At 36.6% G+C, this 57,671-nt stretch carries 53 protein-coding genes and 1 pseudogene (1 of these 54 only partly in view); 28 read left to right on the top strand and 26 right to left on the bottom strand.

The annotated features are described in order from the left end of the window. The 4 genes from HMPREF2728_RS06395 to HMPREF2728_RS06380 all read left to right on the top strand — a co-directional run. Nucleotides 1–1,180 carry part of the coding region annotated (locus HMPREF2728_RS06395; protein WP_315940868.1) for an ABC transporter permease on the top strand (this coding region is incomplete at its 5' end). Its footprint begins 9 nt before the window's first position, so 1,180 of the 1,189 annotated nt are shown. 205 nt (nt 1,181–1,385) lie between these two features. Next, entirely contained in the window at nt 1,386–3,368 is a 1,983-nt protein-coding gene (locus HMPREF2728_RS06390) for an ABC transporter permease (RefSeq protein ID WP_075227385.1), read from the top strand. Further along, a complete protein-coding gene (locus HMPREF2728_RS06385) occupies nt 3,365–3,988 on the top strand; it encodes an ATP-binding cassette domain-containing protein (RefSeq protein ID WP_070460480.1) in 624 nt (207 codons plus the stop codon). The genes HMPREF2728_RS06390 and HMPREF2728_RS06385 overlap by 4 nt, the downstream gene beginning before the upstream one ends. Next, nucleotides 3,985–4,485: a hypothetical protein gene (locus HMPREF2728_RS06380; RefSeq protein WP_045616096.1), complete on the top strand. Its 501-nt coding sequence runs from the start codon at nt 3,985–3,987 to the stop codon at nt 4,483–4,485. Before HMPREF2728_RS06385 ends, HMPREF2728_RS06380 begins: the two co-directional genes overlap by 4 nt. 581 nt (nt 4,486–5,066) lie before the next feature. Here HMPREF2728_RS06380 and HMPREF2728_RS06375 read toward each other — a convergent pair. Then, nucleotides 5,067–5,762, bottom strand: coding sequence for a VIT1/CCC1 transporter family protein (locus HMPREF2728_RS06375; protein WP_049509210.1), 696 nt, complete (start codon nt 5,760–5,762; stop codon nt 5,067–5,069). Nucleotides 5,763–5,953: 191 nt separating this feature from the next. On the opposite strand from HMPREF2728_RS06375, the gene HMPREF2728_RS06370 reads away from it, so the two are divergent. Both HMPREF2728_RS06370 and radC read left to right on the top strand, forming a co-directional pair. Next, nucleotides 5,954–7,234, top strand: a complete 1,281-nt coding sequence (locus HMPREF2728_RS06370; RefSeq protein WP_075227384.1) for an O-acetylhomoserine aminocarboxypropyltransferase/cysteine synthase family protein — start codon at nt 5,954–5,956, stop codon at nt 7,232–7,234. Nucleotides 7,235–7,297: 63 nt separating this feature from the next. Further along, nucleotides 7,298–7,978: a RadC family protein gene (radC, locus tag HMPREF2728_RS06365; RefSeq protein ID WP_075227383.1), complete on the top strand. Its 681-nt coding sequence runs from the start codon at nt 7,298–7,300 to the stop codon at nt 7,976–7,978. A 23-nt stretch (nt 7,979–8,001) separates the two neighbouring features. Here the strand turns inward: radC and HMPREF2728_RS06360 are convergent, their stop codons facing one another. The 7 genes from HMPREF2728_RS06360 to HMPREF2728_RS06330 form a co-directional block, all read right to left on the bottom strand. Then, nucleotides 8,002–8,691 (bottom strand): gamma-glutamyl-gamma-aminobutyrate hydrolase family protein, encoded by a 690-nt coding sequence (locus tag HMPREF2728_RS06360; RefSeq protein ID WP_075227382.1) that lies wholly within the window; start codon nt 8,689–8,691, stop codon nt 8,002–8,004. 15 nt (nt 8,692–8,706) lie between these two features. Then, nucleotides 8,707–9,348: a redox-sensing transcriptional repressor Rex gene (locus HMPREF2728_RS06355; protein WP_000660647.1), complete on the bottom strand. Its 642-nt coding sequence runs from the start codon at nt 9,346–9,348 to the stop codon at nt 8,707–8,709. A gap of 81 nt (nt 9,349–9,429) precedes the next feature. Beyond that, entirely contained in the window at nt 9,430–9,645 is a 216-nt protein-coding gene (locus tag HMPREF2728_RS06350) for a DUF4649 family protein (RefSeq protein WP_070460469.1), read from the bottom strand. 9 nt (nt 9,646–9,654) lie between these two features. Continuing rightward, nucleotides 9,655–10,002 carry a DUF1831 domain-containing protein gene (locus tag HMPREF2728_RS06345; RefSeq protein ID WP_049526341.1) on the bottom strand — a complete coding sequence of 116 codons (348 nt, stop codon included), beginning with the start codon at nt 10,000–10,002 and terminating at the stop codon, nt 9,655–9,657. A 4-nt stretch (nt 10,003–10,006) separates the two neighbouring features. Beyond that, nucleotides 10,007–11,122, bottom strand: a complete 1,116-nt coding sequence (locus HMPREF2728_RS06340; RefSeq protein WP_045762948.1) for a cysteine desulfurase family protein — start codon at nt 11,120–11,122, stop codon at nt 10,007–10,009. 15 nt (nt 11,123–11,137) lie between these two features. Continuing rightward, nucleotides 11,138–12,082, bottom strand: coding sequence for a ribose-phosphate diphosphokinase (locus HMPREF2728_RS06335; RefSeq protein ID WP_075227381.1), 945 nt, complete (start codon nt 12,080–12,082; stop codon nt 11,138–11,140). 124 nt (nt 12,083–12,206) lie between these two features. Further along, complete coding sequence (locus HMPREF2728_RS06330; RefSeq protein ID WP_049509204.1) at nt 12,207–12,776, bottom strand: CYTH domain-containing protein; 570 nt, start codon at nt 12,774–12,776, stop codon at nt 12,207–12,209. A 134-nt stretch (nt 12,777–12,910) separates the two neighbouring features. Here HMPREF2728_RS06330 and HMPREF2728_RS06325 point away from each other — a divergent pair, with 134 nt between their 5' ends. From HMPREF2728_RS06325 to HMPREF2728_RS06295, 7 genes are all read left to right on the top strand, one after another. Further along, nucleotides 12,911–13,582 carry a GTP diphosphokinase gene (locus HMPREF2728_RS06325; protein WP_049509203.1) on the top strand — a complete coding sequence of 224 codons (672 nt, stop codon included), beginning with the start codon at nt 12,911–12,913 and terminating at the stop codon, nt 13,580–13,582. After that, nucleotides 13,566–14,384 (top strand): NAD kinase, encoded by an 819-nt coding sequence (locus HMPREF2728_RS06320; protein WP_049509202.1) that lies wholly within the window; start codon nt 13,566–13,568, stop codon nt 14,382–14,384. The genes HMPREF2728_RS06325 and HMPREF2728_RS06320 overlap by 17 nt, the downstream gene beginning before the upstream one ends. Continuing rightward, nucleotides 14,381–15,280, top strand: a complete 900-nt coding sequence (locus HMPREF2728_RS06315; protein WP_049509201.1) for an RluA family pseudouridine synthase — start codon at nt 14,381–14,383, stop codon at nt 15,278–15,280. Before HMPREF2728_RS06320 ends, HMPREF2728_RS06315 begins: the two co-directional genes overlap by 4 nt. Before the next feature lie 15 nt (nt 15,281–15,295). Beyond that, nucleotides 15,296–16,270: a phosphate acetyltransferase gene (gene pta, locus HMPREF2728_RS06310; RefSeq protein ID WP_049509200.1), complete on the top strand. Its 975-nt coding sequence runs from the start codon at nt 15,296–15,298 to the stop codon at nt 16,268–16,270. 104 nt (nt 16,271–16,374) lie between these two features. Then, entirely contained in the window at nt 16,375–16,668 is a 294-nt protein-coding gene (locus HMPREF2728_RS06305; protein WP_049509199.1) for a type II toxin-antitoxin system RelB/ParD family antitoxin, read from the top strand. Next, the gene (locus tag HMPREF2728_RS06300) at nt 16,661–16,999 is read left to right on the top strand and encodes a type II toxin-antitoxin system RelE/ParE family toxin (protein ID WP_049509216.1); all 339 of its coding nucleotides are present in this window, start codon (nt 16,661–16,663) and stop codon (nt 16,997–16,999) included. Before HMPREF2728_RS06305 ends, HMPREF2728_RS06300 begins: the two co-directional genes overlap by 8 nt. Before the next feature lie 74 nt (nt 17,000–17,073). Then, complete coding sequence (locus tag HMPREF2728_RS06295; protein ID WP_049509198.1) at nt 17,074–17,766, top strand: pyrimidine 5'-nucleotidase PynA; 693 nt, start codon at nt 17,074–17,076, stop codon at nt 17,764–17,766. Nucleotides 17,767–17,869: 103 nt separating this feature from the next. Here HMPREF2728_RS06295 and HMPREF2728_RS11065 read toward each other — a convergent pair whose 3' ends face one another. Next, nucleotides 17,870–17,932 carry a hypothetical protein gene (locus tag HMPREF2728_RS11065; RefSeq protein ID WP_398578145.1) on the bottom strand — a complete coding sequence of 21 codons (63 nt, stop codon included), beginning with the start codon at nt 17,930–17,932 and terminating at the stop codon, nt 17,870–17,872. A gap of 247 nt (nt 17,933–18,179) precedes the next feature. On the opposite strand from HMPREF2728_RS11065, the gene HMPREF2728_RS06290 reads away from it, so the two are divergent. From HMPREF2728_RS06290 to HMPREF2728_RS06230, 13 genes are all read left to right on the top strand, one after another. Then, the gene (locus tag HMPREF2728_RS06290) at nt 18,180–19,148 is read left to right on the top strand and encodes a hypothetical protein (protein WP_049509215.1); all 969 of its coding nucleotides are present in this window, start codon (nt 18,180–18,182) and stop codon (nt 19,146–19,148) included. Nucleotides 19,149–19,440: 292 nt separating this feature from the next. Continuing rightward, entirely contained in the window at nt 19,441–20,352 is a 912-nt protein-coding gene (locus HMPREF2728_RS10965; protein WP_070460445.1) for a hypothetical protein, read from the top strand. 117 nt (nt 20,353–20,469) lie between these two features. Next, the gene (locus HMPREF2728_RS06280) at nt 20,470–21,123 is read left to right on the top strand and encodes a uracil-DNA glycosylase (RefSeq protein ID WP_049509671.1); all 654 of its coding nucleotides are present in this window, start codon (nt 20,470–20,472) and stop codon (nt 21,121–21,123) included. Between the two features lie 9 nt (nt 21,124–21,132). Next, nucleotides 21,133–21,597 (top strand): NUDIX hydrolase, encoded by a 465-nt coding sequence (locus HMPREF2728_RS06275; protein WP_001135775.1) that lies wholly within the window; start codon nt 21,133–21,135, stop codon nt 21,595–21,597. Between the two features lie 12 nt (nt 21,598–21,609). Continuing rightward, complete coding sequence (locus tag HMPREF2728_RS06270; protein ID WP_045762937.1) at nt 21,610–22,881, top strand: dihydroorotase; 1,272 nt, start codon at nt 21,610–21,612, stop codon at nt 22,879–22,881. A 10-nt stretch (nt 22,882–22,891) separates the two neighbouring features. Then, the gene (locus tag HMPREF2728_RS06265) at nt 22,892–23,152 is read left to right on the top strand and encodes a hypothetical protein (RefSeq protein ID WP_045762936.1); all 261 of its coding nucleotides are present in this window, start codon (nt 22,892–22,894) and stop codon (nt 23,150–23,152) included. Nucleotides 23,153–23,163: 11 nt separating this feature from the next. After that, nucleotides 23,164–24,504, top strand: a complete 1,341-nt coding sequence (locus HMPREF2728_RS06260) for an MATE family efflux transporter (RefSeq protein ID WP_075227380.1) — start codon at nt 23,164–23,166, stop codon at nt 24,502–24,504. Between the two features lie 179 nt (nt 24,505–24,683). Then, entirely contained in the window at nt 24,684–25,652 is a 969-nt protein-coding gene (locus HMPREF2728_RS06255; RefSeq protein WP_070460439.1) for a thiamine pyrophosphate-dependent dehydrogenase E1 component subunit alpha, read from the top strand. A gap of 17 nt (nt 25,653–25,669) precedes the next feature. Further along, nucleotides 25,670–26,662: an alpha-ketoacid dehydrogenase subunit beta gene (locus HMPREF2728_RS06250; RefSeq protein ID WP_006145564.1), complete on the top strand. Its 993-nt coding sequence runs from the start codon at nt 25,670–25,672 to the stop codon at nt 26,660–26,662. A gap of 363 nt (nt 26,663–27,025) precedes the next feature. Further along, the gene (locus tag HMPREF2728_RS06245; RefSeq protein WP_075227379.1) at nt 27,026–28,069 is read left to right on the top strand and encodes a dihydrolipoamide acetyltransferase; all 1,044 of its coding nucleotides are present in this window, start codon (nt 27,026–27,028) and stop codon (nt 28,067–28,069) included. A gap of 38 nt (nt 28,070–28,107) precedes the next feature. Beyond that, a complete protein-coding gene (gene lpdA / locus HMPREF2728_RS06240) occupies nt 28,108–29,811 on the top strand; it encodes a dihydrolipoyl dehydrogenase (protein ID WP_075227378.1) in 1,704 nt (567 codons plus the stop codon). 59 nt (nt 29,812–29,870) lie between these two features. Further along, nucleotides 29,871–30,860, top strand: coding sequence for a lipoate--protein ligase (locus tag HMPREF2728_RS06235; protein WP_075227377.1), 990 nt, complete (start codon nt 29,871–29,873; stop codon nt 30,858–30,860). A gap of 109 nt (nt 30,861–30,969) precedes the next feature. Then, nucleotides 30,970–31,611: a hypothetical protein gene (locus HMPREF2728_RS06230; RefSeq protein WP_075227376.1), complete on the top strand. Its 642-nt coding sequence runs from the start codon at nt 30,970–30,972 to the stop codon at nt 31,609–31,611. 77 nt (nt 31,612–31,688) lie between these two features. Here HMPREF2728_RS06230 and xerS read toward each other — a convergent pair whose 3' ends face one another. After that, nucleotides 31,689–32,759 (bottom strand): tyrosine recombinase XerS, encoded by a 1,071-nt coding sequence (xerS, locus tag HMPREF2728_RS06225; RefSeq protein ID WP_049509685.1) that lies wholly within the window; start codon nt 32,757–32,759, stop codon nt 31,689–31,691. Nucleotides 32,760–32,934: 175 nt separating this feature from the next. On the opposite strand from xerS, the pseudogene HMPREF2728_RS10645 reads away from it, so the two are divergent. After that, nucleotides 32,935–33,090 (top strand): annotated as a pseudogene (locus tag HMPREF2728_RS10645) (transposase); the annotation flags it as partial. Nucleotides 33,091–33,138: 48 nt separating this feature from the next. Here HMPREF2728_RS10645 and HMPREF2728_RS06220 read toward each other — a convergent pair. The 16 genes from HMPREF2728_RS06220 to HMPREF2728_RS06140 form a co-directional block, all read right to left on the bottom strand. Further along, nucleotides 33,139–33,864, bottom strand: coding sequence for a hypothetical protein (locus HMPREF2728_RS06220; protein WP_075227375.1), 726 nt, complete (start codon nt 33,862–33,864; stop codon nt 33,139–33,141). Nucleotides 33,865–33,868: 4 nt separating this feature from the next. Then, nucleotides 33,869–35,407, bottom strand: coding sequence for a dGTP triphosphohydrolase (gene dgt, locus HMPREF2728_RS06215; protein ID WP_075227374.1), 1,539 nt, complete (start codon nt 35,405–35,407; stop codon nt 33,869–33,871). Nucleotides 35,408–36,189: 782 nt separating this feature from the next. Continuing rightward, complete coding sequence (locus tag HMPREF2728_RS06210) at nt 36,190–37,740, bottom strand: ClC family H(+)/Cl(-) exchange transporter (RefSeq protein WP_075227373.1); 1,551 nt, start codon at nt 37,738–37,740, stop codon at nt 36,190–36,192. A 15-nt stretch (nt 37,741–37,755) separates the two neighbouring features. Continuing rightward, the gene (locus tag HMPREF2728_RS06205) at nt 37,756–38,535 is read right to left on the bottom strand and encodes a ribonuclease HII (RefSeq protein WP_075227372.1); all 780 of its coding nucleotides are present in this window, start codon (nt 38,533–38,535) and stop codon (nt 37,756–37,758) included. Beyond that, on the bottom strand, nt 38,522–39,373 hold the full coding sequence (gene ylqF / locus HMPREF2728_RS06200; protein WP_049529666.1) for a ribosome biogenesis GTPase YlqF: 852 nt from the start codon (nt 39,371–39,373) through the stop codon (nt 38,522–38,524). Before ylqF ends, HMPREF2728_RS06205 begins: the two co-directional genes overlap by 14 nt. 168 nt (nt 39,374–39,541) lie before the next feature. Beyond that, nucleotides 39,542–39,874, bottom strand: a complete 333-nt coding sequence (gene imm40 / locus HMPREF2728_RS06195) for an Imm40 family immunity protein (RefSeq protein WP_186822194.1) — start codon at nt 39,872–39,874, stop codon at nt 39,542–39,544. Nucleotides 39,875–39,949: 75 nt separating this feature from the next. Then, nucleotides 39,950–41,962, bottom strand: coding sequence for a glucosaminidase domain-containing protein (locus tag HMPREF2728_RS06190; RefSeq protein ID WP_075227370.1), 2,013 nt, complete (start codon nt 41,960–41,962; stop codon nt 39,950–39,952). A gap of 214 nt (nt 41,963–42,176) precedes the next feature. Beyond that, on the bottom strand, nt 42,177–42,623 hold the full coding sequence (locus HMPREF2728_RS06185; protein ID WP_075227428.1) for a hypothetical protein: 447 nt from the start codon (nt 42,621–42,623) through the stop codon (nt 42,177–42,179). Then, nucleotides 42,604–43,515 carry a phosphodiester glycosidase family protein gene (locus HMPREF2728_RS06180; protein WP_075227369.1) on the bottom strand — a complete coding sequence of 304 codons (912 nt, stop codon included), beginning with the start codon at nt 43,513–43,515 and terminating at the stop codon, nt 42,604–42,606. The genes HMPREF2728_RS06185 and HMPREF2728_RS06180 overlap by 20 nt, the downstream gene beginning before the upstream one ends. After that, nucleotides 43,512–44,555, bottom strand: a complete 1,044-nt coding sequence (locus tag HMPREF2728_RS06175) for a bifunctional glycosyltransferase family 2/GtrA family protein (RefSeq protein ID WP_075227368.1) — start codon at nt 44,553–44,555, stop codon at nt 43,512–43,514. The genes HMPREF2728_RS06180 and HMPREF2728_RS06175 overlap by 4 nt, the downstream gene beginning before the upstream one ends. Before the next feature lie 273 nt (nt 44,556–44,828). After that, nucleotides 44,829–46,616 carry an LPXTG cell wall anchor domain-containing protein gene (locus tag HMPREF2728_RS06170; protein WP_075227367.1) on the bottom strand — a complete coding sequence of 596 codons (1,788 nt, stop codon included), beginning with the start codon at nt 46,614–46,616 and terminating at the stop codon, nt 44,829–44,831. Nucleotides 46,617–46,827: 211 nt separating this feature from the next. Further along, a complete protein-coding gene (locus HMPREF2728_RS06160; RefSeq protein ID WP_075227365.1) occupies nt 46,828–47,325 on the bottom strand; it encodes a YkgJ family cysteine cluster protein in 498 nt (165 codons plus the stop codon). Between the two features lie 140 nt (nt 47,326–47,465). Continuing rightward, entirely contained in the window at nt 47,466–48,644 is a 1,179-nt protein-coding gene (locus HMPREF2728_RS06155) for a hypothetical protein (RefSeq protein WP_075227364.1), read from the bottom strand. A 16-nt stretch (nt 48,645–48,660) separates the two neighbouring features. Further along, nucleotides 48,661–52,302, bottom strand: a complete 3,642-nt coding sequence (gene addA, locus HMPREF2728_RS06150) for a helicase-exonuclease AddAB subunit AddA (RefSeq protein ID WP_075227363.1) — start codon at nt 52,300–52,302, stop codon at nt 48,661–48,663. Continuing rightward, nucleotides 52,299–55,550, bottom strand: a complete 3,252-nt coding sequence (gene rexB, locus HMPREF2728_RS06145) for an ATP-dependent nuclease subunit B (RefSeq protein WP_075227362.1) — start codon at nt 55,548–55,550, stop codon at nt 52,299–52,301. The genes addA and rexB overlap by 4 nt, the downstream gene beginning before the upstream one ends. Before the next feature lie 288 nt (nt 55,551–55,838). Then, nucleotides 55,839–56,510, bottom strand: coding sequence for a CPBP family intramembrane glutamic endopeptidase (locus HMPREF2728_RS06140; protein ID WP_075227361.1), 672 nt, complete (start codon nt 56,508–56,510; stop codon nt 55,839–55,841). Nucleotides 56,511–56,693: 183 nt separating this feature from the next. On the opposite strand from HMPREF2728_RS06140, the gene HMPREF2728_RS06135 reads away from it, so the two are divergent. Further along, nucleotides 56,694–57,503: a Cof-type HAD-IIB family hydrolase gene (locus HMPREF2728_RS06135; protein ID WP_075227360.1), complete on the top strand. Its 810-nt coding sequence runs from the start codon at nt 56,694–56,696 to the stop codon at nt 57,501–57,503. Nucleotides 57,504–57,671: the final 168 nt, after the last annotated feature.

The following is a 57,671-nucleotide window of genomic DNA, read 5'->3' as shown; positions in this document are numbered from 1 at the left end:
TAACCTTATCTTTCGTATGAAGAAAAACGCTGTCGGTTTAGCAACCATTACCATCCTTTCCACCATGGTTTTGGTCACCATGTCTGCAGCAACCAGCATCTACAACGGTTCTGAAAATATAAAAAATATCATGTATCCTCATGATTTCGATGTTAAGGCTAAGGGAAATAATATTGAAGTTGAGAATTTAGACCAACTATTGACTCAATATGCCAGTGAAAAGAACTTGACGATTAGCAATAAAGACGTTCTTAGCTATGCTAGCTTTGGCATTTCCAGTCAAGATGGGACCAAATTAACCACCTTTGAAAAAGGGGAGAATAGTGTTATGCCTAAGACTGTCTTCTTAGTTTTTGACCAAAAAGATTACGAAAAAATGACTGGACAAAAGCTAAATCTTACTGGTAATGAAGTAGGTCTTTGGGCTAAAAATAACCAACTAAAAGGTCAGAAATCATTTAGTCTTAACAGTCAGGAGTATAGTATCAAGCAAGAAATCCAGCAAGATTTTTTAGCTAACCATGTTTCCAATCTCTATATCCTTTTAGTTTCAGATTTTAACTACCTAGTTGTACCAGATCTTCAAAGCTTTTTGGATCAGTACCAAGATTCTGCTGTCTACCCTCAGTTTTATGGTGGTATGGATGTCACCGCAAGTCTAGAGGAACAGTTAAAACTAGCTGATGATTTTGATGCGTATGTAAATAATTTTAGCCATAATCTCAAGAGTGAAGATGCTATGGTTTACGGGGGTAATGGTTCAAGTGATGCAATTGCCCAAATGAATGTTCTCTATGGAGGTGTCCTCTTTATTGGTATTTTCCTCTCTATCATCTTTATGATAGGTACTGTACTGGTTATCTACTATAAACAAATCTCAGAAGGTTATGAAGACCGTGAACGCTTTGTCATCCTGCAAAAGGTTGGTTTGGATCAAAAACAAATCAAGCAAACCATTAACAAGCAGGTTTTGACTGTCTTCTTCCTCCCTGTAATCTTTGCCTTCCTACACCTTGCTTTTGCCTATCACATGTTGAGTTTGATTCTCAAGGCTATTGGTGGTGTGGATACAGCTATGATGTTAAGTGTAACACTTTCCATTTGTGGTATCTTTGCTTTAGTCTATGTCCTAATTTTTATGATTACTTCAAGAAGTTATCGCAAGATTGTTCAAATATAATAAGAAGTGTTTGTCAAGGAATCATAGTATTAACCCCAACGAATATTTTGGGAACGTTAAAGTTCACGATAAAAAAGATTATTGATAGACATTTCAAGAAAAAATCTTGAAACGATGTTCGCTTAAATGCATATTGGGATTATTATGGATTCTAAAAATAATTTATGAAAACAAGAGTCCCAATGAAAAGATATGGTAAGTGCTTATGAAATTAAAATTATGTATCATTGGATTCTTCTTTTGTTTGATTGCTGCAATTGGTCTGGTCACTATTAGCGATACCGAAACGCCCATACCTTTACCAATTGATGGTGCTTTTTCTATTCAAGGAAAAAGCAATCTTTCCAATAATGAAATTTACGAAATGATTCGTGACCTATCAAAAACGGAAAAAGTTACCATTTACAAGCCGATTGTTCAGAGCTCGGGACAGTTGAAATATGTAAATTTCGATGATGTAAGCAATGAACAATTAAAGTCAGTACCGATAATAGGGATGTATTACACCCTTGGGGAAATGGATGTAGACAGTTTGAAACCACTTACGATGACAGGACTGCAAACTGTATATATGGCTTATCCTTGGTATATAGGAGGAATGTTACAATTCACTGGAACTTTAAGAATACTGTTAATGGGTTCCATTTACTTAACTTTATTAGTTGTGTTATTTGTAGTTAGGACGAGGCAGATTAAAGAAGGAGTGATACGACGTTCTTTGGGATTGCCTGTATACGATCTAAGAAGAGAGTATGTCATTTCTCTTATTTTTGAACTGATTATGATGGCTTTATTGATGATTTCTTACAGTTCTTTTTTTGGAAATGGTTTCTTCACTTATAGTTCTAAGTTATTTTTCTCTCTGCTTTTAACGAATTTTATACTATTTCAAATCATTGATCTCATCACCTTTGTTTTATTTTGGTTGACGATTCAGATTGAAAAGCCCATTGAAATTATCAAAAACAAGGCGAAAAACAAGCTTATTTTTGTCGTATGGCTTGCTATTATTTCGATTATTATCGTTGTATCAGGAATTTTTTTACAAGAAACAAAGAGTAGTCAATCCAGTATCAACATCCAGATACAGAATTTAGTACCATGGGACACAGTAAAAGACTGGAGAAGGATAGAGTTCCTTGGAATTGAAAATAACTCTGCTAAAAATGGAGAAGTAAGTGATTCGGATGGTCAGTATCTACAGATAGCTGCTTCCTTAAAAAACTTAGATTATTTATATATAGAACGATCCTCGGCCTATGTTCCAGATTTTATGAAAACGTCTCATGCTTTAGAAGACTTTTCTAAACAATTAGAAAATGATGGAATAACGAATCCAGAAATAAATAAAGATCTGATTTATATCAATCAAACAGGTGCTAACTTACAAAATAAAGTGAATGGAACAAACTATCATCTTTTAGATAATAAAATAGCAACCATCTATATTCCTGAGAAATGGAAAGAAAACCAGAAATCTATTGAGAACACAGTTGTAGCAGAACAATTTATTGGAACACACTATACAAAAGAAGAGATTGCAGTACAAATAATTCCTGATGGTAATAAGATTTTTTATTTCAATGAGGATGCTGATATCGATCATAAAAATAAAGATATTTTACCAATGCCAAGTGTAGCAGATAGCAAAGATAACATTGTTGTTGTGTTAGATACAGACAAAATGATCGAAAACAACAAGTTTACTTTGGCTAGTAATATAACTAATAAGTCTCTTTTTAGTCCTGAGGCGGTAAAGAAAATAAATGAAATAGCTATCCAGTCGAATTTTTCAATGAATCCAGTAGATGTTTACCAAATTGTGAAGTTGAAGATCCGATCCTTAGAGCACCAAATTCTACTGTCACAAATCTTGCAGAAGATAATTTACAGTATTGTCTTTATACTCATTTATCAATATGTCCAACTTTATATTGCCCTAAAACAGAATGAATATGTGAAAAAAATCATTTTGGGTCTGTCAAAAACATATATAGCAATTTCAAGTCTCAAGTACTTTATGATGACTATTACAATGGTTATCCTATTTACATTTCTTATGACAGGGCAAATAGAGTTGCTGTATATTGGTCTTGCTTCTATACTAGTTTTGATGTTGTCAATCATAATGAGTTTTAAAAAATTATCTGAAAGCTACACTAAAATTTTAAAAGGAGATGAAATATGACAATTGACCTTTTGAACGTTTCAAAAAGTTTCGGCTCAAAGAAGATCTTTACAGACTTAAATTTAAAATTTGAATCTGGAAAAAGCTATGCATTGATTGGAGGTTCTGGCTCTGGTAAAAGTACTCTTCTTAATATTATAGGAAGATTAGAAAAAATTGACAGTGGGAACGTTTTAGTTGATAAACAGGATATTTGGAAGATAAAAGAAAGAACCTTCTTTAAAAATACTGTTGGATATGTATTTCAGAATTATTCTTTAATCGAAAACAAAACTGTATATGATAATTTGAAACTTATCACTAAAGACAAAAAAATAATAACTGATGTACTTGAAAAAGTAGGACTGTCGAGCGACCATTTACATCAAAAAATATATGAATTGTCTGGAGGGCAGGCTCAACGTGTAGCTATTGCCAGAATGTTAATGAAACCACGTAAAATTATCTTAGCAGATGAACCCACAGGAGCTTTAGATGGTGAGATTGGAAAAGAAATTATTCGTTTATTATTAAATGAAAGAGATGAAGACAAATATGTTATAATAGCGACGCATGATCCAGCTGTCTATAACAAAGTTGATGTGATCATTGATATGAAAGATATAGGGGATAATGTATGAAAAAGATAATTTATATCGCTTTGATCTTTGTAGCTGGGCTACTTGCTATTTTCTTCTTTGGAAAACAAATGATCATAAAAGAAAATACCAATAAACCAACACTGGAGTTAACAGTTTATACGGTTTCTTCTAGTGATACAGAAAAATGGAATAAAGTGAAAAAAGTAGAAACAGAAGAAGCTACATACTTCATAACTGTAAAAGAAGTAGCGTCTTCAGAAGAAGTATTTTCAAACATCATTGCAAATGGAGCTGCTATGGGGTTCGGAGTTCGTGAAGAAGAGGTGAAGCAATTTAATAATAATTTAGGAGATACTATTGAGGACTCTAAGCATAATAAACTCATTGAAATAGAATTTTTTACTTTTTCTAATGATGACGAGGGATTTGTAGTAGCAAATTTTGACTACGGTAAAGAAGAGTTGAATTCTCAGAAAAAAGATATAAAAGACTTATATAAAAAATTATATGAATCTTTTAAAGAAAAAAGTAAGTGATTGCGATTTATTTGCCTGTTTTGATAGAAAAAAGTCAATTTTTAATTCTAATATCTTATCTTGATAATCGCGCTTTTTAGTTGATAAAACTTACAAATAGTCCTGAAGAAGACAATGACATTCAGTTTACTTATATGTATCATGTGCATACAAAGTTAGGTCCATCCCATCATCAATTTATGTTTATCAATAATTGAGCAGTTGTTGCATCATTTAATATTTCAGAGGTTCAGTACCAGTATTTTATGAAAGAATCACTTTCTCATGTCATGGTTTATAAATAATACTCTTCGAAAATCAAATTCAAACTGCATTAGCGTCGCCTTGATGTACTCAAGTACAGCCTGTGGCTAGTTTGCTCTTTGATTTTCATTGAGTATTAGAGGCAAATAAGCCATTTAAACAGAGTTAGGATTCACCTTCACGACTATAAATCTAGCAAAATTGGCCAGTAGTTTAGACTCTAAAAGGTCTACTATTCAAAAACCACACAGTATTTCTTTCGGCTTGATGCTATTCAAGCTTGAAATCACTGTGTGGTTTTATTTTTAAGCTAGTTTTTCTCAGCATTATTTTTTATCTTAAATACTAAACAACTGTCCAAATAGATAAGTGACACCCATGGTCAAAAGGCCGATACAAAGGTTACGAATCATGGCTGTTTTGGTTGGTGCTTTTCCAAGTTTGGCACTTGTATATCCAGTGACTAGAAGTGAAATTGCTACAATCATAACAGTAGCAGGGATTCGATAGTCACTTGGGAAGATGGTTATTGAAAGCATTGGCGGGAGACTTCCGAGGACAAAGGCAATAAAGCTAGATGCTGCAGCATGCCAAGGATTGGTAAATTCTTCATACTCGATACCGTATTTTTCTTCAACCAAAGCTTTAAGTGGATTTTTTAGAAAAGCTTTGTTAACTAATAGTTGAGCTGAAGTTTCGCACTCACCATTTTGAAGATAGGCTGCGTAGAGTGATTTTTTAGCAGCATCCATATCTTTATCCAAAAGTAGTTGTTCACGGGCTACAGCGGCCTCCTCCGTGTCTTTTTGAGTAGATACGGATACATACTCTCCTCCAGCCATAGAAAAGGCGCCAGCAAGGATTGCAGCTAATCCCGAAAGAAAGATAATCCAGATATTAGTTGTAGCACTGGCAACCCCTATAACAACTCCAGCGATAGAGATAATTCCATCATTAGCCCCAAGTACACCAGCACGTAAGATATTTAAACGGCCAGCAAAGTTTGCATCAATTTTATGTGTAATTTCTGACATTGTTTTCTCCTTTGTAAACATTATAAAGTATACTAGAAGTGAACACAAACATTTTAAACTATCTGAAAAAAGTTCTACAATTCTAATAATAGCCATAGCTTTTGCTTATGCCAATATATAACAAAGTTGTATTTGTAACTGAACGAATTAGGTGATACAATGAACCTAATGAAATCTTTGGAGGTCTAAATATGACTCGTGAATTTAAATTTGAAACTCTTCAATTGCATGCTGGTCAAGTGGTAGATGCGACTACAAAATCTCGTGCTGTTCCTATTTACCAAACAACATCTTTTGTATTTGAAGATACACAAGAAGGTGCAGAGCTTTTTGCTCTTCAAAAAGCTGGTAATATCTATACTCGTATCACTAACCCAACAACATCAGCCTTTGAAGAACGTATCGCAGCCCTTGAAGGTGGTGTAGGTGCACTTGCAACTGCGTCAGGTATGGCAGCTCTTACTTATACTATCCTTGGACTTGCTCACGCAGGTGATCACGTGGTTGCAGCTTCAACTATCTACGGTGGGACCTTTAACCTTTTGAAAGAAACCCTTCCTCGTTACGGAATCACCACAACTTTTGTTGATATCGATCATTTAGAAGAAGTTGAAGCAGCGATTGGAGATAATACCAAACTTGTCTTGATTGAAACTTTGGGTAATCCAGTTATCAACATTCCTGATATTGAAAAAATAGCTGAAATTGCTCATAAACATCAGATTCCTTTGGTAGCTGATAATACTTTTGCAACGCCTTATCTTATTAATGTCTTTTCTCACGGTGTAGATATCGCAGTCCACTCGGCTACTAAGTTTATCGGTGGTCATGGTACAACAATCGGTGGTGTTATCGTTGATAGTGGGAAGTTTGACTGGGCAGCTTCAGGGAAATTCCCTCAATTAGTCGAAGAAGATCCAAGTTACCACAATATCAGCTATACTCGTGATGTTGGTGCTGCAGCTTTTATCGTTGCTGCTCGTGTTCAATTGCTTCGCGATATGGGAGCTGCCCTTTCACCATTTAACTCATTCTTGCTCTTGCAAGGGCTTGAAACACTTTCTCTACGTGTTGAACGCCATGTTCAAAATGCTGAAAAAATCGTTGATTTCCTTGTTAACCATCCAAAGGTTGAAAAAGTTAACTATCCAAAATTAGCTGATAGCCCTTACCATGCCTTGGCGGAGAAATATTTACCAAAAGGTGTTGGTTCAATCTTTACTTTCCATGTTAAAGGTGGAGAAGCAGAAGCTCGTAAGGTAATTGACAGTTTAGAAATCTTTTCAAACCTAGCCAATGTAGCAGATGCTAAATCATTGGTAGTTCATCCCGCAACTACAACACATGCTCAGTTGTCTGATTCAGATCTAGAAGCAGCAGGAGTAACTAAAAATCAAATCCGTCTTTCAATCGGTCTTGAAAATGTCGATGATTTGATTGAAGATTTGCGACTAGCTCTTGAAAAAATCTAAAAATAACTAGTTTTTATCGAATTATAAATCCTTCTCACGAATAATTAAGTGAGGAGGATTTTTATGTATAGTATTTCTTTTCAAGAAGATTCGCTCTTACCAAGGGAACGCTTGGTAACAGAAGGAGTAGAGAGTTTGAGTAATCAGGAGTTACTAGCCATTTTGTTACGAACAGGGACTCGTCAATCTACTGTTTTTGAAATTGCACAAAAAGTATTGAATCAATTAAATTGCTTAACTGATTTGAAAAAAATGACTCTGCAAGAACTACAGAGTTTATCAGGTATCGGTAGAGTGAAAGCTATTGAGTTGCAAGCTATGATAGAGCTAGGAAGTCGTATTCACAAACAAGAAACCATGGAGGCAGAGAGTATCCTCAGTAGTCAAAGACTGGCTAAAAAGATGCAAGCTGAACTGGGAGATAAAAAACAAGAGCACCTGGTAGCGCTCTATCTTAATACTCAAAATCAAATCATTCATCAGCAAACCATTTTTATCGGCTCAGCTACTAGAAGTATTGCGGAACCAAGGGAAATTCTCCACTATGCTTTGAAGCATATGGCAACATCTGTGATTCTGGTTCATAATCATCCATCTGGTGCTGTCATGCCGAGTAGAAATGATGACCATGTTACGAAGCTTGTTAAAGAAGCCTGCGAATTAATGGGTTTGGTCTTATTAGACCATCTAATTGTCTCACACTCCGATTATTTTAGTTACCGTGAGAAGACGGATCTGGTGTAAAAAACCTGTATGTGATACAGGTTTTACAATTCATTGACGACATAGTCGAAAAGTGTTTTATCTTTGGGGCGATTTTCAAAGAGAAATTCTGGATGCCATTGAACACCGAGGTAAGGGAAACCATCCGTTGTTGTAACAGCCTCGATAATTCCATCTTTAGGATCATGAGCTACAACCTTGAGATTTGGAGCTAGGTCCTTAATACTCTGATGGTGGAAAGAGTTGATATGGGAGATTTCTCCATAGATTTCTCGAAGAATAGTATCAGGCTCGGTGACTAAACGTTGAGTTGTATACTCGGCTGAAGTATCCTGCCAATGGTCTTCAATATCTTGATAAAGAGTTCCTCCCATAGCCACATTAAAGAGCTGGGTGCCTCGACAAACAGAAAAAATGGGTTTCTTCTGTTTAATGGCTTCTTTTATAAGAGCTAGCTCAAAAATATCTCTTTGAAGGTAGTAGTCATCGCTATCGATCGTTTTAGGTTCACCATAGAACTTTGGATCGACATTTTGTCCACCAGTTAAAATGAGTTTATCAATCAAGCCAATGTAGTAACTAGCCATTTCTTGATCACCAATGGGTAGGATAATGGGAATTCCCCCAGCTTCCTTGACTCCTTCAACAAAGCCTTTCGCAGCATAGCTCATCATAAGCTCATCATCAGGATGAGCTTTTTCGTTTCCTGTAATCCCAATAACTGGTTTTTTCATAAATGCTTTCGCTTTCTAATCCTCTTTTCTCATGAAATAGAGGAGAGTTTGCAATTCACTAGTTAAATCTACATACTGAGCTACCACATCTTTTGGTAGTTGGAGATGAACGGGTGAAAAGCTTAAAATTCCTTTAATACCTGCTTCGACAAGGAGATTAGCTACTTCTTGTGATTTGACACTCGGAACTGTTAAGATTGCAGTTTTAACATCTGCATTCTTTATTTTATCCTTGATTTGGGAAATTCCATAAATTGGGATTCCATCAGGAGTTTTTGTCCCAACTTCAGGATGATCATCCAAATCAAAAGCCATAATGATTTTCATTTTGTTTCGTTCGTGGAAACGGTAGTGAAGGAGAGCGTGCCCCATATTACCAATACCCACCAACATAACATTTGTAATAGAATTATCATTTAGAAGATCAGCAAAAAACGTCATTAGTTTTTTGACATCGTAGCCAAATCCACGACGACCAAGTTCACCAAAGTAGGAAAAATCTCGTCTAACAGTAGCAGAGTCAATACCAATGGCCTCGGCAATTTGTTTTGAGTTGGCTCTTTCAATTTTTTCTGCATGAAATCTTTTAAAGATACGATAATAAAGAGAAAGTCTCTTTGCTGTTGCTTTTGGAATAGCAGACTGTTTTTCTTTCACAAAATCACAACCTTTCTAAATACTATTTTATAGAAAGATTGTGAAAAAATCAACAAAAACAAGAAAAAACTAAGAAAAATCTTAGCTTATCTTCGTAAAATCATAGTGAGATAGAAAACGATAGAGATTTCCCAGAAGCCCCTGATAGATTTCTTTTCCATTATAGGTCAGAGAAGTAATGACAGTAGTATCTGGAAGAGTCACACAACCTGAAAGTGATAGCATGAGTGCTTCATAATCTTCGTATTCTAAAACGCGATCGACTTGATAGGTGTCTTTGTAAGTTAATCGAAACATAATTGCCTTCTATCTTTCGCTTTTAGTAAAGACATCACGTTCAACAAGACTATCCATCAAGAAGTAAAATTTCTCTTGGTGGATATGAGTTTCTTCTGACTTAAAGATATCGACTAAACGTAGACCAAATTTATCAGTGATGTTGATTTTTGCACCTGTTAAGTCTTTGTTGATGATAATCTTAAGTTGGAAACCTTCCCCACTATTTGGAACTTTTTCAAGAAGACGTGTTAGTTCATAGTTACCAACCTTAGTTTCAAAAAAAGTGTTATCTTTTAGAGTGAACTTTTTGACGGTTGGGCTAAGTGTGTAATCATAACGGCAATTTTTAAGACTAATGGTTTTTTCGAATGCCATTGAGTTAACCTCCAATGATTTCTTTTAGAGTTTGTGCGAGAGTGATTATTTCTTGCTCTGTATTTTGAGGTGAAATGCTGACGCGAACGGATTCGTGTAAGCGAGGAGAGTCTTCACCGTAGAAAGCCTGAAGAACATGACTAACCTGAACGACACCTGCAGTACAAGCAGAGCCAGTTGAAATAGAAATACCTTCAAGATCTAGACGAAGGAGTAGTAGATCATTACGTTGACCTGGGAATCCAATATTAAGGACATAAGGTAGCTGGTCTTTCCCTTGATTGAGATAATAGTCTGTGTCAGCCATTTCCTTTAAGAATGTTTCTTTTAGTTTTTGAACCTTTTTAAAGTTTTGTTCTTGGTTTTCAAGATCATCCTTTAGAGCTGCTACCATTCCCACAATGGCAGGAAGATTTTCTGTTCCTGCTCTTTTTTTCTGCTCTTGATCGCCACCATGAAGGTAGGAGTCAAAATCTGTAGATGCAGCATAGAGAAAACCAACTCCTTTTGGACCATAAAATTTGTGTGCAGAAGCGCTAAGAAAATCAATTCCCAATTTTTCGGGAAGAATCTCAAATTTACCAACTGCCTGAACCGCATCGACATGATAGACGGCTGGATGATTTTTTAGAACTTCACCAATTTTAGCAATAGGTAAAAGTGTACCAGTTTCATTGTTTGCAAACATAGTAGAAACAAGAATGGTATCTTCACGCAGTGCATTTTTGACCTGGTCTGCAGTAATTTCTTGGTTTTCAGGCTGTAAAATAGTCACTTCAAAACCGAAATTTTCAACCAAGTATTTGATGGGTTCTAGAACAGCATGGTGCTCAATCGCAGTAGTGATAATGTGCTTTCCACGATTTTGATGGCGGAGGCAGTAGCCGATGATAGCAGTATTATTGCTTTCAGTACCACCAGTGGTAAAGAATATATGTTGTGGCTTTGTTCCTAGTAAACTTGCTAGTTCTTGACGAGCTTCTCGTAATAGTTTACCTGCTTGGCGCCCATGGCCATGAATACTAGAAGGGTTGCCATAAGTTTCTTGCATGACTTGAGTCATTGCTGAGATAGCTACTGAAGACATCGGAGTCGTTGCAGCATTATCCAAATAAATCAAAAACTCACCTAATTTCTATTTAAATAGTGGACTAACTGGTTTTCTTTCATGAATACGAACCATAGCATCACCAATCAATTCGCTAGCAGTGATGTATTGCACGTTTTTAGGTTTTCTACTTTCTGTCAAAACAGAATCTGTAACCAAGATTTCCTTGATATTTGTTGCATCTAATAACTCTGCAGCACCGTTAACGAATAGGCCATGACTTGAAACTGCATAGATTTCAGTTGCGCCGTCACGCTCTAAGATTTTAGCAGCTTCAGAGAAGGTACGGCCAGTGTTCAGAATGTCATCGATCAAGATTGCCTTTTTACCTTCGATATCTCCGATGATGTAACCTTGACTGCGTTCAGAATCATCTTGTGCATAATCAATGATGGCAATTGGAGCATCTAGATATTCTGCAAGACTACGCGCACGTTTTACACCAGAGTTTTTAGGACTGACAACAACCACATCTGAACCAGTCAAACCTTTATCGCAGTAATGTTTTGCAAAAAGTGGAATTGTATAGAGGTTATCTACAGGAATGTCAAAGAATCCTTGAACCTGAACGGCATGGAGGTCAAGAGTCAATACACGACTAACTCCAGCTTTCACCAACATATTTGCAACTAGTTTTGCAGTAAGTGGTTCGCGAGAAGAAGCGATACGATCTTGGCGAGCGTAGCCGAAGTATGGAAGTACAACGTTAATAGTATTAGCACTTGCGCGAACACAAGCATCAACCATAATCAAAAGTTCCATCAAGTGGTTATTTACTGGATAACTAGTTGATTGGATGATATAAACATCATATCCACGAACACTTTCCTCAATATTAACTTGGATTTCACCATCTGAAAATTGGCGTGAAGATACTTTTCCAAGTGGAACACCTGCAGCCTCTGCGATTCTTTGAGCAATTTCCTGGTTGGAAGATAGTGCGAAAAGTTTCATGTTTTTTGTATCTGACATCGATAAACCGTCCTCTTTAAACTAAGTGAATCGCTGTAGTGAAACACTTTTAGTGATAAAAGCTCTCTACAACAGATTCTATTATTTTTCATCCCTTTTATTTTATCAAAAAAAGAAGATTATTTCAGTATTTTTTCATATTTTCTATAAAACGAACCAATTTTGAAGGAGCTTTTTTGTAATGGATTTCATTGGTTTGTAAAAATTCTTGGAAATCAAGACTTCCTTGGTTGCTATCTTCTACTTCTAATTCAAGCTCATAGTCAACAATATCAAAGTATTGGCTTTGATCAAGTGCCATGAGTCCGATCGGAGTTTGCTTTTCGTAGCGAACAGTAGTTAAGCAACCTAAAACTACCCAGCCACTGGTTGAAAGTCCACGGCTAGTTAATTCGTCAAGAATCATTCCTTGCGGAAGTTTACATTCTTTAAGACAATGGTTTGCTTCCACAAGACTGAGATCTTGATTGTACTCCATATTCCCAACTGTTTGGGGAATTTTTATGGTCAATTCAGCGCTATTATCAAAAGTACGAATGCGCATAGCGATTTTATGTTGGCGAAGGTAAAAATCAGGCGTGTCTAGGTAGTAATTTTTTTGTGTAATAGGTGTGACTCCTGAAAAGTGCTCCTGCAATCTTTGATATTCATCCTTGTTTAGAAGTGTTTTCATTTCAATTTCTAAATGTTTCATTTTTTTTACTTTTTCCTTATCTTTGAAAGCGATTATATGGTATAATAAGCATTGTATTTATTGTATAAGATTTTTCATAGAAAATCAAAAGCTAGATAAATCGAAGTGTATAGAGAATTGGATGAAAAAGATATATGATTACAGAATGGGAAGAATTTTTAGATCCTTACATTCAGGCTGTCGGAGAGCTGAAGATAAAACTCCGAGGTATTCGAAAACAATACCGCAAACAAAATAAACATTCTCCAATTGAGTTTGTAACTGGTCGAGTCAAACCGATCGAAAGTATAAAAGAAAAAATGGCTCGTCGAGGGATTGGATACGATACGTTGGAACAGGACTTGCAAGATATTGCAGGTTTACGCGTCATGGTTCAATTTGTAGATGACGTGAGCGAGGTTGTTGCCATCCTCCGTAAGAGGCAAGACATGAGAGTGGTACAAGAACGTGATTACATCACTCATCGAAAGGCTTCAGGCTATCGTTCTTACCATTTGATTATTGAGTATACTGTTGACACAATCAAGGGGGCAAGAACGATTCTGGTGGAGATTCAGATTCGTACCTTGGCTATGAATTTCTGGGCTACCATCGAGCATTCTCTTAATTATAAATATCAAGGCGATTTTCCAGAAGAAATTAAGAAACGCTTGGAAATTACTGCAAGGATATCCCATCAATTAGATGAAGAAATGAGTAAAATTCGTGATGATATCCAGGAAGCACAGGCACTCTTTGATCCATTGTATAGAAAGTTAAATGACGGGGTAGGTAATAGTGACGATACCGATGAAGAATACAGGTAAACGAATTGATCTAATCGCTAATCGCAAACCTCAAAGTCAAAGAGTCTTATATGAATTAAGAGATCGACTAAAAAAGAATAACTTTATATTAAATGATAAACATCCCGATATCGTGATTTCCATAGGTGGGGATGGGATGCTTTTGTCTGCTTTTCACAAGTATGAAGACCAGCTGGATAAGGTTCGTTTCGTTGGTGTTCACACGGGTCATTTAGGTTTCTATACGGATTACCGTGATTTTGAACTAGATCAATTGCTTACTAATTTACAGTTAGATACTGGAGCTCGTGTGTCTTACCCACTTTTAAATGTAAAGGTATTTTTGGAAAACGGAGAAGTGAAGATTTTCCGAGCTTTGAATGAGGCTAGCATTCGGAGAGCTGATAGGACAATGGTGGCCGATATTATCATTAACCAAGTGCCATTTGAACGTTTTCGAGGAGATGGCCTGACGGTATCGACGCCAACCGGGAGTACAGCCTATAATAAATCTCTTGGTGGAGCTGTTTTGCATCCTACTATTGAGGCCCTTCAATTGACAGAAATTGCGAGTCTCAACAATCGTGTCTACCGAACCTTAGGTTCGTCTATCATTGTGCCTAAGAAGGATAAGATTGAATTGATACCGACTCGCAATGATTATCATACGATTTCTGTTGACAATAGCATTTATTCTTACCGTAATATTGAAAGAATAGAATACCAAATAGACCACCACAAGATCCACTTTGTCGCAACACCAAGCCATACTAGTTTTTGGAATCGTGTCAAGGATGCCTTTATTGGTGAGGTGGATGAATGAGGTTTGAATTTATTGCTGACGAACATGTCAAGGTAAAGACCTTTTTAAAAAAACACGAAGTCTCGAAAGGTTTACTTGCCAAAATCAAGTTTCGAGGTGGAGATATTTGCGTAAACGGTCATCCACAAAATGCAACCTATCTCTTAGATATTGGGGATGTGGTTGTCATCGACATTCCTCCTGAGGAAGGTTTCGAGACACTGGAAGCCATTGATTATCCACTGGATATTCTGTTTGAAGATGATCATTTCTTAATTCTAAACAAACCCTTTGGTGTGGCCTCAATTCCGAGCGTCAATCATTCTAATACCATAGCTAACTTTATCAAGGGCTACTATGTGAATCAGAACTACGAAAATCAGCAGGTCCACATTGTAACCAGACTAGATCGAGATACTTCGGGTTTGATGCTTTTTGCGAAACATGGTTATGCTCATGCTAGACTAGACAAACAATTGCAAAAGAAAGCCATTGAAAAGCGATACTTTGCTCTGGTTAAAGGAGATGGTTTTCTGGAACCTCAAGGTGAGATTATTGCACCGATTGCCCGTGACTTAGATTCAATCATTACTAGACGAGTTGCAAAAGGTGGTAAGTATGCCCATACTTCCTATCGTATAGTTGAGTCTTATGGCAATATTCATCTAGTTGATATTCGACTGCATACAGGAAGGACACACCAGATTCGTGTCCATTTCTCCCATATAGGTTTCCCTTTGCTTGGTGATGACCTATATGGTGGTAGTCTTGAACATGGCATAGAGCGTCAAGCTCTGCATTGCCATTACTTATCGTTTTATCATCCTTTTCTTGAAGAGCAGTTGGAGATGGAAAGTCCACTGCCGGATGATTTCAACACCCTTATTACTCAGTTATCAAATAATAATTTATCTTAAAAGGAGTAAAAACTCATGGAAGTTTTTGAAAATTTAAAAGCCAACCTAGTTGGTAAAAATGCACGTATTGTTTTGCCTGAAGGTGAAGAACCACGTATTCTTCAAGCTACAAAACGCATCGTAAAAGAAACAGAAGTTATTCCTGTCCTACTTGGAAATCCTGATAAAATTAAAATCTATCTTGAAATCGAAGGAATCATGGATGGTTATGAAGTAATCGATCCTGCACATTACCCTCAATTTGAAGACATGGTAGCATCACTTGTAGAACGTCGTAAAGGAAAAATGACTGAAGAAGAAGCTCGCGAAATATTGGTTAAAGACGTGAACTATTTTGGTGTTATGTTAGTATACATGGGCTTGGTAGATGGAATGGTTTCAGGAGCTATTCACTCTACTGCGGCAACTGTTCGCCCAGCCCTTCAAATCATTAAAACACGTCCAAATGTTAGTCGTACTTCAGGTGCCTTCCTTATGGTTCGTGGCACTGAGCGTTACCTATTTGGTGACTGTGCAATCAATATCAATCCTGATGCTGAAGCATTGGCAGAGATTGCGATTAACTCTGCTATCACAGCTAAGATGTTCGGTATCGAACCAAAAATTGCGATGCTAAGCTATTCAACTAAAGGTTCTGGTTTTGGTGAAAGCGTAGATAAAGTTGTTGAAGCAACTAAGATTGCTCATGATCTTCGTCCTGACCTTGAAATTGATGGGGAATTGCAATTTGATGCTGCCTTCGTTCCAGAAACAGCTGCTCTTAAGGCACCAGGAAGCAAGGTTGCTGGACAAGCAAACGTCTTTATCTTCCCAGGTATTGAAGCAGGGAATATTGGTTACAAGATGGCAGAACGTCTCGGTGGCTTTGCAGCGGTTGGTCCAGTATTGCAAGGTTTGAACAAACCAGTTAATGACCTTTCACGTGGATGTAACTCAGACGACGTCTTCAAACTTACTCTAATCACAGCAGCACAAGCTGTACACCAATAAAATACAAGATAGCTCCTTTTCTGTTAAAGGAGCTTTTCGTTGAATTTCAAATCTAAAGATGATAAAATGTATTTACAAATCATCTTTACAAAGAGGTATTAATCATGGCAAGTACTCAACCTGTTAATTTTCGAGCAGATTCGACTTTTTACCAACAAACGAAAGAAATCTTAGCTGATGAAAAGTTAACTCTATCAGATATTTTTAATGCTGCACTTCGTAAAATTGCGACAGGTGCAGTTGATCCTAAAGAGTTCGTATTTAGTGATTTACAAGAGACTCAATATCAGGTTGCTTTTGAAGACTTGAAAAAGGAAATCTTGATGGGACATCAAGAAATTGAGCAAGGTAAACTAACGTCTTTGGCAGATGTAAGAAAGGAATTTGGACTTGACTAATCATAAGCGTTACCATGTTTCTCTTACGGATCAAGCTAAGAAAGACTTGAGAGAAATACATGATTATATTGTACTGAATTTTTACAGCCAGCAATCTGCCGATAGTAAACTAGACCTTATTCTAACGGCACTAGAAACTTTAGAAACCTTTCCAGAAGCATGTCCTTTGGTTTCAAGTCGAGGTTATGGTGAATTAACAGATGACGGAAAACGTTATCGATATATGCCAATTGAAAATTACTTAGCTTTTTATTATATCGACAAATATGAGGTTTATGTCTCCAGAATTTTAAATTCCAAGCAGAATTGGGCTAAGCTATTCAATAAGTAGAGGTAAAATTTTTTAAATTTTTTTGAATCATTTAGTCCCACTCTTTGTCCCCCCAAGAAAGGAAGTTTTTTAAATTGAAATACAAATTTCTATTATTCGACCTCGATCACACCTTACTCGATTTTGATGCTGCTGAGGATATAGCTCTGACGCAACTCTTAGAAGAGGAAGGAGTTGAGGATATCCAAACTTACAAAGATTATTATGTACCCATGAACAAAGCCCTTTGGAAGGATTTGGAACAGAAAAAAATTACAAAGGCTGAGTTAATTAAGACACGTTTTGCAAAATTGTTTGCTCACTTTGTCATTGAAAAAGATGGGGCTTACTTAGCAGAGCGCTACCAGTTTTTCCTATCAAAACAAGGACAGACTTTCCCAGGTGTCGAAGATTTATTAAAAAAATTGATAAGTAAGGGCTATGAACTCTATGCTGCGACAAATGGAATCACCTATATTCAGACAGGTCGTTTGGAACAATCTGGAATTGCACCATATTTCAAGGAAATTTTCATATCAGAACAGCTCCATACGCAAAAACCAGATGCTGAATTTTATGAAAAAATTGGAGCTCGAATCCCTAACTTTGATAAAAATCAGACCCTTATGATTGGTGATTCTTTGTCAGCTGATATTCAAGGTGGAAATAATGCTGGCATCGATACCATCTGGTACAATCCTCATCATCTGGAAAATAAGACACAAGCTCAGCCAACTTATGAAGTCGACTCTTATCAGGCTCTGCTTGATTGCTTGGGGCTCCTTTAAAAATCACAAAATATATAAAATTCTAGAAAACCTGGAGCATTGAATGCAAGAAATTTTAGTATTTTTTGAAAACGTTTTATTTTTTTTGATATAATAAATCATACTAGGATATAATGACAAGAATATTGTGATTGTCATCTACCGTTAAGTTGTATATGGATATCAAATTGGTAGTACAGTTAATCAAGTAGGTATTGAAAAAGAAGCATCTAAACTAGTCAATAAATTATCTATTCATCTGTTTGAACGTCTTAAATTGGTATAAAAAAGCTATATAGGAGCAAATCAGTATGATATTGAAAAGTAATAAAAGACCCATAAACTTCATGTTGATGTTAATAAGTGCTTGTTGCTGCCTTATTTGTCTAAGTGCCTGTCAGTCAAATAAGGTAAATTCGGTAGATGATTATAAAATGGCTATCTGGGATAGCGATAAAATAGCTGTCTTTGATGATTATGATTTAAATGAGTTCAAGGTTAATATATCTAGAAAAGAGAAATTTATCTATTGGGCAGAAAGTTTTTCGGAAGCAGGATCCTATTCAACTGCAAAAACAAAAGATACCTCAGGTCTAAAAAGATATGTCTCTAGAATTAATAAGGAAAATTTAAGTGAAACGTTTAAATTAGCAGAAGGAAATGATGCATACGCATCTATAACAGATGGGGATTATTTATATGCAACTGCTGTCTTTACAGATAGAATTGAATTTTATAAATATGATAATAATTTAGAGGTTATTACTAATGTTACCGTGAAAAATGATGGTCAGTTAAATGCCAGTCAACAGTTTGTTATTGTAGATAATTATTTATACTTACTTGTAACCACATTGGATTTATCAACCCAAGTTCCTAATACGGAAATTTGGAAAATGGATAAAGAGTTCAACATCGTGGAAAAATATAATCTTGACGAAACATCAGCATATATGAGAATGGTTAATGTAGATGATGTCTTGTATATTGTGGAAGCACTTAGTGGGCGCAATTCTGATGGAGAATATAAGTCGGGAAATAAAATAATGGTTTTTGATTTAAAGAGTCAGAGCAAGAATTATATCGATATTCCTGATAAGTATCCAACAAATATTCACTATGATGCTAAAAATAATCAATTGATTATAGAGAATGAGGGATTATATAATGGCGAATTTTCCTTTACTACAGTCAATCTAGACAATTTAGAAGAAGATATTATTCATCTGGAAGGCTTTAGTACAGAGCAATATATTGCACCGTATTTTACATTTAAAGACAACATCTATTATTTTTTATTTAATGATTCTCTGGTTAAATATGATATTGTTGATAAGAAACAAACAGTTATCAATCTAGAAAATTATAAGATAAAAGATGCACATTATTTGATTGTTAAATAGTTTATTTATTGGGTGAAAGTCAAATAATAGAAATTTAATCTTTAATATGTGCTTAAGTATAGTTTTAGTAATCTCTCCTTATCTCTGGCTAAGGGGAGATTTAATCTAGTTTGTTGTCAGCATAGATTTAGAAGGTATTTGAAAAGTCCTGCAAGGAAAAGATTTGAAAGATATCATGATAGTTTTTTTTATAATGATCAGTTATCTTTCTGAGTATTCTGAACAATAGATTCTTTGCAAAACCTTGTAAAATATTTAGAACTTTTTAAAAGTAGATAGGAGTCTTGAAATTATGGGCACATGGGATGCAACGATTTTTGGAAATGACACCTCCTTAGATATTAAAGAAGAATTCTTCGAGAGATACAATCAAGGAGAAGATGCAAATACAATTAAAAATGACTTGACGTCGGATTTATACGATGACGATATGTATGATGTCTTGTTCGCCTTGGCACACTGTTTATGGGAAGTTGGGCAATTAGATGACGAATTCTTGCTTGAAATTAAAGAAATCATTCTCAACAAAGAGGATTTAGAACTTGCCCAAGAATTGGGTGCAGATAGTGAATTTTTAGAACAAAGAAGTGAAAATCTAGAAAAGTTTTTAGAAAAAATTAGTATAAAAAAAGAAAATCCCAAAAAGAGAATTGCTCCGCCTGTTCCTGTAGAAAGCAAATATAGGAACGGTGCTGTGATTGTTTTTCAGTATGAAGATGGCATATACGGTGCTTTGATAGCAGTAGATGGAGCTTTCTTTGATAAGGAAACCTATTATGCTTATCTGCAGACTGATATTAAAATGCCCACAAAACCCACTATGGAAGATGTGCTATCAGCACGAATTCTCGATCCAAGTTTTCATAGTGCAGAATACAATTCATTTCGTGACTCTAAGTATTACTACTCTTTTGTAAATTGTATTTCAGGTTATTTAAAAAGTACAGCAACTAAAAAATTTGAAAAATACAATGATAGTGTTTTTGAAATAATAGGCTATCTTTCAGATTGGGGGAGCTGCTGTAGCGCGGCTTCTGGAGGATTTGATTACTATAAACAAAAATCAAGTGATGAGTTTAAGATAAGCGTTGTAAAGGAATTGAATAAAAGATTTGATGAAAAACTTAATACTCGAACAGAATTGATTATTGATGAAATCGACAAAGAATTTATCCTTTCTAACACGAGAAAAGGTGGTGAATAAAGGCTCTTTAGTATAAATTCTCTATAAAACTTCTCAAATCTCAATAGATACTTTTAAAAGTGGTTTAGATAGCCACTTTTTGTTATAATAGAGGCAGTATAAACGAAGGAGTTGACTATGCAACACTCATCTTGGCATGCTTTGATTAAAGAGCAATTACCTGAGGGTTATTTTGGGAAAATCAATCACTTTATGGAGCAGGTTTATGCCCAAGGAACTGTATATCCTCCTAAAGAAAAGGTTTTTCAGGCTCTTATAACAACTCCTCTGGAAGAGGTTAAGGTGGCGATTCTAGGCCAAGATCCCTATCATGGGCCTGGTCAAGCTCAGGGCTTGAGTTTTTCAGTTCCAGATTCTATTCCAGCACCTCCTTCCTTGCAAAATATTCTAAAGGAACTTGCTGATGATATTGGTCTAAAAGCTTCACATGATTTGACTACTTGGGCCGAGCAGGGGGTCTTGCTTCTCAATGCTTGCTTGACGGTTCCTGCTGGTCAAGCAAATGGTCATGCTGGGCAGATATGGGAACCTTTTACAGATGCTGTGATCAAGGTTGTCAATAATATTGATAGACCCGTAGTTTTTGTACTTTGGGGTGCTTATGCACGTAAGAAGAAGTCCTTGGTTACAAATCCTCAGCACTTGATTATCGAATCAGCCCACCCAAGTCCTCTTTCAGTTTACAGAGGATTTTGGGGTTCCAAGCCTTTTACCAAGGCCAATGCATTCTTAAAAGAAAGTGGACAAGAGCCAATTGATTGGCTTAGATAAGGAGAGAATATGCCCCAGTTAGCGACAATTTGCTACATTGATAATGGAAAAGAATTGCTCATGCTTCATCGCAATAAAAAGCCTAATGATGTCCATGAAGGGAAATGGATCGGTGTAGGTGGAAAGTTAGAACGGGGGGAAACTCCACAAGAATGTGCTGCTCGTGAAATTCTTGAAGAAACTGGTCTAAAAGCAAAACCAGTATTAAAAGGAGTTATCACCTTTCCAGAGTTTACACCAGACCTTGACTGGTACACCTATGTATTTAAAGTAACTGAGTTTGAAGGTGAGTTGATTGACTGTAATGAAGGAACCTTAGAATGGGTTCCTTACGATGAGGTTTTAAGTAAGCCGACCTGGGAAGGGGACCATACCTTTGTAGAGTGGCTTTTAGAAGATAAACCCTTCTTTTCAGCTAAATTTGTCTATGATGGTGATAAATTATTGGATACCCAAGTGGATTTCTACGAATAAAGGAGTAAAGCGATGTTAGTAATCAAAAACGGCCGTGTAATGGATCCTAAGTCTGGTTTGGATCAAGTGTGTGATGTCTTGGTCCAAGATGGGAAAATTGTCAAAATTGCGTTTGAGATCACGGAAGAAGGAGCAGAAATCATAGATGCTACTGGTCTTGTAGTTGCGCCTGGATTGGTGGATATCCATGTTCATTTCCGTGAACCTGGTCAAACTCATAAAGAAGACATTCATACAGGAGCACTTGCAGCAGCTGCAGGTGGATTTACAACTGTCGTTATGATGGCTAATACCAATCCAACCATCTCAGATGTTGAGACTTTGCAAGAAGTTCTTCAATCTGCGGCAAAGGAAAAGATCAACGTTAAATCTGTAGCAACAATTACCAAGAACTTTAATGGCCAAGATTTGACAGACTTTAAGGCGCTTTTAGAAGCTGGAGCTGTTGGATTTTCTGATGATGGGATTCCACTTGAAAGCAGTAAAGTGGTCAAGGAAGCTATGGAAGAGGCTAAAAAGTTAAACACCTTTATCAGTCTGCACGAAGAAGATCCTGGACTGAATGGTACGCTAGGTTTTAATGAAAACATCGCTAAAGAACATTTCCATATCTGCGGTGCTACCGGGGTTGCAGAATACGCTATGATAGCTCGTGATGTCATGATTGCCTATGCAACCAAGGCTCATGTTCATATCCAGCATTTGTCAAAAGAAGAAAGTGTCAAAGTTGTGGAATTTGCTCAAAATATGGGAGCAAACGTAACTGCAGAAGTAGCTCCCCAGCATTTTTCTAAGACTGAAGCTCTTCTTTTGACTAAAGGAAGTAACGCTAAGATGAATCCACCTCTTCGTCTGGAGTCTGACCGTCGTGCAGTTATTGAAGGGCTTAAATCTGGAGTCATTTCTGTCATTGCTACTGACCACGCGCCTCACCATGCTGACGAAAAAAATGTTGAGGATATTACCAAAGCTCCATCAGGTATGACAGGTTTAGAAACTTCTTTGTCACTCGGTTTAACTTACTTAGTAGAAGCTGGTGAGCTAACCCTGATGGAATTATTAGAAAAAATGACAGTAAACCCTGCCAAATTGTATAATTTTGAAGCAGGATATTTGGCTGAAAACGGCCCAGCTGATATTACAATTTTCGATGATAAAGCTGACCGAATTGTTGATACGCATTTTGCTTCTAAAGCAGCTAATTCTCCATTTATTGGTGAACAATTAAAAGGGCAGGTTAAATATACTATCTGTATGGGACAAATCGTTTATCAAGCAGATTAGGAGCTTGAGGATGAATTATTTTCGTAAACTTAGAAATCGTAAACGAAATGCTTGCCATGGAGTATATTGTCAAGCCGCTAACCGTGCTAAAATTCAGTATGAAACCAAGGAAAAAGCTGATCATGCTGTAGAGTATGATAATGGTGGCTTGGTTAGAAGCTATTATTGCGCCTCATGTAATTGCTGGCACACGACATCAAAAACTAGTAATCCACCTTTGAGCTTGAGAAAATACGGCTTAAAGCTTTTTGGCTTGGATGCAAAGGAGTAGAAAGAGTAGGTATGCATTCAACAGAAACTATTAAAGACAAAATCATCTTATTTTTAAAAATTTTCTTTCCTATTTTAATTTATCAATTCGCTAATTATTCCGCATCTTTTGTCGATACCACGATGACGGGCCAATATAATACTCTCGATCTAGCGGGTGTTTCAATTGCAACTAGTTTATGGAATCCTTTCTTTACCTTTTTGACTGGAATTGTCTCAGCCTTGGTCCCTATTATTGGTCACCATTTGGGACAAGGAAAAAAGAAAGAAGTTTCTTCGGATTTTTATCAATTTCTTTATTTGGCTTTAGCCTTATCTATCGTACTTTTTGGCTTGGTTTTCTTTTTAGCACCAATTGTGTTACAATTCATGGGACTGGAAGTGGCTGTATCCAGCGTTGCCATACGTTATCTGTGGCTCTTAGCCATCGGTATTATTCCTCTCTTACTTTTTAGTGTTATTCGTTCGCTACTTGATACGCTAGGACTGACAAAATTGTCTATGTATCTCATGCTTCTTTTACTTCCTTTAAATAGTGGATTTAACTATTTACTAATATATGGAGCTTTTGGTTTTCCTGAGTTAGGAGGTGCAGGAGCAGGTCTAGGGACTTCCCTTGCCTACTGGGCTTTGTTGCTGATTTCGGTTTTGGTCTTGTTAAAGCATAAAAAGCTCAAGGAATATCAACTCCAAAGACCTATGCCCATACAAATTAAAAAAATCAAGGAAGCTATTTATCTTGGTCTACCAATTGGTGGAACTGTATTTGCAGAAGTTGCTATTTTTTCAGCCGTCGGCTTGATTATGGCGAAGTTTTCATCATTGATAATAGCTAGTCATCAGTCTGCCATGAACTTTTCATCTCTCATGTACGCTTTTCCTATGAGCATTTCAACAGCAATGGCTATTGTGATTTCTTTTGAGGTAGGAGCTAAACGGTTAGACGATGCAAAACAGTATATCCATATTGGTCGTTTAGCAGCTATGGTGTTTGCAGTTTTAACACTTTCTTTTCTGTATGTTTTTAGAGAAAATGTTGCCAGTCTCTATGGTCATGATCCAGAATTTATCCAACTAACAGCTTCTTTTATGACCTATAGCTTATTCTTCCAGTTAGCTGATACATTTGCGGCACCATTACAAGGGATTTTACGAGGTTACAAGGATACGATTGTTCCTTTTTGCCTTGGTCTTCTTGGATACTGGGGTGTTGGGATTCCGCTTGGCTTATATCTTGATTATTCGACTAGTTTAGGTGCGTACTCCTATTGGATTGCTCTCATCATTAGTTTAATGGTAAGTGGAATTCTTTATCAGTGGCGTTTACAAGTTATTATGAAAAGATTCAAATAATTTGTTGAAAAATGATGAAAAAATAACTTGTGAAATTTGTATTTTATATAAAGAAAAGTCTTGATTTTACTGACTTTTCTTTTTTTATATTGTGAAAAATTGCAGGCATATTTTTTGACACAAATTAACCTATACAGTAAAATAGAACTATAAGAATTTAAACTTAGAAAGGCAAGATTATGTCAACTTTAGATAAAAATCTTTTGCTTGAGATGTTCCGTAAGATGGAAGAAATTCGTCGTATGGACTTAAAAATTGCTCAATTAGTAAAAAAAGGAAAAGTGCCAGGAATGACGCACTTTTCTGTTGGTGAGGAAGCTGCTAACGTTGGGGCTATGTTGGCTCTAAACGAGGATGACCTCATCACCTCAAATCACCGTGGTCACGGGCAAGCCATTGCTAAAGGAATCGACCTCAATGGGATGATGGCTGAAATTCTTGGTAAATACACTGGAACTTGTAAAGGTAAAGGTGGATCTATGCATATCGCAGACCTAGATGCTGGTAACCTTGGTGCCAATGGTATCGTAGGTGGTGGTATGGGGATTGCAGTAGGTGCAGCCCTTACTCAACAAATGAAAAACACTGGTAAAATCGTTGTCTGCTTCTTTGGTGACGGTGCAACAAACGAAGGTGTTTTCCACGAAGCTGTTAATATGGCTTCAATTTGGAATCTTCCGGTAATTTTCTACTGTATCAATAACGGTTATGGAATCTCTGCTGATATTAAGAAAATGACAAATGTCAAGCATATCCATGAGCGTAGTGCTGCTTACGGTATTCCTGGAATGTTTATCGAAGACGGTAACAATGTTATCGATGTCTACGAAGGATTTAAGAAAGCAGTCGACCATGTTCGTTCTGGTAAAGGCCCTGTCTTAATCGAAAGTGTGACCTACCGTTGGCTTGGACACTCATCATCAGACCCTGGTAAATATCGTACACGTGAAGAAGTCGATATGTGGAAGGAAAAAGACCCAATCGAAAACCTTCGCAAGTACCTTGTTGAGAATAAAATTGCTAGTGCAGAAGAACTTGAAGAAATTCAAGCACAAGTTAAGGAAGCAGTGGAAGCATCTGTTAAATTTGCTGAAGAGAGTCCATTCCCTCCACTAGAATCAGCTTTTGAAGATATATACGCAGACTAAGGAGAAGTAGAGAAAATATGGAAACTAAATTAATGTCTTTCCGCGATACCATTATCCTTGCAATGTCTGAGGAAATGCGTCGCGACGAAAATGTGCTTTTGATGGGTGAAGATGTCGGAGTTTTCGGTGGAGACTTTGGTACATCTGTAGGTATGCTTGAGGAATTTGGACCAGAACGTGTTCGTGACTGTCCGATTTCCGAAGCAGCTATTTCTGGAGCAGCTGCTGGTGCTGCTATGACTGGACTTCGTCCAATCGTTGATATGACGTTCATGGACTTTTCTGTTATTGCCATGGATAATATCGTCAACCAAGCAGCTAAAACTCGTTACATGTTTGGTGGTAAAGGTCAAGTGCCTATCACAATCCGCTGTGCTGCTGGTAACGGAGTAGGTTCTGCAGCACAACACTCACAATCATTGGAATCTTGGTTTACTCATATCCCAGGATTGAAGGTTGTAGCTCCAGGTACACCAGCTGATATGAAGGGACTTCTTAAGTCTTCTATTCGTGACAACAACCCTGTTATCATTCTTGAATATAAATCAGAATTTAACCAAAAAGGTGAAGTTCCTGTTGATCCAGACTATACTATCCCACTTGGTGTCGGAGAAATCAAACGCGAAGGAACTGATGTAACAGTAGTAACATACGGTAAAATGCTTCGTCGTGTCATGCAAGCAGCTGAAGAATTGGCTGAAGAAGGCATCTCAGTAGAAGTAGTAGACCCACGTACTTTGGTTCCACTTGATAAAGACATCATCATTAATTCAGTTAAGAAAACTGGAAAAGTAGTTCTTGTCAACGATGCCCACAAGACAAGTGGTTTTATCGGTGAAATCTCAGCTATTATCTCAGAATCAGAAGCATTCGATTATTTAGATGCACCTATTCGCCGTTGTGCAGGTGAGGATGTACCAATGCCTTATGCACAAAATCTTGAAAATGCAATGATTCCGACAGTTGAAAGCATCAAAGATGCCATCCGTAAAACGTATAACAAACAATAATACATAACATAAATTATGTAAAAAATTAACAAGACGAGAAACTTTGTATCTTTTAGGTGCAGAGTTCTCTGCGTACTTGATATCTTAGATTAGAGCATGGGCTAAAAGCCCTTTGCATCATAAAATTGAACTCGGGCTAAAGTCTGGGTGAAAAAGATAAACTTTCCTAGAAACTAAAGTTTCTTCGTCAAGTTTCCTATTTTCACTGAGACTTTTGACGCCCTTAGTATCTTATAACTGAATCCGGACGGAGGACTGTGAAAAAAAGATAGATTTCCTCGTGTTCATCGAACACAGCGTCAATCTCCTATTTTTTCTTTGTCCTCTACGTCCTTAATATCTTATAATAGAATAGGAGAGGTCATGGCTGACGATAAGCTAAGAGCGACTCCTGCGGCTAGAAAATTAGCAGATGATTTAGGGATTAATCTCTACGAAATTTCTGGCTCAGGCGCAAACGGTCGTGTCCACAAAGAAGACGTGGAAACATATAAAGACACTAACGTGGTTCGCATTTCACCACTCGCAAAACGAATTGCACTAGAGCATAATATTGCTTGGCAAGAAATTCAAGGAACAGGTCATCGTGGTAAAATCATGAAGAAGGATGTTTTAGCCTTTCTTCCTGAAAATATCGAAAACGATACGATTAAATCACCTGCTCAAATTGAGAAAGTGGAAGAAGTTCCAGATAACGTAACACCTTATGGTGAAATCGAACGTATTCCGATGACTCCTATGCGTAAGGTTATTGCACAACGTATGGTTGAATCATATTTAACTGCACCAACCTTTACGCTTAACTACGATGTAGATATGTCTGAAATGCTTGCCCTTCGTAAGAAAGTTCTTGATCCGATTATGGAAGCAACAGGTAAGAAAATCACTGTTACAGATCTGCTTTCACTTGCGGTTGTTAAGACACTGATGAAACATCCATATATCAATGCTTCGTTGACTGAAGATGGTAAGACAATCATCACTCACAATTATGTCAACCTTGCGATGGCAGTTGGTATGGATAATGGATTGATGACACCAGTTGTCTATAATGCAGAAAAAATGAGCTTGTCTGAGTTGGTAGTTGCATTTAAAGACGTCATTGGACGTACCTTAGATGGTAAACTAGCACCTAGTGAATTGCAAAACTCAACCTTCACCATCAGTAACTTGGGAATGTTTGGTGTTCAATCATTTGGTCCTATCATCAATCAACCAAACTCAGCAATTCTCGGGGTTAGCTCAACAGTTGAGAAACCAGTTGTAGTTAATGGTGAAATCGTGATTCGTCCAATTATGAGTCTTGGATTGACAATTGACCATCGTGTCGTAGATGGTATGGCTGGTGCTAAGTTTATGAAAGACTTAAAAGCTTTGATTGAGAACCCAATCTCAATGTTGGTTTAAAGTATTTATTTTAGAAATATAGATAAAGGAAGTAAGATATGGCCTTAGAAGTAATTATGCCAAAAGCCGGCGTGGATATGACAGAAGGACAAATCGTCCAATGGAATAAGAAAGTCGGAGAATTTGTAAAAGAAGGAGAAATCCTTTTGGAAATCATGACTGACAAAGTCAGCATGGAATTGGAAGCAGAAGAAGACGGATACTTAATCGCAATCCTTAAAGGTGATGGAGAAACTGTCCCTGTTACTGAAGTTATCGGTTATCTTGGTGAAGAAGGGGAAAATATTCCTACAGCTGGAGCAGCTGCACCAGAAGCTAGCCCAGCACCTGCAGCAAGCGCCTCAAACGATGATGGTAAGAGCGATGATGCTTACGACATCGTTGTTATCGGTGGTGGACCTGCTGGTTATGTATCTGCCATCAAAGCGGCTCAATTGGGTGGTAAGGTTGCTCTTGTTGAGAAATCTGAACTTGGTGGAACATGCTTGAACCGCGGATGTATCCCAACTAAGACTTACCTTCATAACGCTGAAATTATTGAAAATATTGGTCACGCTGCAAATCGTGGTATCGTGATTGAAAATCCTAACTTCACTGTTGACATGGACAAACTTTTGGAAACAAAATCTAAAGTTGTTAATACTCTTGTTGGTGGTGTTGCAGGACTTCTTCGTAGCTATGGAGTTGATGTTCATAAAGGTATCGGTACTATTACTAAGGATAAGAACGTCTTAGTCAATGGTTCTGAATTGCTTGAAACTAAGAAGATCATCCTTGCTGGTGGTTCTAAAGTAAGCAAGATTAATGTCCCTGGTATGGAATCTTCACTTGTGATGACGAGTGACGACATCCTTGAAATGAATGAAGTTCCAGAAAGCCTTGTGATCATCGGTGGTGGAGTTGTCGGAATCGAACTTGGACAAGCATTCATGACATTTGGTTCAAAAGTTACCGTTATCGAAATGATGGACCGTATTGTTCCAGCTATGGATGCTGAAGTATCTAAGAATCTTCGTTTAATCCTTGAACGTAAAGGTATGACTATCTTGACAGACACTAAACTTCAAGAAATCATTGAAGAAGATGGCAAACTTCGTATCAAGGTTGAAGGAAAAGATGATATCATCGCAAATAAAGCCCTTCTTTCAATCGGTCGTGTTCCAGATCTTGAAGGTATCGGAGATGTTGAATTTGAATTAGAACGTGGCCGTATCAAGGTTAATGAATACATGGAAACTTCTGTTCCGGGTATCTATGCACCAGGTGATATCAACGGTACTAAAATGTTGGCTCACGCTGCCTTCCGTATGGGTGAAGTAGCAGCTGAAAATGCACTTAAAGGAAACCACGCTGTTGCAAAATTGAACTTGACTCCTGCAGCTATCTATACACTTCCTGAAGTAGCAGCAGTTGGTTTGACAGAAGAACAAGCTCGTGAGAAATATGATGTCCAAATCGGTAAATTCAACTTTGCAGCAAACGGACGTGCCATTGCATCAGATGCAGCTCAAGGTTTCGTTAAAGTTATTGCTGACAAGAAATATGGTGAAATTCTTGGAGTCCACATCATTGGTCCTGCAGCTGCAGAATTGATTAATGAGGCGTCAAGCATCATCGAAATGGAAATCACTGTTGAAGAAATGCTTAAGACAATCCACGGTCACCCAACATACTCTGAAGTTATGTACGAAGCATTCGCAGATGTTCTTGGAATGGCTATCCATTCACCTAAGAAAAAATAAAATGAAGATAGATTAGGCTGGAAAGATATTTTCCAGTCTCTATCGTATAAAGGGATATCATGAAATACATTATCAATCATTCAAATGACACTGCCTTTAATATTGCTTTAGAGGAATATGCTTTTAAACACCTTTTGGACGAGGATCAAATCTTCCTTCTTTGGATTAACAAACCATCTATCATTGTAGGACGTCACCAAAATACGATCGAAGAAATCAACCGTGATTATGTTCGAGAAAATGGTATTGAGGTAGTCCGCCGTATCAGTGGTGGTGGAGCTGTTTATCACGATTTAAACAATCTCAACTACACCATCATTTCAAAAGAAGATGAAAACAAGGCCTTTGACTTCAAGAGCTTCTCAACTCCAGTTATCAATACCTTGGCTCAACTAGGAGTTAAAGCTGAGTTTACAGGCCGTAATGATCTAGAGATTGATGGCAAGAAATTCTGTGGAAATGCTCAAGCCTATATCAATGGACGCATCATGCACCATGGTTGTCTTCTCTTTGATGTTGATTTATCAGTCCTCGCTAACGCACTAAAGGTATCTAAAGATAAGTTCGAATCTAAAGGTGTTAAATCAGTTCGTGCTCGAGTAACTAATATTATCGATGAGTTGCCAGAAAAAATCACTGTTGAAGAATTCCGTGATCTACTTTTGGAATACATGAAAAAAGAATACCCTGAAATGACAGAGTATGTCTTCTCAGATGAGGAATTGGCTGAAATTAATCGAATCAAAGAAACTAAGTTTGGGACTTGGGACTGGAACTATGGTAAATCACCTGAATACAATGTCCGTCGTGGAACTAAATTCCCAAGCGGTAAGGTTGAAATCTTTGCTAATGTTATTGAATCAAAAATTCAAGACATCAAGATTTACGGTGACTTCTTTGGTATCGAAGACGTAGCAGCTGTAGAAGAAGTCCTTCGTGGTGTTAAATACGAACGCGAAGATGTACTTAAAGCACTTCAAACCATTAACCTAGGTCGTTACTTCGCAGGAATAACTGCAGAAGAAATTGCTGAGGCAGTTGTAGAATAAAATCAAAAGAGATCCATGTAATATGGATTTCTTTTTTGTTCAAACTTGATATTAAAATTTGATGGGAGTATAATATAGTGGAAATTTAAATAAATGAGGCCTAACATCAATGATAAAAATTCCAATTGAAAATCTCGGACTATTTGAACAGTTAGATCGTACTGTGGTAGCATTTTTTAAAAACCAAGAATCTGCAAATCCTTACGATTTGAATATTAGTATCACACAAGAACACTTCGATAAGAAAAGACAAGAGTTAGAACCATTAGGTTTGCAAGCTGTCCAAATCCCACTGGGAATGGCTTTAGACAATGTTATTCAGCAAGCACATTTTAAAGCCCTAATTATTGGTGGAATTGCTCCTGAGGAAATTATTGTTAGCAAAGAAGCGTTACTGCCGATGAAAGACATCGTTGATAGTTTTTGTATTATGTATGCTGCAGCTAATAAACGCCTTGAAAATAGTAAAGCTTATGAATTAATGAAAGATAAAACGGTCTACTTTATTGGAAAACTTCTTACTGAGATTCCTCAAAAAGGTGATGAAATTGCTTATATGGGTATTGATAGAACAGCTAACGATGGTACGCCATATGAAGCTGTTAAATGCTTTTTAACGAAAGAAAGTGCTGAGAAGTACAACGAAGAGAAAAGACCTGATAGCCCTGCGAATCTGGCTTATCTAAAGTCATTTTGGGGAAAGCCAGTTATAATTGAGTCACACAGAAATTATTGGATTGAATTTTTATAGAATAATAAAAGAGCGATAGATAATCAAAAATCTATCGCTTTTTCAAAACTATTTTACATAATTTATATTATGTATTATCAAAGACTGTCCAAGGCATTCTTTTGTTCGTCATTGACAATATGGGTATACAAGTCGGTAACTTGTGTGCTTGCATGTCCCAGCTGGTGACTGACCAAAACTTGTGATTTAGTAGCATCATAGAGACGAGTTGCAAGTGTGTGGCGTAGCTTGTGGGGCGTCACGCGGACTTTGAAGTCTTCTGAATACTTGGCGACCATTTTTTCAACACTTGAAGCATCAATCCGGTTTGGAACACCTCTATACAAGGTTAGAAAGAGGGCTGTATCAGTCTTTTCTGTCTTGTAACGTTTGTCTCGAATAGCAAGATATTGCTCCAGATAAGGCTTCGCAAAGGCAGCAACATTGACCGAATCGCGTTTTCCACCCTTACGAGTAACATCAATGACCATCATTTTGAGATTGAGATCTCGAAGGTCAAGATTAACTGCTTCGGAGAGACGAACACCAGAAGCAAGAAGAAGTGCAATGATGGCTAAATCTCGCTCTTTATTCTTATTAAAGGAGGATAAGGCGCGATTTGAGAGAGTTTTGGGGTATTCCTCATCGATATAATTCAAAAATCCCTCTGTTTCATCGCCTAAAAAGAGCTTTTGCTTGATATTTTCAGCTCGGGCCGCCAAGGTTTCTTTCTTTTTCTTGGTAGCAACCTTCTTCATGACATTGCGATAGAAATAAGGTTCACCTTGTTCATTTTCAACCTCCTCAGTCAAATACTTATAAAGACTAGAAAGTGCAGAAAGTGTACGGTTAATGGTTGTTTGGGAAACTCCATTTTTAGTCGTATTAGCATTAAGCAAAGGACGTTCACGTAAGTAAAGAATAAAAGATTCCATGTCTTTCTTGGTCATGTTTTCCAGAACATCCAAAGGAATATTTGCCATAGTATCAGCATCCGATATACCAGATTCCAAAACCCAGGTGAAAAATCGATCGTATTCCTTTAAGTATTCGTACAAGGTTGTAAAACTGTATGGAACAGCTAGTTTTGATTGGTAGTATTCCAGAACATACCAGGGCATGACTTGTTTGAGTTTATCAATCCGTTCCAATAAGATCTCGCGTTTCATGTTTTTTCTCCAAATCTTTCTATACTAGTAGTATAGCATAGTTAGTTATATTTTTCAAGAAAATTATAGTTTTTCGGAAAGATGTTATAGGGGACATATTGGAATGCAAGATTCAATCACAAATCTAATAAATAGAATCTCTTAGTTAATGATTGACAAAAATCATAACGCTTGAGTGTTAAGAAAAAACGCTTATTTCTGGATCTATCTAAAGCAGGTCCATTTTTTTCAGACTGTCTTTAAAACCTTCTTCAAGGATAAAGAAAAGATTGTCAACGCCCTTCAATTATCCTACTCCAATGCCCAATTAGAAGCAACGAATAATCTTATCTAACTTATCAAGCGTAATGCCTTTGGTTTGTAGAAAAGAGCCAATAATTTAGAATTCAAATGAATCAACTAGTTTTTTGAGTTCAGAAAGTGTAAAATATTCTTTTTGATATTTTTTAAGTTGCTTATCATATAAAATTTGTAAATTATTCTTCTTTCTTAAATTTATATATTCTTGTTGAATTGATTTATCAAATTTAAACTCAGGGAGATAGTTTTCATATTTTTTTCTGTAAACTAAAAGTTTAGCAAGAATAAGTTCCTTATCTGGATTGACTTTAGATACGTGTTTTACATATGTATATTTTTGAGTTTTATCTATCTTAAAAACAGAAGAGATTTCTAGACTTCCTGTAGAATAATTAAAAGCTATTGAATCCATATTTGTGTAAACAGTATTTGTTAGTTCACGCCATTTAGGATTTCTAACAGGTTGCTGGTTGTGTTTAAATGCCCAAGTATCTTTTAATTCCCAAATATCTACCTCTATTTTTTCAAAAAATATTTTATATCCTCCAAATGCATTAATACGAATATTTTTATTTGTTTCTTCTCTTATAATATCGTATAAACTTATTTTATTGTCTTTTAAAATTACTACAATATCAATATCCCTAGATTTTTCTTTAACATGCAAATATTTATCTCTAATATATCCGCCAAAAATAATTACTTCACTCACTTTATTCAATTTTTCAATAAAGTAAGCGATATTTAAGTTCTCTAAATCTTTCTTTATATTAATTTGAATATCTGAATTCAATTTATTTGTCATGATATTACATTCTACCGTTCATAAGTTTTTTATGTAAAGATACAGCATAAGAATCTGTCATTCCCGAAATGTAGTCAACAACGATTTGAATTTTTTCGTAGTCTGTTAATTCTTTAATACGTAGACGCCAGTCTTTATCATTTAATGACTTAGGCAAACACTGAACATAGAGGAAATTATCTGAAATAAGCCTTACTAACTTCTCTTCTTTTTTAGTCTTAGTAGAATTTTTACATGAAATTTTTAATATAGCAGGGATAAATAAATCTAACAATTTAGTAATTACCGTATCGCCAACTAACTCTAATTCCAAAACTTCAGCTGATGAGAAAGCTTTTTTAAAAATTAAATCCTTTATATGCTTTAATATATTTTCCAATGGTTCAATATTAAGGAGCGCTTCATTTTTGAAATTACCAGACATTATTTGGTCATAAACTTCATCAGTAAATCTATCAATTACAACATAAATCATTATTGATTGTAAAAATGATTTTAAATTTTGGGAACAAATTAAATCATAGTCAGGAATATCTTTACTAAGCTTGTTGATTGTATTAGAAAAAGTATCAAAACGTTTCTGATAATTAAATCTATCAATTTTATCAAAGCGTTTAGCTAACTCAGAAATTGAATTTTCTATAACACTTTTGAATTCTTCACTATAAATATCATTCCAAGTGATTAAACGTTTTTTTACACTATCTTCTAAATCAGCCATAATATATGCGATATCATCTGCTGCTTCTAAAATAAAAGTTGCTGGATGTCTGACTTCTTCTTTATTATTCATCATATTTTCAAGTATAAACTGATTAATTGTTTTCTCAGAACACATATAACCAAACTTTTCTTTCCCTATATTTTCATCCTTGCACTTAACATTTGAAGAAGACCATGGATACTTCATAAGTGTTGCTAAAGTTGCTAAAGTTAGATTAGCTCCAAATTCATCATTCAAAAGCTGCAATCGTGATAAAATTCTAATACCTTGCGCATTACCATCAAAGTATTTAAAATCACATTTTTCATCTTCTGTTATCATATTTTCTTCTGATTTTAAAGTACTATAGTTTAATTTATTATTTTCTTTTGAATCTTCATTAAAAAAATTTGAGAACCAATTTTTGATAACATATTCGCCAAAATGACCAAAAGGAGGATTTCCTAAATCATGTAATAATCCTGATACCTTCAATAGAGAAGGGAGACGCTTTAGTTTTTTTAAATCTTCAAATCCTTCTACATTTCTTGTATGTAAAATTTGAGCTATTTGCCATCCCATAGATTCACTCAGTGAAGATACTTCTAAAGAATGTGTCAACCTAGTTCTAATGAAATCATTTTGTTGTAGTGGAAAAACTTGAGTTTTATCTTGAAGTCGTCTAACCGACGAAGAATATATAATTCTAGCATAGTCTCTATCAAATTCATTCTGTATATCAACAATGTTTGAGGAAAATTTATTATTATTATTATTATTATTATTAAGATCACGAATTCGAACATCAAAAAAAAGTTGTTCCCAATTTAACTTGGTCATATTATCTCCTTTACAAATATAAAAAAATTAACTAAATATTTTAGTTGGAATTAAAAATAAACAATCTTAAGCAAGGTAAGCATTTAGTCGTAAATTGATAAAATATGAAGACGTTATTTAATTGAATTTTTTTATCTAACTTTTGAATGCAGTACTCAACAATTTACTCATTCTCTTTAATATTTAAATGAAAGTTTCTTTAAAGTTTAAACGGTTACCTTCATAGGAAATGTCCCAATTTATACGATACTTTATTATACCATACTAGGTGTATGAAAAGTAATGAAAAATCTATAATATAATTTACTATCCAATATTTCTAAAATTATATAGTAAACCTTCTATTAAATAAAGGTTCATAGTTTTCTATTAACAATTGAAAGAAAATTTTACGTTTCAATGCCCCCCTTATTATTCAGAGAAAGCAAGACTCTATCCATCACTGTGTATAATGGAAAGGAATACGTCCGCTTTAAGAAATACCTGCATATTCTTTCCCCCAAAAAACTGTTCTTCTTTAAAAAATTGACGCACAAATAGCTACTTAAAGTAATCGTGATAACGACTCCTAAAGAAGTCGCCTACATCGAAAATTGAATTAACAACTATCCTAAAAAGCGTTTGGACTACAATTCACCTAGATAATTTCTTCTTTCTGGATAACTTGAACTTGAAATTTAGCTTAATTTTATCTTTTATGCTAATGATTTGCTAATTAATTATAAAATTTTTTTTTACTTATTTTTAAATCTACGTAACATAATTTATGTAAACATCATATCCTACAACAACAAATCTTTTACTTTTCCAATTTCACTTTTTGGAATCACGAGATGAATCATATCACCTAGATACATCCTTGTAGATCCATTAACTGTTTTACTTTTACCATTATGTACTTGGGTTGTGATAAGTACGTTATGTGGTAAATTGAGTTCGTGTACTTGTTTACCAGCTATTTTGTCTGAAACCGGAATTTCTATCAGTGTAATTTCTCCATCATCAGTTGCTGATTCAGGTAGCATTTTCTCCAACATGGCTTCATAGACAGGCGCTCCTTTTAGCAAATCCATGACGATGTAGGCAACTAGTGTCACCATACCTAAAGGCATGAGATTGCGGATGTCACCAACCATTTCCGTCACAAGTATCATAGCTGTCAAAGGTGCTTTTGAGATAGCCCCAAAATAACCACTCATTCCAAGGATAACAAAGATAGGAAATTGCTGCTGGCTAACAAGTCCAAGATTGACACAAATAACAGCTACTAGAGCACCAAGTATTGAACCCAATGCTAAAATCGGTAAGAAAATACCACCTGGCAGTCCACTTCCGTAACTAATCATGCTCCAGATAAAGCGAATGATAAAGTAAATTAAGAGAATTTGAAAACTGAAATCCTGTTCTGTTAAAGATAAAACAATTTGATTTCCCCCACCAAGTATCTGTGGCAGGAAGATTCCTACTGGAATGATAAGAAGAAAAGCTAGAATAGGATAATAGGCCTTATCCAGATGAACCTTTTGGCCAATCCAATCATAAACTTTTCCGACATTCAGAACGGCTTTTTCATAAAGAAAACCTGAGAGTCCAAGAAAAATTCCCATCACCAGATAAATCCAATATTGACTAAGACTCATAAGAGGGATATCATCCGGCATATCCAGAACAGGTGTTAAGCCGAAGATGAGAAGAGAGACAAAGTTTGCTACCAGACTGGCAGCCAGGGTTGAAACCCAGAAAAATCTTGAAAAATGATGGTAGACTTCTTCTACTACAAATAATAACCCTGCAATCGGCGCATTAAAGGCAGCAGCAAGTCCAGCCGCAGCTCCGCTAGCAATCAAAGAACGCTCCTCAACAGGGCTAGACTTGAGCCATTTGGCAATTCCTTTTCCTCCAGCGGCACCTAGCTGAATACTAGGACCTTCACGACCGAGCATAAGCCCACTCGCAATGGCCAAAATACCTAGAATGTATTTCTTCCAGAGGATACTCCACCAATTGAGAGACATGAGACCTTTTAACTCCGCTTCAACTTGAGGAATACCAGAACCTTTGATATCTTTTTCTGAACGTGTTAATTTGGCACTAAGTAAGCAAATAAGGATATAAAACAATAAAATAATCAATAGATTCCGTATCAGATTCTCTTGGTCATGATAAAATCCTTGAACGATATGAAAGCCTTTTTCGATCAAAAATCGAAATGATCCTACAATAATTCCTACGACTAATCCGACAATAATACCTCGCCCTACTTGAGCTAAGATCGTACTGGACGCGAAGGCAAATTCTTTCTTGGAACTAAGTATTTCCGATTGTTCCTCCATAATTCTCTCCTTTAATTATCTTTTACTATTTTCTGAAACGATCGTTTTAATCGGTTCAAAACTGGTGCGATGAATAGGTGTGACACCATGCTTTTCAATTCCTTCTAGATGCTTAGCAGTTCCATAGCCAGCATTTTGAGCAAAATCATAGCCTGGAAATTCTTCGTCATAGTTAGCCATGATCTTATCTCTGGTAACTTTAGCTATAATCGATGCTGCTGCAATAGATAAGGAGTTGGCATCCCCTTTGATGATGGATGTTTGAGAAATCGGCAAATCCAATTTCATAGCATCAATCAAAAGATGTTCTGGCTGAGGTTCAAGTTGAGAGATAGCTTGCTTCATGGCTAGTTTAGTTGCTTCATAGATATTGACTTGATCAATGACTTGATTGTCCATAATCCCAATACCGATTGCTAGGGTATTCTCTTTGACAGCCTGAAAAATCTCTTCATGTTTTTTCTTGGGAATCTTTTTACTGTCATTCAAGCCTTTAATTTTACAATTTTTGGGCAGAATGACTGCTGCAGCAACAACAGGGCCAGCTAAGGGACCTCTACCAACTTCATCAACTCCAGCAATGAAGCTTATTCCATTCTCGTAAAGCTCTTTTTCATAGCTAAGCATAGCCTCTAAGCGGAGATTTTCATCAATGTCAGCTTGAAGGGCTTTTTTCCGCTTTTGAATTTCTTTTTGGACACCTGAACGAGAATCTTTTTCAAATTCCTTGAACAAGGGACTTTCAAGATCAGTTATCTTTGCTAATGCTTCTTTTATTTCTTTAATCGTTGCCATTTAGATCATCCAATGTATCTAATGTGTAATTACCAAGTTTTCCATCACGAACTTCTTTAACAAAGAGATTGTAAAAACGATCATAATCATCACGGAAACCAAGGATACGAGTCATATCCATAATAATTTCAGGAGCTTCATCATCCAGATTCATTTGTTTAAAACGTTCTTGAAGCTTATCGGGATAATGGGTTTTAAAGTAGTTGAGACCGAAAATAGTCACTTCATCCATTGGAAGCAACTGATCCTTGATTGCTCCAGTAAGTGCAAGTTTAAGAGCGACCGTTTCATCTTCGAATTTTGGCCAAAGAATCCCTGGAGTATCCAAGATTTCAAGATCCTTATTTGTTTTGAGCCATTGTTGACCTTTTGTCACACCAGGCTTGTTACCAACTACAGCAATTTTCTTACCAGCCAAACGGTTCATCAGAGTCGATTTACCAGCGTTTGGAATACCGATTATCATGGTGCGTAAGGTTTCAATTTGAATACCACGTTCTCTTTGACGAGCAATCTTATCTGCCATGAGTTTCTTAGCAGCGTCTGTTACGACTTTAACTGTAATTTGCTCTTTAGAGTTGATAGCAAGTGTCTGAATGCCTTGTGATTCAAAGTGCTGACGCCATTCTTTTGTTAATACCGGGTCCGCTAGGTCTGCCTTGTTTAGAATCAATAGTCTTGGTTTGTCCCCGATGATTTTAGTCAGCATCGGATTTTGACTAGACAAGGGCAAACGTGCATCTACTAAAACTGTCACAAAATCAACAAATTTTAAATTTTCCTGGACCTGACGACGCGCCTTGGACATATGTCCAGGAAACCATTGAATAGTTGCCATTCTGTAAAATTCCTTTCTTTTATTGGATTTGTATCTATTCTTTCATATTTAAAAATTAAATAGATATCCTTTTTCTAAAAATAAATCACTATCTTTTATTATAACATGATTTCTCATATTTGACGCTTGATTCAATGCCGATTGTAAAATGTTTTCTAAGTCAATCAGTCACAAATTAAATTCCTCATTGTCTAAAACAATTGAAAAATAATAGTATTCACCATGATCTTTAACATAGTTGCTGATATATTTTTCTGTTTGAAAAATGGATTTACTGCTATCAATGGTTGGATCTTGTTTCTCGTAATACCAATGATCATAAGTATGTTTCAATTGGCCATTCTTGTAGCAAAAAACATCCCCACCTAGTATAATTTGATTATTGGCTTTGAGATTATCAAGTAAGTCTGGGATTACTGAATAATCATAAGCGTATGCGTCGATCCCTATGCGATTTAAATTTATCCCTCTTGTATGTATATGTTCAAAATTCTGCTTCATAAAGTTCATTTCTCAAGTTTTCTTGATAAGCAAAATCGATAACCACTATACAGTCGTTATCGATTTTAATGATTTTTAGTCTTTTTCACCAAGCTTGCTGTTAATTGACATCATGATGCTTGCAATTTTTTCTCCCCAGTATGGATCTGAAGCATAAAGAACATTCATACCTGATGATTTATTTCCTAGGTATGTTCTGCCATTATCGATGTAATTTTCGCGAATCCACTTGGCTGCACCTAAGATACCCTTATCAACATCGTCAAAACTTTTAGCTGAATCATATGGTGTTGTATCGTAAGCTGCGATACCAAAGAAGTTATTTTTATCCTTAGCAATTTGGCTACGTCCCCATGAACTTTCAAGGGCACTATGGGCGATTAGATAGAGAGCGTTGATCTGATAGCGTTCTTCAGCTTCTTTAAAGATTGCACCCTTACCTGCCAAACGACTTCCCTTGATATTCATAAGAGAATAGACTTTATCTAATTCTTCAGCTGTGTAATTGCTTGGTTTTCTTAAATCTCTAAATAAGAAAGGATTTTCAACTGTAAAGTTTTCAAAATTGATACCATCAGCTGAATAGTATTTTTTTCCAATTGCCATTGATGAACTATGAGGTGCTACACGGATACTTGCGTATGGTGACAATTCGTGGTAGAGATAGTTACCATCAGTGGCATAGTGAGGAATAAAGTCACTATCAGAGCCGACCGCTACTAGATCACTCTTGTTCATGTATCCTGAAAGGCCTGAAATTTTGACTGGAAGTCGACCGTCTTTGGCTTCTGCTCCATCAATCGCTACAATACTTCCTTGTGAAATATAGCTAAGTTTCTCACCAGAAGCGCTATATACATTTGCTGTAATTGGTTTTACTTTATAGTAAGCTGCTGTATCAGAAATCCATTTTCCATTGCTTTGGAAAGTATAGTCTTTCTCGTTAATGGTAAAGTTACCAGTTACATAAGCTCCGTCTTCTTTTAGATAATACCAAGCATTGTAGTCCTTATCGAAAATCCATTCATTTTTGGCCATATAACCAAAAGATTTGAGATAGTAAGAACCTACCCATTGATTTTCAGCATAGGTGCCGTCTGATTTGAGATAGAACCAGCTCTTGTATTTTTCATCGAAAATCCATTCACTTTTGGCCATGGCCCCACTATCTTTTAGATAGTATTTCTCTTTCCATTGGCTACTTAACATGACACCGTCTTTATTAAAATAGTACCATGAACCGATGATTTTCTCCCACTTGTCGCGAATAATTTTTCCTGATGCTGTAGCATAATACCACTTATCTTCGAGTTTTGTCCAGGCATTTTCCGCCATAGCTCCACTAGTCTTGAGAAGATAGTCTTTATAAATAGTAGCACTTAGCATGACACCAGATTCATCAAATCGATACCATTGTCCATCAATCTTTGCCCACTTGTCACGATTGATTTTTCCTTCTTGATCGCCGTAGTACCATTTATCACCAATTTTTACCCAGCTATTTTCAGCTAAGACACCACTTGCTTTGAACAGATAATCATCGTAAACTGCATTGCTGATCATGATACCATTTTCATCGAATCGATACCAAACACCAGCTATCTTTTTCCAATTATTACGAGTAACTTTCCCGTCCTCAGTGGCATAATACCATTGGTTGTCAATTTTTACCCAAGAAGATTCTGCCAAAGCACCGCTATTATTCAATAGGTAATCATTAAAAATAGTATTACTAAGCATGATGCCATCTTGATTAAAATAGTACCAGACTCCTGCTATTTTTTTCCAATTTGAAACGGGCTGATTATCCTCATAATAACGCCATTGGTTATTTTCTTTTTGCCAACCTTCTTTGTTAACTACCTCTACTACTGTTTCTTTTGAAGGTTTTTCTTTGGTCTCTGGAGTTTGAGAAGCTGCTTTTTCAGCTTCGCTTTGATTTTTCTTCTCATTGCTTACTGTATTGGTAGCAATTTTTTCTGATGATTGAACATTATTGGTAGCTTGAGAATCCTCGGCATAGACGGTCGTTTTTGCAAAACCTGCCATAGAGAGGGCAACTGTACTTGCCAGCAATATTTTTTTCATTCTTTTCTCCTTACAAATACCTAGATAGTGTATTTGATGTTTCTATATATTGTGTAAAAAACAGTATTTATCCACTATATTATACAATATTCTGTTAAATATAAAAGTAGTATCTTTCAGAAGAAAAGAACTTGTAATATTTTTAAAATATTTTAGAAATAAAAGTCAATAAAAAGTAGTCGAACATCAGCTGAACGACTACTTTTTTATAACATTATACCTGACCATAGACTTCTTTGCGATTTGTTTTGGTTGCTTTAGTAGAATTCTTCCAAAGGTTTGGATTGATGAAAATAGTAACGATCGCTAGTATTGCAAAACCAATCCCAACATACCAGTAGGGTGCATCCAAGATTGTTGAGCGTCCTGAAAGGTTAACAATACCACGGAAAAGTGTACCCGCTGTAATAATCGCTACTGCCGAATTCCATAGATTTAGACTAATACGAGAGAAATGAGGGAGAACCTTGAGAAAGATTGCTAGTAGAATCCCCCCTACAAGAGGTGCTGCAAATAAATAGTGCATATGAACAGAAGTTTCTCCAAAACTAAAAGCTTCATAAATTCTAGAAAATGCAAAGAAGAAAATAGTGATTAGTGTATAAGAAATGACCGTTTTTTTAAATCGTTTTTTGCCAAAATTAGTAACCGATGTAGACAATGTCACTCACCGCCCTTTCTGAAATTTTGTTTCCACCAGTCGTTGGTTTATTGATAACCTGACCGTTGAAGTAAAGTGTAGATGATCCACCACCATCAAGGTTGTAGGCTGTTTTTGCTCCATAAGATTTCATGACCTCAGCAAGCTGATAAAGAGATAGACCTTCACTTTCAGAGGTACGTCCATCTGAAACCACGATGATATAGTGGTTTTCATCGATAATACCAATAGCTGTACGAGGATTTGAAGCCATGGCCTGTCCTACTTCTGTATTGGTATCAACTGCAATTTCACCATTTTCGACCAAGACTGGTCCAAAAGCTAATAGATTGACGACACCGTCATTTACTAGTTGCTCAGCTGAGATCTGATCTTCGTAAATAACCTTGAAAGAGCCGTCTTTATAAATAGCTAGGTCGCCATTACTAGAATCTTCACGAACAGTATCACGATAAACTACTCCATTACGAATAACATAACCTGTAGAGTTAGCACCATAGTAGTCCCCGTTTACCGCTAAAATGGCATTGTTGTCAGCTGCGGTTACAGAGGTTTTCGCAGTTACGTTAGTTCCATAAGCATTTTGAGCAAAGGCAGTTTTCAGATAATCTGATGACCTCAGAGTAATATCAGCGACGTAGACTTGTGTATTATTGACCGTCGTTTCAGACAAATTGACGGAAATATTGTCATCTTTATAACTAGAGTCAGTGACAGTAGCTGTCTTAGCAGCTTGACTTGCTGCTGCAGCATTGGAACTTGTGCTAGTTGTGGCAACTGTCGAGATAGTTTCAGCGAGGACAAAGGTCTTTAGCATTGAGTAACTAAAGGATCCTGTCAAGAGTAGGCCAAGAACTGAGGCGTAAGCATAGCGTTTCTTTAAAAATTTCATAATACAGTTGATGTCCTTTCCTTAAAAATGAATTTCTTCTGAACTGTCCAAGAAACAGCGAAGAGAAGGATGCCGACGATAACTTTAGCAATCAGAAGGTTGATACCAAATACTGTAAATAAGAGACGAATCAGTAGCGTGTCTAAGATAAAGAGTCCGACTGCTAGACCAAAGTATCCTATCCCTGTTTTCACAAGGCTATCGTCATTTTTAAAGACTAGTTTTTTATTTGTAGAATAGTTGAAAATAGAGCTAGTCACACGAGCGACTCCGTTTGCTAGAAAGATTCGTAGACTCGTCGGAACTGTCGGCAAAATCAAGATTGCTAGGGCGTAAACGACATAGTCTACAACAAAGCTACTAAGAGATGATAAGGCAAATTTAAAGATATTTTTATAAATCATGAGCCCATCTTGGATTGGACGGAAGTGTGAAGCCTCATTGTCATTAATATAGACAGTTTCAATCGGCACTTCTAGAATCTCGTATTCTTTCGTTGCTTCGAGCAACATATTCATCTCATATTCATAACGTTGGCCTTCTATTTTTAACATAAAAGGAATCAAGTTTGTCGTAAAAGCACGAAGACCTGTCTGCGTATCTGTTACTCCTACTCCTGTTTGAAGCTTAAAGAGAGCTTTGGTTAAGCTGTTACCAAAACGGCTACGAAGGGGAACTTTTCCAGAAAAGGCACGTACACCCAAGATTAGCTTGTTTGGATTTTCGGAAGCTTTATTAGCCGTGCGGAAAATATCCCATACCTTGTGCTGTCCATCCGCATCTGCTGTGACAACCGTACCATAAATCTTTTGTTCTTGGATATAAGTAAAGGATGTTTTTAGAGCCTGCCCTTTACCTTGGTTCACCTGGTGACGAATGACAGTAGCAAATTGTTTTGCTTTATCAAAGATTTTTTGGCACTCTGATGAACTGCCGTCGTCTATAACTAAGATATGAAAATCACTCTTTTCGTGAATTTTTTCGATGAGTTTGATAAGTTTATTATCTGGTTGATAAGCTGAAATGACTATGTAGTTCATATCGATACCTCTTTCTTTGATGATGGTATAACTATACAGAACATCGCTTAAAGATACCTTATATCAGTTTTCTTTAAGATTAGGTTTAAAAAACTTTAAGCTTAAAAAAAGGCTTGTCACTTAACGAGAAATTTAGTTTGAATTTTCAGATAAAAATAAATATACAAATTCCAAAAAAATAAAATCTGTTTGGTACAGACTCTAACTATAGAAATATTGGACACTACACTAAAAAGCCATCCAATTTGGATGACTTTTTTTAAAACTATTTACTTAGTTCTCTGATTTTTTACTTTTTTTGAAAAGTGAAATACCAAAGATTCCAGTTAAAATAGCAAGAAGATTCATAGCTAATGGCGAATCAGAAGTTCCTGTATTTGGTAACTGAGCTTTTTCTGGAGCTGATTTTTGCTCAGTAGATTGAACATTTTCTGGTTGAACAGGATTTGGAGCTGGCTCTGGTTTTGGATCTAGTGTTGGTTTTGGATCCGGAGTTGGTTTTGGATCCGGAGTTGGTTTTGGATCTGGTGTTGGTTTTGGATCTGGTTCTTTCTCATACTCATAGATAACATGAGTTGTACCTTCTTTTAACTGACCTGTTTCAGGTGCAGATGTTGAAGAAACACCAACTAGATTGTATTTTTTACCATCTACAGTGATAGAAGACGGACGCTCATCTGCGTTTTCAGCAGCATTATAGGTCACAAGATTTCCATCAGATCCATAAATAGAAGTTAATGGTGTGTCTTTATAAGTTTCCTTGATAGATTGATTTGTTCCTTTGATCACATAATCCACCACTACGTCTCCATAGTGAAGCGTAGAAACATCCTGGTCAGCCATATCTTCAAACTCTGAAGCATAATATTTAACATGACGACCGTATTTCAAATGGAAGATTTTTACATAATTAAAGAATGTCTCAGGATTAATATTAACATCATGAGGAATAGTTGTCCAATCACCATTATTTGGTGTGATATGAGTATTTTGGTTTGCAACTGACCTAATTAGATGATCATTCTGAACATAAGTATCATCTACTAAACTTGGATTACCTAGGGCGCCATAAGTCACTTCTCCGTTACTGTTTGCATAATACGGATGATAGAGAGAATATTCTTCTAAATGTTGACAACCTTCTTCATAAGAGCTGATTCCACCTTCTTGGCTACATTTCCATTGAAATCTAACATCAATTGGTAAGTACTTAATCTTCTTAGCTTCTTCCAAAGGTACAGTTACTGACATATGAAAAGCTATTGATCTAAGTGTTTTTGAACTGATAGCATATACGTTAACAGTTCCATCACCTAAGTCATCATCTTCCATATTAACAATAGATGGTTTCTTTCCAGTTGCTAGTTCTTCCGCAGTTGGAATAACTGATGAATTTGAGTTTAAATTAGATTCAGGATTAGGATCTGCAGTAATCTCATCTCTAGTAATTTCTTTCATTGGGACATTAACAGATACTGGATTTTCATTAGCATCACGTGTTCCAATCAAAGTGAAATCAGCCTTCGCACCTGCAATTTTAGGAATACGAACACGAATGTCACGGACTGTGTGGCCACGATCACTTGAGTGCATTCCTTTGAAGGCTACAGTGTAATTATAGACTACACTTTTACCATCTTCACTAAAATGTGCTGGAAGTCCTTCAACATTGACGTAACCACCTTCATCAATGATATTACTACCATCTGGTTCGCAACTAGCGCCTGGGGCAGAGCCTGGTGAAGTCCCAGAAGGACAAGTTGAATCTTTTTTCCCGCCAGTTGTAGCTTCGCTATTAGTTGAGATTTCTTCAGTTTTAGGTGAGGAAGCATTGGCATCCTCTTCGTCTGATTTTAGTGAGGTGTCACTAGTAGGCTCTGGTGCAACCATATTGTCTACTGAAGAAGTGTCCTCAGCAGCAGTTGAATTAGTAATACCTAGTGTCACTGAAACATTTGCTGGTTCGCTATTAGTTTCTTCAGCTTGAACTACTGACTGAGAAACCAAATTTAGAGCAAAGACAGACATTGTGATAATGCCAAATTTAGTGAGTTTTTTCATACACTTTTTCTCCTTATATGATATGAAAGGGGATAATGCATAAGCAAAATCCGATAGATTGATAATTTTTTCACATACATTATATCATGTAAACGCTTAATTAACAAACAATTACCCAATTCATTTAGAAATATTACAGGTTTTTTTAAAAAAGGAGAAAGGACGTTCAATGTTACACCATAAAATACAGAAAAACCGAATAAAGATTTCTTCATTCGATTTTTTCTTTTAACTTTTCAACAAAGAGATAGGCTGCTGGACAAGTTAAGGTATTTTTAATAGTAAGATTATTGATTTGGTAAATCTTCTTACGGTCAGTATGTGGAAATTCACGACAGGCTTTTGGACGGACATCGTAGATGGAACAGAGATTATCGCCTCCTAAGAAGGGACAAGGCATTGACTTAAAGACTTTATCACCGTCTTCATCTACTTGCAAAAACTCAGCTTCAAAGGCTGGCAATTTCATTTTAAAGTATTTTGCGATACGTGTGATATCTGCTTCTTTGAAGTCTGGACCAAGACTCTTGCAACAGTTAGCGCAGGCTGTACAATCAATTTCAGTAAAAACTTCTTGATGGATTTGAAGGGCAATTTTATCCAAATTTTTAGGTGCTTTCTTTTTCAGATTTCCTAAAAACTTCCGATGCTCTTTTTGTTTTTGCAAGGCTAGTTGGTGATAATATTCGATATCGATTTCTTTTGACATAGTTTCTTTCTATTTTTTTAATGTTGATACTAACATTTTTAGTTTATACATAAACTAAATTATGTAAAATACTCTTAAGACATAATTTTAACAATAATGAGTCTCTCTTTTTAGGACGTTTTTAACGTTAGCTTTCCTCGTTATACTATCATTCTTTCTAAAAAGGGTTTGATGCAGTTAGTTAAAATGCCTTCTATCCATGTTTTTTGTGCGGACGATAGGTTTTCTGCATTTAAAGACTCCTTTAAAAAATCACGTACCTGGTCGGGTGCTATTTCAAACTCAAAAGCCTTCATTTTGTAGAAAAAATCAAATAGATTATTAGATAGGTATTCTCTTGAAAATGGGATTTCTCCAGTTTTTCGATACATGGTTAAAAGTCGAGAAAAGCGAGCTTTTTCTTCTGGAATATCTTGGAAATAAGAGTTTAACAACCAGACTTGCTTTTGTTTTCTTTCATGGGGATCTTGACTAGCAATCCGTTGATCCTTTTCGAGTTCTCTTTGGTACTGTTTTGATTTGATAGAGCGTTCTGTTCGATTTTTACCAAAGAGAATTTTTTCCCACTGGCGTTCCTCTAGAGTCAGTGTTTCGCTCAGTCCAAAGTAATCCTGATAGGCACGTTCAGCTGGTCCCATTGCTAGAACCAGGTTATCCGCATATTGTTTTGCAATCTTGTCTCGCTTCTTTCGTTCCTTTTCAGCTTTGATGCGAAGTTCTTGCTCATAGTCAATTTTTTCTTTTCCTAGTTTAACTAGATAGATTTGATCGTCAGATTTTCCAAGTAGAAAAGGTTTGATAAATTTCTCAAGAACTTCTTCCATACGAGCTTTCTTCAAAGGCTCTGCCTTAGTCCAACTTCCACCTTGAAACACCTCCAAAAAGAGTTGATAATCCTTTTCTGGTGAGAATTGATTACCTCGATTTGACTTAAAAGCTCCCTTTTCCCATAGCCAGTTGATCAGTCGCTCATCAAAATCTGTTTTATTAACTCGAATGGCTTCTTTTTTCTGGGCCTTTCTGGTTAGATTTTCAAGCTTTCTGACAAGTTTTTCCTCCTCTTCTAGCTGTTGATCTAGGCTAATTCTTTGGAAATGACGCACACAGTCACTCCCAATGGGAAAGAGACGTTTGCCAGTAACTCCGTTAAAAAGTTCATAAGCATACTTAATAGCATTACCACAGACACAATTGCTTCGACCGATTCCATTAAAAATCAAGGAAACTTCACTCCATTCTTTGGTAGCTTGTTCCCAAGTATCGGCTTTAGATGCCTCTAAAACTGCATCATATAAGTTTTTTCGAACAGGAATGGACATGATGTCTCCTTTCTTTTTAGAGTTTAATGACTTCTACTTGGTCTTTACCAAGTAGAATCAAATATTTCTCAACTGTTTCTATCTGATAAGAGCGAGATAGAGCCTCTGCATAGAGATCTAATTGTCCTCGATAGCGTTCAACAAGCTGACTAGCATGCTCATAACGGTCTGTCTTGTAGTCAAAGAGAGCAATCTTGTCATCGTAGAGGAGATACCCATCTAAGATTCCACGAACAACAAAGTTTTCTTGGCTTTTCTCGTCTCTTTTTAACATTGAGAAAGGTTGTTCTCGATAGAGTTTATCTTGATTTGCAAGAATCTCTTGACCTAGAGCTGTATCAAAGAAGGACAAAATTTTTCCTAGATTGATTTTGGATTTGACATCCGAACTTACTTGAACTTGCTCCAGAGCTTCTGTCAAGGTTTCTAATGTAGGTTTTTTATCGAGATTGATTCGTTGCATGAGTTCATGGGTAGCACTACCAATTTCAGCACCAGTAACTTTATTAGTTTTAGAGAAATCAGGAAGGTTGAATTGAACAGTGCTTTCTTTTAGTTGACTTTGACCAGCCACTACTACGCCTTCCATATCCATGACGGGTTCATAGAATTTTTTAATCTGACTTGGCGTTTGAACACTTGGAAGATTAATTGCTGCTCGGTGGACTTGATTATAGACTTCCACTTCTTTCAGCATTTCTAAAGCTTCCTTAATGGTATCAGATTGACGGTTATCTGCTTGAGATTGATCTTGAAGCTTACTTTTATTTTCCAAGACTCCGATAGCTTCCTTGGTTAAGTCTTCTTCACCCTCAAAAAGTACAGTGAAGTGCAAATCATCTTTCGTAAATGCTTGGTAAATCGCCCAAATCCAGTCCTGGAAATTAGTAGCATCTAGTCTAGTTTCTCGAGTCAAAAGACCTTTTCCATTTGTCGGATATTCTTTAGACTCCAACTTTTCTCGAGATCCTTTTCCGACTAAATATAATTTTTTCTCAGCACGCGTCATGGCTACATAAAGCAAACGCATGAGTTCAGAATAGCTTGCTAATTGAAGTTCTTCTTCATTTTGCGTATAGGTCAAGCTAGGGATAGATAATTTAATCGTAGATGGAACGTATTCCTCTTTTGCATTTGTAGTTACTCTAGCTACGTACTTAAGACCAAGGCCATTTTTACGACTTAGGATAACTTCAGACATGGAATCTTGCTTGTTAAATTGCTGATCAATATTGAGAATAAAGACATAAGGGAACTCAAGCCCCTTACTCTTATGAATACTCATTAGTTCTACAGCATCCTTAGGTGGTGCCACAGTGACATTGGCAAGATCATGCTGGGCTTCCAAGACTTGGTCAATCATTCGAATAAAGCGAGATAATCCCTTGAAATTACTCTTTTCAAACTGATCGGCTCTTAGGGCAAGGGCGTAGAGATTTGCCTGTCTGGCCTGTCCATTTGGTAAAGCACCAACATAGTCATAGTAAAAGCGGTCGCTATAAATTTTCCAAATGAGATCATAAAGTGAATGCGTTTTGGAATACAAACGCCAATCTTGGACGGTTGCCATGAAAATACCTAGCTTCTTTTGTAATTCAGCTTTGATTAAATCCTTTTGAAGACCAATTTTCTCCTGAGCATTGACTAGTTTCTCATAAAAGTTTTCTTGAACCTTATCCTCGGATTTCTGAAGGGCTAATCGAGCCAATTCATCTTCATCAAAACTAAACATAGGAGACTTCATGAGAGCTACTAAAGCGAAATCTTGAAGAGGGTTATGGATGACACGAAGGGTATCTAACATGACTTGGACTTCTAAAGACTGTAAATAGTTGCTTTGAGCACCATCTGTCTTGACTGGAATCCCATACTCAGACAAGGCAAGTAGAACCTGGTCATTGCGACTTCTGCTTGCAGTCAAAAGAGCAATGTCCTTGAATGGCACACCTTTATCATTATGAAGATGAATTATCTCCTTAAGCACCATCCGCATTTCACCAGTCAGTTTGTTGGTTACTAATTCCTCATCGTCATCACTATCATCATCCTTATCATATAAGAGAACTTCTGCCTTGTTTTCAGGATTTGCTTGAATATCAGTATTTCCAAAAACAAGCTGGTGCATACCATCATAAGAAATCTCTCCAACTTCCTCGTCCATAAGATGTTTAAAGACGTCATTAGTAGCATCAAGAACTTCTGAACTACTACGGAAATTTTCTTTAAGTAGAATTAACTGACCTTCTTTGCCATCTTGAGCAAAACTGTAGAATTTTTCATTGAAGATTTGGGGATCTGCCTGTCTAAATCGATAAATAGACTGCTTAATATCTCCTACCATAAAACGATTATGCCCGTTAGAGAGGAGTTCCAGCATTCTTTCCTGGATGTGGTTGGTATCTTGGTACTCATCGACCATGACTTCGTGGAAGCGTTCCTGGTATTCTCGACGAACCTGAGGGTAGTTTTCTAAAATTTCAATGGTATAGTGGCTAATATCAGCAAATTCAAAGGCGTTTTCTTCACGTTTACGCTTTCGATAGGCATCAACAAAATCTCTCATGAAGACCTGGAAAGTCTTAGCCAAGTCCCAAGACTCTTGATGATATTCTTCTTGGAATTTCAATAAAGTAATTTGGTCATTTAATGCGTTCAGCTTTTCAAACTTGTCTTTTCTCTCTTGGTTGTATGCTTCTTTCAGTTCTTGAAGTTCAGCCTTGCGACTAGCATTTGTAAGAGCACGGCCCCCCTTATCCTTAGAAATACTTACAACTCGCTCTAGAACTTCTTGATATTGATTAAAAGTTGATTCGTGAGTTAAAGAACTGATTTCATCAAGAACTTGTTGGACAGCTTCTAAGTAGGCTGCTTTCCCAAATTCCTTAGCATCATTCTCTAGATGGTAACGGAAGAAACTTTCCAAATCCCAAAGTCTTTCTTTTAAATCCTCTGCAAGGTTTTCTTTAGCAACTGTAAAATCAGCCTCTTCAAAGCCTTTTAGAAAAGAATTTTCTAGCCAAGCCTGAGGATTGCTAGTGGATTGTAAAAAGTCATAAATCATATAGACCTGTTTACGCAAACCACGCGCATCCTTACTTTTACCCGCAAAGTTCTTGACCAGCTGACTAAACTGTTCTTGTTCTTTACCTTGGTAGTGACATTCAAAAACTTGACGAAAGACCTCATTTTTTAAGAGGAACTGCTCACTTTCATTCTGAAGAATGCGGAAGTTTGGAGCAAGGTCGAGAAGATAGCCATGTTTGGTTAGGAACTTCTGAGTAAAAGAGTCCATGGTCCCGATCGCAGCGTTTGGTAAATCAGCTAGTTGTCTGCCGAGGTGTTTTTTTAGATCCATATCTTGAGTCTCTTGGATTTGTTGGCTGATTTTCTTTTCCAAGCGTTCTTTTAACTCGGTTGCTGCCTTTACCGTAAAGGTTGAGATAAAGAGTTGGCGAATCTCAACACCACGCGCTAGTTGATCAAGAATTCGTTCAGCCATGACAAAGGTTTTCCCTGAACCAGCTGAAGCTGAGACCAGAATATTTTGACCAGAGCTATAGATAGCTTGAATTTGTTCAGCTGTTTTCTTGGGTTTCTTGTTAGACTGAGCTTCTGCTACTTGCAATACTGCAATCTCTTCTTGGGATAAAAATTTCATCGCTCCAACTCCTCTCTGATTTTATTAAACCATGCTTCCTTGGCATTGCTATTGGCAACCTTATCTAACAATCTAGCCTGACCCAGATGGTAATTGGCTTCAAAACCTGTAATAGCTTGATATTGTTGAACATAGGGTGCAATGCTTCTGCCATCTTCTGTATAGGGATTGATCGCAAATTCACCAGATAAAATCTTCTCTGCCGCCTTCTTATAGATAAGGGCATTATAGTCTAACAATAACTGGAATTCCTCATCAGACAACTGATAGGTCTTGTTCTTATTGTAAAGTTCCCCAAGGTTCTTTATCTCTTTTTCGAGAAATAGCCCTTGATATTTCATACTCTTAGTCGTTTCTGCTAAAGCCTTTGAAAGAGTTTTAACAGTTTGTAAGGACTGAACTGGCTCAGCCATCTCTAGATACATAGCACCAAAGAAATCGGTATTTCCTTCTTTCTTAAGAGCAGCTAGATAGGTTGGTAATTGTGAATTAAGGCCGTTATAGAAGAGAGGAAACTTAAACTGAGTTAGAGAAGATTTGTAATCGACAACACCAATAGCTTCACTTGTCTTTAAGCGATCTATGCGGTCAACCTTACCACGAATATAGACATTACGACCATTATCTAGCTGAATAAAGGCTTGTTCCTTGCCACCGAAGACGGCTTCTTCCTGAATGGTTTCAATTTCAGAATTGTGACGAAGAATGTGCCCAGTTGCACGCGCAACGTCTAAAAGAACTTCCTTGGTTAATTGGGCTTCCAAACTTTCTTGATAAATCGCTTGAAACTCACGTTCTTGACTAGTTTCAGAGATTGCTTGTTCTAAACGTCGGTCAAAAGGTGTATCAACAGGAAGTTTCAATACACGTTCAAAGATACGATGCAAGAAATTCCCGTGACTTCTTGCATCCGGTTTAAGACGCAATTCTTCCTGCAAGCCTAAGACATAACGAAGGTAATAGCTGTATTCATTACGATAAAACTCTGTTAATCCAGAAGTTGATAGATAGAAATCCTGATCTTGAGGATACAAGGCATCTAAAGTATCTGCTGCTAAAGTCTTACTTCGTGGACTTATAGGCAGAACTGGATTATCCAGACCTTTACCCTCCAACTTTTTACCCATAACACGTGCTAAAACTTTGACAAAGGTTAAGTCCTGCTCACTTGTCTCCAACTCACCTTGCTGGTGATAAGCAACAAGACTAGACAAAAGACTGTGATAAGAACCAATATCATCCTTTGATAAGTTTCTTCGATCGATTCTCTTTTCAATCTTGCTAAAACCAAAATCCTGCAATTCTTTCAGATAAACTGACTCTTTACTCTCGTTTTCATTGAGTAAACTTGGTGCCGATAAGACCAATTCCTTCCTAGCAGAATTGACCAAAGAAAGCATGGTATAGCGATTCTTCTTGAGGTTCTCTTGACTTGTAATCAGTAATTGTGAACCTTCTTGAGTTGCTTGGTTTAGCACTTCTCTTTCTTCATCGCTCAAAAGACTAGTATTTTGGCTAATTTTAGGCAAGTGATCTTGAGTTAAGCCAAGTGCATAGATGTAATCAGAAGTCAAAGGCGCAATCAAATCATAACTTTGCACCAGAACCGTATCTACCGTTGCTGGGATTGTACGATAATTTGATAAGGACATCCCTGAATGAAGAAGTGCCAAAAAATCATCTAAAGTAACCTGAGAACCTTCAAATACGGTAGCAAATTGCTCCATTACGTGGCAAAATGCTTTCCAGACCTCCTCTTGTCTTTCTTGTTCTGCCGCTTCCATTGTATCAGATAAGATTTGCAGTTGCTTAGTCACAAAGGAATCCTTCAAAAAGTTGTTCCATTTTGTAAGGATATTTTCAGTCTTTTGCTTACGACTGGATAATAAAGTTTCTAGTGGATTTAGGACACGGACACGCAGCTCATTTAATTTTTCTAAATCAAATTTTCCATGATGATTTTTTGTAAATTCTTGTTTAAAGTTTGAAAGACCATCAATACCTAAATAGCGGATATATTGTTCAAAGCTATCGATTTCTTCTTGAGCAAGGTCGGTATATAAGCCGGTTCGTAGCAGATTAATCAAATCTTCCTGACGGAAATTGTATCGTTTGAGACGTCCAACGGATTCTACAAATTGAGTCAAAGGATGATGAGCCATAGACTCACTTTTACCCAGATAGAAAGGGATCTGATATTGATTAAAAATTGTCTGCAAGGACAGTTTATAAGACTCTACATCTCCTAGTAAGATACGAAAATTTTTGTAGCTTAGTTCAGGTTCTTGGTGCAATTTTTGGCGAATACTACGGGCAACGAGCTCTAACTCTTCTTTCTGTGTCAGACAAGACCATATTTGCAATTCTTCTCTATCCTTAGCATCAACATCTATGCTGATTTCAGAAAAATCATAAGTACTTTCCAGTAATTTTGAGACCTTGGCAAAAGCATCAAGATTTTCATGTTCTTGACATGCATCTTCTGCCTTGGTCTGATATTTAAAACCTAAATGACGTAGAAATTCAACACTGGCTTGATAGAGGTTCCCTTCACTAAAAGGGCTATTATAGGCTTTCTTAGTTGCATAGACACCAATAATAATCTCAACACCCTTACGATGAAGCAAATCCACTAGGTGTTCCTCTTCTGCAGAAAATCGGGTAAAACCATCAATGATTAGAGCAATCTTACTAAAATCACTACTTACCTTGTTTTCTTCGATAGCATTAATCAGATAGGATAATGGACTCCCCTGTGAAACTTGACCTTGATTTAAATAAGCTGTTACCTTTTCAAAAATCAAGAGTAAATCAGAGCGTTTATCAGCATCTGTCAATCTTTCCAAGTCCAAAAAACTCATCTTTGCAGTTGAAATTTCATGATAAATCTCAATCAGTTGCTGGATGAATTGCGGATCTTGCTTAATAGCCCCATAAACACGTAAATCCTTAGGATCAATCTCGGACAGACACTTATAGAAAGCCATACCAAGACCGATATCATCGAGACTAGTCCTCTCAGGAATATCATTTAAGACCAGATAACGAGCCATTTGAGCGAAGCGCGTGACTGTAATAGCAAAAGAAGCCTGCTGACTCAAGTACTCCAGCACGGCGCGTTCCTTTTCAAAAGATAGAGAGTTAGGGGCAATATAAAAGACTCGTTTGCCTTGGGCAACCAGTCCTTGAGCCTCCTTGGTCAGGATTTCTGTCAAAGAAGTCCGAATATCAGTATAAAGTAATTTCATCTCAGCCTCGTTGGAATTTTTCATTACTCTATATTATACCATTTTTTGACTGCTAATCCTATAAATAGAGAGTTCTTAGAACTTCTCAAGAAAAGAATGAGGCTGGGACAAAAGTCCTAGCCTCTCAATTGTCTTTGGATTGTCGAGCAAGACGCAGTGGTTGAGTGGGCTCTACTACGCTGATTTCATCAGCTTTTACAGCCCTACTCAACTGTGCGGAGGTGGGACGACGAATTCGAATTCTAATGAATTACCGATTTCTATCCCACTCTCATTGATCGATAAGCACTAACTACCAGAAAACAAGAGTACCCATAATTCCCAAAATGCTAAAATGTTAATCATGATATGGAGCAAAATGGGATAATAGAGAGAATGAGTTTTTCGGTAGAGGAATGCTACAATCGCTCCTCCGCTTGCATAGGTGAAAAAGGCAAGTGGTGTTATACCATCAGAAACATGCACATAGCCAAAGACACAGGCTGATAGTAAAACATCTCCATACCAAGGTGAATCTTTCAAAAATGTATTCATGAGAACTCCTCGATAAACCAATTCTTCTGTAATTGGTCCTAGCAGACAAGTAATAAGCAATAAATATAGTAACTCTTGTCGCCCTGTCATCTCAACTAATTCATTTAAAGCCATTTGATTGGACGTTGCTGGGGTTAAAAAGGAAAACACAATACCTGAAAGATGATTGACTCCATAAGCAAGAAGCAAATAAACTGGATATCTCCATTTCCACTTCAACTCAAGAATTTTCCTACCTTCGAATACTAGTAAATAAAGAATAGCTATAAAAGTAACGATGAGCTCTAAAAAAGCAAGAATTTGAAAAAATTCTCTACTAGCAGGTACAAGCCTACCTGCAAAATGATTAAAAATCCACCAAAACCATGTCTTTCTATAAATAATTACTAACAAGGCTAGTAAAATCTGTACTGTTCTTTTTTTCATGCCAAGTCCTCTGATTTTTTATCCATTATCAGCATAATATTAAATATATTACTAATTTAGTATATCATATTTTTGTTATCTATCTACTAAAAACCTAAATAGAAATGGCATTTCACTTAGCTTTAGACTTATTTGCCTCAAAATATGCTATAATATAGGCAAAACACGTGAAAAGGAAATACTATGATTAAACTACTTGCTCTTGATATGGATGGTACTCTTCTCAACGAAGCCAAGGAAATTCCTCAGGCTCATATTGATGCTATTCATAAAGCTATCGAAAAAGGTGTCAAACTGGTTCTCTGTACTGGTCGTCCTCTCTTCGGAGTCCTCCCCTACTACAAGAAACTCGGTTTAGATACGGATAATGAATACGTTATTGTCAATAATGGTTGTTCTACCCACCAAACCAGTGACTGGAGCCTTGTTGACTGGCGAGAACTTAGCAAATCAGACATCGAATACCTCAATGACCTTGCTGAAAAGAGTGATGTTCAATTAACTCTCTTTGATGAAGAGCACTACTTCGTTCTTGGAGGCAAACCAAATCCTATCGTTCAATACGATGCGACACTTGTTTTCTCTGACCTGACAGAAATCTCACTGGAAGAAGCTACTAGCGGGAAGTATCGTATGTTCCAAGGTATGTTCTTAGGTACAAAGGAAGAAACAGATGATTTTGAACAACGATTTGCTGATGAACTTTGTCAGAGATTTAGCGGTGTTCGTTCTCAACCAGTGATCTACGAAGCCATGCCACTTGGCACAACCAAGGCTTCTGCTCTTTCTCGTTTGGCTGAGATTTTGGATATCAAACCTTCTGAAATCATGGCAATGGGTGATGCCAATAACGACATTGAGATGTTAGAGCTTGCTGGGCTGGGGATCGCCATGGGAAATGCCAGCGACCTCGTCAAATCTCTCGCTGATGCCGTAACTTCCAGCAATGAAGAAGATGGTGTTGCACGCGCTATTGAGAAATATATTTTGTAGAAAATAAGCCCAGTCAACTAGTATTTCTAGCCAACTGGGCTTTTATTTTTTAGAAATTTGAAAACTTTAGAAACTCTTTAGAAATGCTTGACGATTCTTTGATATCTATGCTTTATACTAGAGTTATAAAAATAAAACATCTTATACTCTTCGAAAATCAAATTCAAA

This window comes from Streptococcus sp. HMSC061D10, from assembly GCF_001808865.1.
Classification (GTDB): domain Bacteria; phylum Bacillota; class Bacilli; order Lactobacillales; family Streptococcaceae; genus Streptococcus.
This window is presented reverse-complemented; position numbering and strand designations above follow the sequence as displayed.

Excerpts from the sequence above, each read along its gene's own strand:
- HMPREF2728_RS06255 (WP_070460439.1), top strand. The coding sequence starts at position 24,684 with ATGTCAACTTTAGATAAAAATCTTTTGCTTGAGATGTTCCGTAAGATG.
- lpdA (WP_075227378.1), top strand. The coding sequence starts at position 28,108 with ATGGCCTTAGAAGTAATTATGCCAAAAGCCGGCGTGGATATGACAGAA.
- HMPREF2728_RS06270 (WP_045762937.1), top strand. The coding sequence starts at position 21,610 with ATGTTAGTAATCAAAAACGGCCGTGTAATGGATCCTAAGTCTGGTTTG.
- HMPREF2728_RS06155 (WP_075227364.1), bottom strand. The coding sequence starts at position 48,644 with ATGTCCATTCCTGTTCGAAAAAACTTATATGATGCAGTTTTAGAGGCA.
- HMPREF2728_RS06170 (WP_075227367.1), bottom strand. The coding sequence starts at position 46,616 with ATGAAAAAACTCACTAAATTTGGCATTATCACAATGTCTGTCTTTGCT.
- addA (WP_075227363.1), bottom strand. The coding sequence starts at position 52,302 with ATGAAATTTTTATCCCAAGAAGAGATTGCAGTATTGCAAGTAGCAGAA.
- HMPREF2728_RS06160 (WP_075227365.1), bottom strand. The coding sequence starts at position 47,325 with ATGTCAAAAGAAATCGATATCGAATATTATCACCAACTAGCCTTGCAA.
- HMPREF2728_RS06220 (WP_075227375.1), bottom strand. The coding sequence starts at position 33,864 with ATGACAAATAAATTGAATTCAGATATTCAAATTAATATAAAGAAAGAT.
- HMPREF2728_RS06140 (WP_075227361.1), bottom strand. The coding sequence starts at position 56,510 with ATGAAAAAAAGAACAGTACAGATTTTACTAGCCTTGTTAGTAATTATT.
- radC (WP_075227383.1), top strand. The coding sequence starts at position 7,298 with ATGTATAGTATTTCTTTTCAAGAAGATTCGCTCTTACCAAGGGAACGC.
- HMPREF2728_RS06260 (WP_075227380.1), top strand. The coding sequence starts at position 23,164 with ATGCATTCAACAGAAACTATTAAAGACAAAATCATCTTATTTTTAAAA.
- pta (WP_049509200.1), top strand. The coding sequence starts at position 15,296 with ATGGAAGTTTTTGAAAATTTAAAAGCCAACCTAGTTGGTAAAAATGCA.
- HMPREF2728_RS06175 (WP_075227368.1), bottom strand. The coding sequence starts at position 44,555 with ATGAACTACATAGTCATTTCAGCTTATCAACCAGATAATAAACTTATC.
- HMPREF2728_RS06320 (WP_049509202.1), top strand. The coding sequence starts at position 13,566 with ATGAAGAATACAGGTAAACGAATTGATCTAATCGCTAATCGCAAACCT.
- HMPREF2728_RS06275 (WP_001135775.1), top strand. The coding sequence starts at position 21,133 with ATGCCCCAGTTAGCGACAATTTGCTACATTGATAATGGAAAAGAATTG.
- HMPREF2728_RS06360 (WP_075227382.1), bottom strand. The coding sequence starts at position 8,691 with ATGAAAAAACCAGTTATTGGGATTACAGGAAACGAAAAAGCTCATCCT.
- HMPREF2728_RS06305 (WP_049509199.1), top strand. The coding sequence starts at position 16,375 with ATGGCAAGTACTCAACCTGTTAATTTTCGAGCAGATTCGACTTTTTAC.
- HMPREF2728_RS06345 (WP_049526341.1), bottom strand. The coding sequence starts at position 10,002 with ATGGCATTCGAAAAAACCATTAGTCTTAAAAATTGCCGTTATGATTAC.
- HMPREF2728_RS06370 (WP_075227384.1), top strand. The coding sequence starts at position 5,954 with ATGACTCGTGAATTTAAATTTGAAACTCTTCAATTGCATGCTGGTCAA.
- HMPREF2728_RS06135 (WP_075227360.1), top strand. The coding sequence starts at position 56,694 with ATGATTAAACTACTTGCTCTTGATATGGATGGTACTCTTCTCAACGAA.
- HMPREF2728_RS06375 (WP_049509210.1), bottom strand. The coding sequence starts at position 5,762 with ATGTCAGAAATTACACATAAAATTGATGCAAACTTTGCTGGCCGTTTA.
- rexB (WP_075227362.1), bottom strand. The coding sequence starts at position 55,550 with ATGAAATTACTTTATACTGATATTCGGACTTCTTTGACAGAAATCCTG.
- HMPREF2728_RS06210 (WP_075227373.1), bottom strand. The coding sequence starts at position 37,740 with ATGGAGGAACAATCGGAAATACTTAGTTCCAAGAAAGAATTTGCCTTC.
- HMPREF2728_RS06330 (WP_049509204.1), bottom strand. The coding sequence starts at position 12,776 with ATGAAACATTTAGAAATTGAAATGAAAACACTTCTAAACAAGGATGAA.
- HMPREF2728_RS06235 (WP_075227377.1), top strand. The coding sequence starts at position 29,871 with ATGAAATACATTATCAATCATTCAAATGACACTGCCTTTAATATTGCT.
- HMPREF2728_RS06230 (WP_075227376.1), top strand. The coding sequence starts at position 30,970 with ATGATAAAAATTCCAATTGAAAATCTCGGACTATTTGAACAGTTAGAT.
- HMPREF2728_RS06290 (WP_049509215.1), top strand. The coding sequence starts at position 18,180 with ATGGCTATCTGGGATAGCGATAAAATAGCTGTCTTTGATGATTATGAT.
- xerS (WP_049509685.1), bottom strand. The coding sequence starts at position 32,759 with ATGAAACGCGAGATCTTATTGGAACGGATTGATAAACTCAAACAAGTC.
- imm40 (WP_186822194.1), bottom strand. The coding sequence starts at position 39,874 with ATGAAGCAGAATTTTGAACATATACATACAAGAGGGATAAATTTAAAT.
- HMPREF2728_RS06180 (WP_075227369.1), bottom strand. The coding sequence starts at position 43,515 with ATGAAATTTTTAAAGAAACGCTATGCTTACGCCTCAGTTCTTGGCCTA.
- HMPREF2728_RS06380 (WP_045616096.1), top strand. The coding sequence starts at position 3,985 with ATGAAAAAGATAATTTATATCGCTTTGATCTTTGTAGCTGGGCTACTT.
- HMPREF2728_RS06350 (WP_070460469.1), bottom strand. The coding sequence starts at position 9,645 with ATGTTTCGATTAACTTACAAAGACACCTATCAAGTCGATCGCGTTTTA.
- ylqF (WP_049529666.1), bottom strand. The coding sequence starts at position 39,373 with ATGGCAACTATTCAATGGTTTCCTGGACATATGTCCAAGGCGCGTCGT.
- HMPREF2728_RS06335 (WP_075227381.1), bottom strand. The coding sequence starts at position 12,082 with ATGTCAGATACAAAAAACATGAAACTTTTCGCACTATCTTCCAACCAG.
- HMPREF2728_RS06315 (WP_049509201.1), top strand. The coding sequence starts at position 14,381 with ATGAGGTTTGAATTTATTGCTGACGAACATGTCAAGGTAAAGACCTTT.
- HMPREF2728_RS06390 (WP_075227385.1), top strand. The coding sequence starts at position 1,386 with ATGAAATTAAAATTATGTATCATTGGATTCTTCTTTTGTTTGATTGCT.
- HMPREF2728_RS06325 (WP_049509203.1), top strand. The coding sequence starts at position 12,911 with ATGATTACAGAATGGGAAGAATTTTTAGATCCTTACATTCAGGCTGTC.
- HMPREF2728_RS06205 (WP_075227372.1), bottom strand. The coding sequence starts at position 38,535 with ATGGCAACGATTAAAGAAATAAAAGAAGCATTAGCAAAGATAACTGAT.
- HMPREF2728_RS10965 (WP_070460445.1), top strand. The coding sequence starts at position 19,441 with ATGGGCACATGGGATGCAACGATTTTTGGAAATGACACCTCCTTAGAT.
- HMPREF2728_RS06265 (WP_045762936.1), top strand. The coding sequence starts at position 22,892 with ATGAATTATTTTCGTAAACTTAGAAATCGTAAACGAAATGCTTGCCAT.
- HMPREF2728_RS06280 (WP_049509671.1), top strand. The coding sequence starts at position 20,470 with ATGCAACACTCATCTTGGCATGCTTTGATTAAAGAGCAATTACCTGAG.
- HMPREF2728_RS06385 (WP_070460480.1), top strand. The coding sequence starts at position 3,365 with ATGACAATTGACCTTTTGAACGTTTCAAAAAGTTTCGGCTCAAAGAAG.
- HMPREF2728_RS06190 (WP_075227370.1), bottom strand. The coding sequence starts at position 41,962 with ATGAAAAAAATATTGCTGGCAAGTACAGTTGCCCTCTCTATGGCAGGT.
- HMPREF2728_RS06250 (WP_006145564.1), top strand. The coding sequence starts at position 25,670 with ATGGAAACTAAATTAATGTCTTTCCGCGATACCATTATCCTTGCAATG.
- HMPREF2728_RS06245 (WP_075227379.1), top strand. The coding sequence starts at position 27,026 with ATGGCTGACGATAAGCTAAGAGCGACTCCTGCGGCTAGAAAATTAGCA.
- dgt (WP_075227374.1), bottom strand. The coding sequence starts at position 35,407 with ATGACCAAGTTAAATTGGGAACAACTTTTTTTTGATGTTCGAATTCGT.